The following is a 57671-nucleotide window of genomic DNA, read 5'->3' on the forward strand; positions in this document are numbered from 1 at the left end:
ATGAACTGGAATACCAACCCGGTGATTCAATCGGTATTGTTCCTGAAAACGCACCCGCTATTGTAGATTCTATTATCGCAGTGACCCGTATCGACAGCAAAAAGACAGTATCGTTTCGTAATGAATCTCATACCGTGCTTGAATTATTGAAAAAGAAACTGAACATCGCTTATTTGCCGGAAAGGGTGGTAAAGCAGTATGCATCTATTGTTAAACAGGATATTCCTGAAACAAAGATCAGTTTGCTCGATCTGTTGAAAATATACCCGGTGAACAATGCGGCCCAGTTTGAAGAAGTGATCGGCATTCTGGAACCCATAACGCCGAGATTGTACTCTATTTCTTCTTCACCCAATGCACACAGCGGTGAAGTACATATTACTGTAGCCCGCGACAATTTTAAAGTGAACGGCGAAGTAAAACATGGTTTGGCTTCAAACTTCCTGGCTGAACTGCCAGTTGATGGTTCGCTGGAATTTTATGTACATAAAAATAACCAGTTCCGGTTACCTGCTGAAGACAAAGACGTTATTATGATCGGGCCCGGAACCGGTATTGCGCCTTTCAGGTCTTTCATTGCTGAGCGCGATGCTGCCGGCGCCAGTGGTCGTAACTGGCTGTTCTTTGGCGACCAGCACTTCACTACCGACTTTTTATATCAAACAGAAATTCAAAACTGGATCCAGACAGGCGTACTCACCAAAGTGAACGTGGCCTTCTCAAGAGACCAGAAATCAAAAATATACGTACAACATAAAATGCTGGAGAATGCCAAAGCATTTTATGAGTGGTTGCAGAACGGAGCCTATGTATACATCTGCGGCGCTAAAGAACCAATGAGTGTAGATGTGGAATATACCATTCTGCAGATCATTGAAAGATTTGGAAGTAAATCAAGCGCCCAGGCGGTGGAGTATTTGAGCCAATTGAAAGAAGAAGGCCGCTTCCTGAAAGATGTGTATTAGAACGAAGCGGATGAATTTAATTTGAAACTTGAAACAGCATTTAACGATGAGTACAAACGATAATAAGAATCTGTCTTCTACCGAAAAAATAAAAATGGCCAGCGATGGCTTGCGCGGTACATTAAAAGAAAGCCTGCGCGATGAAATAACCGGTGCGATCCGTGAAGATGACACAGCGTTGGTTAAGTTCCATGGCATGTATCAGCAGGATGATCGTGACCGCCGCGAAGAGCGCAGTGCCAAAAAGCTGGAATGGCTGTATTCTTATATGCTGCGTTTGCGGCTGCCCGGTGGCTTTATGACCGCTGATCAATACATAGGCTTACATAACATAGCCGGTGAACATTCAACCGGAGTTATTAAGATCACCACCCGCCAAACCATACAGCTGCATGGTATTTTAAAATCGCATGTAAAACCAACCATTAAGGCTTTCAACACCATACTCATTGATTCTATTTCAGCCTGTGGTGATGTAAACCGTAATGTGGCTTGCGCATCACACCCCAAGTTCTCGCCAATACATGAGGAAATATTCTCTTACGCGGGAAAAATAAGCCAATTGGGTTTACCAAAAACAAAAGCATATTACGAAATATGGCTCGATGAAAAGCCATTGCTCGATAAAAAGGAAAAAGAGGAAGTAGAGAAAGATCCTTTATACCAGGATCGCTATTTGCCCCGGAAGTTCAAAATTGGTATAGCCATTCCGCCAAACAACGACGTGGATGTATTTACCAATGACCTTGGTTTGATTGCCATTATTGAAAATGGCAATCTGATAGGGTTTAATATTGCTGCCGGTGGCGGTTTGGGCACTACTCATGGTAACGCAGCCACGTACCCGCGCCTGGCATCTATGCTGGGTTTTGTACGTGGCGAAGAACAAACACTGAAAGCGGTACTGGAAGTAATTACTATTCAGCGCGACCATGGCAACCGAAGCGATCGTAAACTGAGCCGCCTTAAATACACCATCGACAAAATGGGTGTGGAAGCTTTCAAAGCAGAACTGGAAAAACGTTGTGGTTTCAAACTCGAAGAGTCAAAACCATATACCTTTACTAGCAGAAAGGACGAATACGGCTGGCACAAAAACCACGAAGGGAAATGGTATTATACCGTATTTATTGAAAATGGCCGTATAGCCGATGAAAAAGTTGCTTTAAAAACAGCTTTGCTCGAAGTGGCAAAAACCGGTAAAACCAATTTCAGGTTCACCAGTAACCAGGGTTTGATCATCAGCGACATTGCCCAAAAGGATAAGAAAGCTGTAGAAAAGATATTGACCGATTTCGGAATTATTGCACATACAGACAATGCAGGGGCTGTACGTAAAAATGCCATCGCCTGCGTAGCGTTCAATACCTGTTCGCTGGCGTTGGCCGAAGCACAACGCTACTTGCCATCGCTCATCACGAAAATTGAGCCTATCCTGGCTAAGTATGGCCTGGAGAACGACGAAATTTCTATGCGCATGACCGGTTGTCCCAATGGTTGCGGAAGGCCCTATGCAGCAGAGATCGGTTTTATAGGCACTGCCTATGGCCGTTATAATTTGCATTTAGGTGGCGACCGCGAAGGTTTCCGTTTGAATAAAAAGTACAAAGAAAATATTGACGAGCCCGCCATTTTGAAAGAGCTGGATGAACTATTTGAGAAATATAGCAAGAACAGGCAAAAAGGCGAAACTTTTGGCGATTTTGCAGTTCGGGAAAAGTTGGTAACGATTTAAAAAATGCTGGGAAGCATGACAACAGAACAAACAATACCGGTAAAACAAACGACTGGCGCAACAACCGACCAGGGCAATCTTTTATTTCCTGTTTTTTTAAAGCTGGAAGAATTAAAAGTATTGCTGGTAGGAGGGGGCAAGGTAGGTGCAGAAAAGCTTTCTGCACTGCTGGGTAATTCGCCGGCTGCCCCGGTTACTGTTGTTGCTCGTAGCATTTCTGAAGAAGTACGCAAGCTGGCAAAGCATCACCCCAATGTTACCCTTCATGAACGCGCCTTCATGGAAAGCGACCTGGAGAATAAAGACCTGGTAGTGATCGCGGTAAATGAAAAGGAATCGAGCCTGGCTATCAGGGCGGCTGCCAAGGAAAAAAAGATCCTGGTAAACGTGGCCGATACCCCTGAGCAATGTGATTTTTATTTGAGCTCCATTGTGCAGAAAGGCAATCTGAAGATCGCCATTTCAACCAACGGTAAATCACCAACAGCGGCAAAACGCATCAAGGAAGTATTGAACTATGCATTACCGGCCGAGCTCGATGACATGATCAATAACCTGCACGCGGTACGCAATAAGCTGAACGGGAACTTTGAATACAAGGTAAAACGGCTGAACGAGCTCACCCGCATACTTATTGAAAAGGATAATGTAGAACGGGAACGACGGGTGCGCAAAATTGTTACGTACTCGCTGATCGCGTTCGGACTGATGCTCATTGGCCACTTCCTCTTTTCTTATTTACCCTTTCAGCGCATAGCCGATGATACAGTAAAATGGTATCAGCAGCTTGACCCAAACTTTCACTGGATGTTGCTGGCCGGTTTCCTGGCGCAATTGGTTGATGGCGCTTTGGGAATGGGTTATGGCGTAACCAGCGCTACTATTTTATTAACAGCCGGCGTGCCCCCTGCCGCCATGAGTGGCAGTATTCACACGGCTGAAATGTTCGCCAGTGGCGCCTCGGGTTACAGCCACTATAAGTTTGGCAACGTAAATAAAAAGTTATTCAAGGCATTGGTGATTCCCGGGGTTTTGGGAGCTGTATTCGGTGCCATTCTGTTAGTAAAATTTGGTGATTCACAAACAGCCTATATAAAACCCGTTATTGCCACCTATACCATGTTGCTGGGTATACGCATACTATGGAATGCCTTTAAAAAGGAGCAGAAGAAAAAGAAATTCAAACATTATGGCTGGCTGGCTGGTTTTGGCGGCTTCCTCGATTCGTTCGGCGGTGGGGGTTGGGGTCCCATTGTAACCACTACGTTAATTACCAAGGGCCGTAGCCCGCGGTTTGTAATAGGTTCTGTAAGCCTGACCGAATTTTTTGTTACCCTGGCAAGCGCCTTTACATTCTTCATTTCCCTGGGTGTAACCCACTGGCAGGTGATCGTGGCACTAATAATCGGCGGTTTGCTGGCTGCTCCTGTAGCGGCAAAACTAGCTGGTAAATTACCCCGTAAAACCTCCATGATCTTATTAGGTTTTCTGGTAATATTCTGGAGCCTGAAGATCATTGTAAAGATCTTTTAATAGCATACTCCTGGTATAAATTGTACCGGGATTTAAAATAAATTATAAGTCTAGTAAAATAATGGACTATATTTGCGCATTATCATCCCGGTTTCTATAGTTACCGGGTTTTTTAAAGCCTGTTTAGTCTAGTGTAATTGTAGACATATAGGAATGAATGATCCCCCGGTTTTGATTATTTGAATAAGCGACCGGGTTTTTATATAAATTTTTAGTCTATTAAATTAATAGGCTTTTATTCGCAAAATCAACGAACATGAAAACAGCAAATCCTTCAGGCTGGATGCTATTAACCAAAACCTTTTACATAGGACTCTTTGAGAAATTAAATGGGGCTCAAAAACTGAAATACGGCGTTCTGTCGTCTCTCGTTCTGCTCATGTGCTCCGCTTCCTTTGCGCAAACAGTGGCCCTTATTGAAATATCTGGACAGGTGGTGAATCAGGAAAAGAATGAACCCCTGGGCGATGTAAGTGTACAGATCAAAGGTTCAGTAACAGGAACCATAACCGACAATACCGGTAATTTTATTATTCGCACAAAGCAAAAATTACCTTTTACCCTGGTGTTTTCTTCTGTAGGGTTTAAGCCGCAGGAACTGGAAGTAAAAAGCCTTGGTTCCAAATTACAGGTAGCCATGGTAACGCAAACGGTGTTGGGGAATGAAGTGGTAGTAACCGCTTCCCGTGTTCCGGAAAATATCCTTAAATCGCCGGTAGCTATTCAAAAGCTCGATATCCGTGCGATCAAGGAAACACCTGCGCCTAACTTTTACGATGCTCTCGAAAACGTAAAAGGTGTGCAAATGACCACTTCCAGCTTAACCTTCAAAGTGCCTAATACGCGTGGTTTCAACATCCCTAACAATTTCCGGTTTATGCAGCTGGTAGATGGGGTTGATATGCAGGCTGCCACCCTGGGTGTGCCGCTGGGTAATGCCATTGGCCCCACCGAGCTGGATATTCAAAGCGTTGAAATTACGCCCGGCGCGGCTTCGGCTTTGTATGGCATGAATGCGATCAACGGTATGGCCAACCTGCTTACCAAAAATCCATTCAACAGTCAGGGCTTGAGCATTTATCATAAAACAGGATTGAACCATGTTGACGGTATAGACCATACACCCGCATTTTTGACCGAATCTGCAATACGGTATGCGAAAGCATTATTCCATAACAAGTTTGCTTTTAAAGTGAACGTGGGTTATATGCAGGGGATCGACTGGCGTTCGAATTCCCGCCTCGATCAAAACCCGAATAACCTCAAAAGCGCTAACCCTAATTTCCCTTCTTTGGATGGTGCAAACAATATTGCATTTGACGGCTGGAATAAATATGGAGACGATGCGCTGGCCGGAAGTAATACTTCTTCTATCAGCGGCCTCACTATTGATGGTAAAACCAACCAAACCTTGCGCGTAGTGCGCACTGGTTATTGGGAAACTGATCTGGTAAGTCCGAAAGTGAGCAACCTGAAAGTAGATGCGGCCGTTCATTATCGCTTAACGGAGAATACCGAGTTATCCTATTCATACCGCTTTGGTAAAATGGACGGCGTGTTTCAACGCGGTAACAAGATCAGGCTCGATGGCGTTAAAGTGCAGAACCATCACCTGGAGTTGAAAGGTAAGGATTATGTGATCCGTAGTTATGTATCAATTGAAAATACTGGTAACTCGTATAATGTAAAACCGTTGGCCGATAACCTTGACCTGGCCAGTGGTGGATCGAGCACAGCCTGGGCCGCCAAATACAAAAATGCGCTTACTGAATATGCCAGCAATAATGGCGGATTAACATCAGCTAACCTGGCAGCGGCTAACGTGTATGCCCGGGCAAAAGCAGATGCCGGCCGTGTTGAGCCCGGCACCCCTGAATTTGATGCATTAAAGAATACCATCATTAAAATTAACAACTGGGATATAAAATCGAGCGCTATCCCTGATGCACCCGCGACCGGTGGTGCGGCCCTGATACAAAAAAGCCGCCTGTACCATACCGAAGCACAATGGGACCTGTCGAAATATACGAAAGTGGTTGACCTGCTGGTAGGTGGTGATGCCCGTATTTACGAAGTAATTCCCGACGGTAATAATTTTGTTGATTTCAGCCGTCCCATTGATGAAAGGAACAAGCCGGTAATGGTTGATGGCAAGGTGCCTGATAGCAGTAATTTTGGCAGCAATGTGTATTACAAAAAATTTGGCGCCTTTGCGCAGGTTACCAAAACCTTTTTCGATGATAAGCTGAAATTGTTTGGTTCATTGCGGTACGATTACAATCCCGAGTTTGATCCCAAATTCACGCCCCGCCTGGCAGCAGTGTATACCTTTAATCAACGTCATAATTTCCGCTTTACTTATCAGCAGGGATATCGTTTCCCGGCTTTGTTTGAAGCCTTATCGTATGTAAATAATGGCCGCGTAAAACGCGTGGGCAGCCTGTCGTACATCAACGATGGATTGGGATACCTGGAGAACAGTTATACACAGGCTTCAGTAGTAAACTTCAATGCAGCCGTAGCAGCAGCAGGTAATTCCGATGCGGCTGCGCTGGCTAATCGCGATCTGCTGGTTTGGGCGAACCTGCCTAAAGCGCGTCCTGAGCAGATCACTTCTTTTGAGATCGGTTATAAAAGTGTGCTGCTGAATAATACATTGATCATTGATTTGGATGCTTATACCAACAAATACGATGGATTTTTGGGACAGGTGCAGGTATTTGTACCCAAGGGTGAAACTGTGGGCAGCGATGCAGCGGTAATTGCCATGCTCGACCGCAATCGCGATGCTACCACTGCCAGTGGCGGCAATGCAGCCAGCAAAGGGCAGGACCGCTATCGTGTATACACCAATGCAAAGAATGCCTATTACAACTATGGTTCGGCGTTGGGCGTAACCTGGAATTTCTTTAAGAAATATACGGCATCGGGTAATTTGAATTTCAATCAAATGAAGGCAAACCATACCGATGATATCTTTGTAACAGGGTTCAATACTCCTAAATGGTCAACTAACCTGTCGTTCGGAAATCGTGAAATATTTAAGAACGTAGGCTTTAATGTTGTATGGAGATGGCAGGATTCGTTCCTGTGGGAAAGCCCGCTGGTGACCGGAAATATTTCTGCCTATAGCACCGTTGATGCACAGGTTACCTATCGTGTTCCTAAGGTTAATGCCAGCATAAAAGCCGGCGGCGCCAATTTGCTGAATCACCGTTATATTCAATATGCAGGCGGACCAACTATTGGCGGCTTGTATTATGTAGCATTTACAATTGACGGATTACTAAAATAAATTGAAAGGATAAGGAGCATTTGAGAGCAACCATCCACTGCAAGGTGGGTGGTTTTTTTGTGGAGTGGATTAAGGGAAGGCCGGGTTCCGCAAAGTTGCCATCGGCCGCAAGGGACAGAAGGCCTATTCACCGGTTGTTTCCCGATCGATTCAATAGTCGATCAAGACATATCTTAATAGTGAACGGGACTGCGAAGGCGGTCCCGTTGTTTTTTTATTACCTGTAAATGCGGCCTTAAAATTGAAAAAAAACCTTATAAAAAGAAGTAAGTATCATCGTTAATAAGAAAACCGGCGTAACACTGAAATTTGTATTGATAAAATTCGTAAATTTTAAAATCAATAAGTCTCCGTACCTCCTGACAATGTTATGGTATTGACAAATTCCCGGCTGGTTCTCATTTTATAAGTTATTCTGGATAGGGATGAAAAAGCTACCGGCTTTCATAATATTAATATCACATCAGAATTTTTCCATGTTTTTACCGGCTATGGAAGAAAAGGACCGTTATTGTGCCAACGAAGGCAGCTGCTCAAAAGACGGGTTTCCGCTGCTAAATGAAAACAAATCTGTACCGCCTGTTTTGAAGTTCATTTTGCGCCGTCAAAAGTGTAAAGATAGATGCTTGCCCCTTCCCTGATCAGAAGGGGCGTTTTGTATTTATATTTCTTATTGTAAAGGACCGAATCATGAATCATTGTAAGGCCATGCTTATAGGCTTTGCTACATTTTGTGCATTCTACGCAAATGCACAGGACAGTCTTTTTTTGACAATAGACAGGGCCGATAAAATATTTGTTGAGAAAAATCTTATGCTGGTTGCCGGCCAGTTGAATGTTGATGCACAAAAAGCATTGGAAATTCAGGCCAGGTTATATCCAAATCCCCAATTCACAGCGGGCTTTAATACGTGGGATGCAGACAATAAAAAATTATTTTATGCCGGCAAATCAGGTGAAAAAGCTTTTGAATTTGATCAGTTAATATTGCTGGGAGGCAAACGAAAAAAGCAGATCGAGCTGGCAAAACAAAACATCAGGCAGGCGGAGCTGGAGTTGGAAAACCTGATGAGAAACCTGAAATATGAGCTTCATAAAAGTATGTTCTCTGTTTATTTCGATCTTCTTACGTTAGTAAAGTATAATGGTCAGCTTCAGCAACTTGAAACCATAATCGCTTCCTATGAAGAGCAGGAAAAAAAAGGTAATATAGCTTTAAAGGAAGTGGTAAGGCTAAAATCAGTTTATATAAAACTGAATAACGACAAAACTGAACTTTTTCAGGCCATTCAGCAAGAGCAAAAAGATCTGCAATTGATTTTACAAACCAAACAGTTTATCACCCCCCGTTTAGATAGCCTGGCATGGGATAAATATGAACAACTAACTATCCTGGATTCACTTCAACAGCTCGCTTTGCAATATAGGGCCGATTATAGGTTAACCGCGCTCAGCAAAACGATGACTGAACTGAATGTTCAGTACCAGAAAAGCCTGGCCATACCTGATCTAACGCTTGGAACTTCCTATGATCAACGAGGCAATGCTTTCAATCGCCAACTTATGTTAACAGTTGGTGTGCCGCTGCCTTTATGGAACCGTAACCAGGGTAACATCCGTTTTGCTGAAACACAAACCAGGTTATCAGTAGTTAATCAGCAGACCATGCAGGCAGCTATTGAAAGCGAAGTGAATGCTGCCTGGTATACTATGCAACGAAGCATTCAGGAATATCAGAAAACAAAACAAATATATAACGCTGATTTTTTCGATGTATACAATGGCATGACCGTTAATTTTCTTAAACGCAATATCAGCCTGATAGAATTTGTTGACTTTTTTGAATCGTATAATGAAAGTGTTGCCGAGGTCAATCGCATCCGGAAACAATTGGTCTTATCTGCTGAGAATATTAATTACTCTGTTGCATACCCTTTATATTAAACTCATGTTTATGAAATATAACTTGTTTTGGCTGGCTATCGTGACCCTGACTTTTTCGTGCGGTAATCATAAACCAATCGACAGTGCAGGCAACGTCTTTGCTTTAACCGATACCATGTTATCAAAAACAAAGTTTGCGAAAGCAGCGGTGCAGGATGTAAAGAATGAATTGAGGCTGTATGGGAAAATTACCGCTGATAATAGTAAATTATCCCAGGTGTTTCCGATAGTAGGTGGAAATGTAATTAAAGTAAATGTAGAATTGGAAGATTATGTAAAGCAGGGCCAGGTACTGGCAATTATTCGTAGTGGCGAAGTGGCTGAATATGAAAAAGAGCGATTGGATGCAATTAGTGATGTGGCAATAGCTGAAAAGAACCTGCAGGTGGCAAAAGACCTGTTTGCGGGTAAATTAAATTCTGAAAAAGATGTGGTAGCTGCCGAAAAAGAACTTGAAAAATCCAAGGCCGCTTTGCAACGAAGTAATGAAGTCTACGGCATTTATAATTTGAAGAAGGGCGCCCTGTACAACGTTACTGCTCCGATCAGCGGATTTATTATTGAAAAGAACGTTACCCAGAATTTAATGTTAAACAGTAATAATGTTAATAACCTTTTTTCTATTGCCCAGATAGATGAAGTGTGGGTGCTTGCAAATGTAAACGAATCTGACATTGGCCTCATATCACAGGGCATGGACGCATCCATTAAAACCATCAGCTATCCTAACAGAACGTTTACAGGTAAAGTGGATCGTATTTTTAATATCCTTGACCCCGATACAAAAGCGATGAAAGTCCGTATTCGCATCCCTAATACCAACCTGGCATTAAAACCCGGGATGAGCGCTACTGTTTCATTACAGTACGCCGAACACAGGAAATTGATCACTATTCCATCATCGGCAATAATCTTTGATAAAAGCAAGAACTGGGTAATGGTATATAAAGACCGGAGCCATATTGAAACCAGGATCATTGATGTGTACAGGCAGATAGGAGATAGCACTTACGTGCTCGATGGGTTGCAGGAAGGTGAAACAATAATTTCGCAAAACCAGATGCTGATCTATGATGCTTTAAACGATTAATTCCAGGCTGTCTTAAAAAATCATCATGAACAAATTCATTCGAAATATAATAGGCTTTTCGCTCAGGAACAGGTTTTTTACTTTTTTTTGGGTAGGCATTATTATTATAGCAGGGATTGTCAGCTATATTAAAATTCCCATTGAAGCTTTTCCCGACGTCACGAATACCCAAATCATCATTGTTACCGAATGGAATGGCCGCAGCGCTGAAGAGGTAGAAAGGTTTGTTACCACTCCTATAGAAATTGCCATGAACAGCGTACAGCGAAAAACGAATGTACGCTCCATTACCATGTTTGGCCTTTCGGTTATCAAAATTATTTTTGAAGATGATGTAGAGGATTTTTTTGCCCGTCAGCAGGTAAATAACCAGTTGCGGAATGTTCAATTACCTGAAAATGTTGAACCTGATGTACAGCCACCTTATGGACCTACCGGAGAAATTTTTCGCTATACCTTACAAAGTGATAAAAGAGATACCCGTGATCTGTTAACGATACAAAATTGGATAATTGACCGGCAATTAAGATCAGTTCCCGGCATTGCTGATTTGGTAGCTTTCGGCGGACAGGAAAAAATTTATGAAATAAGCGCTGACCCGGTGAAATTGCAAAAATTTGACCTTACCCCATTGCAGGTATTCCAACGGGTATCGGAAAGTAACCTGAATGTAGGTGGTGACGTTATTGAGAAAAACGGGCAGGCGTATGTTGTGCGGGGACTGGGATTACTTTCTTCCATCGAAGATATTGAAAATACGATAGTAGATAATGAACATGGTAATCCGGTACTTGTAAAAAATGTTGCTACCGTCACTGAATCAAGCGCCCCGCGTGTAGGACAGGTTGGCCTTAATGAAAACGATGACGCTGTGGAAGGTATTGTAGTGATGCGCAAAGGAGAAAATCCCAGTGACGTTTTAAAAAGGTTAAAAACAAAAATAGAGGAGCTCAATACAAAGGTGTTGCCATCAGATGTAAAAATGGTGACGTTTTATGACCGGGATAAATTAATGGACTATTGCACACATACCGTAATGCATAACCTGGTTGAAGGTATAATACTGGTTACTGTAATAGTTTTTTTGTTCATGGCCGATTGGCGTACCACAGTAATTGTTTCCATCATTATTCCCCTGGCACTTTTATTCGCTTTTTTGTGTTTAAAGTTGAAAGGCATGAGCGCCAACCTGCTTTCATTAGGTGCGGTGGATTTTGGGATCATAATAGATGGGGCTGTAGTGATGGTAGAGGGGTTATTTGTTGCGCTTGACCACCTGGCGCATGAAAGAGGTATGGAGCGGTTTAATAAACTGGCAAAGCTTGGGTTAATAAAAAAAGCCGGGGCTGAAATGGGCAAGGCGGTGTTTTTTTCCAAACTGATCATTGTCACTGCATTACTTCCAATTTTCTCATTTGAAAAAGTGGAGGGTAAAATGTTCTCTCCCCTTGCCTGGACATTAGGATTTGCGCTGCTGGGCGCCTTGCTTTTTACCTTAACATTGGTGCCGGTCCTTTGCTCATTTCTGTTAAGTAAAAATGTAAGAGAAAAGAACAATAAAATAGTTTCATTCATCAACAGGGGCGTTGATAAATGTTTTCACTGGTCGTTTCATAATATGAGGACGAGCCTTTTACTGGCTTCGCTATTGCTGGTGGCTACCTTGTTTTCTGTTAAATGGCTGGGTACTGAATTTTTGCCTCAACTGAATGAAGGCGCTTTGTGGGTGGAAGCAAAAATGCCGATGAGCAGCTCGTTGAATGAAACCGTAAAAATGGTTAGCATACTACGCAAAGAACTGATGACCTTTCCGGAAGTAAATGGTGTTTTATCTCAAACAGGGCGGTCTAATGACGGAACCGATCCCAGTGGCTTTTATTATGTACAGATGCAGGTAAATTTAAAACCGAAATCAGAGTGGAAAAGGAGATTGTCAATGGATGACCTGGTTGAAGAAATGGATAAAAAACTAAGAAACTACCAGGGTATCGTTTATAACTATTCGCAACCCATAATCGATAACGTGGCAGAAGCTGTGGCAGGCATGAATGCCAACAATGCAGTCAAGATCTTTGGCGACGACCTCAATATGCTCGACAAGATCGCCAATCAGGTAGTTAAACAGATAGAAAATGTACCTGGAATAAGAGATGTAGGTATTTTGCGAAATATTGGGCAACCAGAGATTAGTGTCGATCTGGATGAGCAAAAAATGGCTATTTATGGGGTTAATAAAGCCGATGCGCAGGCAGTACTTGAGATGGCGATAGGTGGAAAAACCGCCACCGTAAAATATGAAGGCGAAAGGAAATTTGATATCCGGATCCGGTATCAGAAAGATTATCGAAAGGATGAACAGGATATCGCGAATTTAATGGTGCCTACTTTGCGCGGAGATAAAATACCCCTTAAAGAAATTGGGGATATTAAACGAATTACCGGTCCTGCATTTATTTACCGCGACAATACAAAACGTTTTATAGGGGTGAAATTCACCGTAAGAGAAAGAGATCTGGGCAGTACTATTACAGAGGCTCAAACCAAAGTGAACCATCATATAAAATTGCCTGAGGGGTACAGCATAGGCTGGGCCGGTGAATTTGAAAACCAGGTGCGTGCTACAAAACGGTTAAGCCAGGTGGTACCCATTAGTTTAATAACTATTTTTCTGCTATTATTCATCATGTTTGGCAATGTGAAAGATGCAGGTTTGGTTTTAGTGAATGTGCCATTTGCCCTGATCGGGGGTATTCTTGCATTGCATATCACCGGAATGAATTTTGGTATTTCTGCAGGCGTTGGATTCATCGCATTGTTTGGGATATGCGTTCAAAATGGGGTGATATTAATTTCCGAGTTTCATAAGAAGTTAAAACAACGGCATTCGTTGGAAAGATCAATTATTGAAGGCGTTAGAGTAAGGACAAGGCCAGTTGTAATGACAGCAATGATGGCTGCATTAGGGTTGTTACCCGCCGCTCTCTCCAGAGGTATAGGATCTGAATCCCAAAAGCCATTAGCCATTGTTATTATTGGCGGTTTAATTACTGCCACCGTTTTAACGCTGCTGATTTTTCCTGTTATTTACTGGTTATTTAACCGGAAAACATTTATACATCACGATGTAGTGTAAGAGTAACAGTATATGGGACGGTCTTACTGAACAACTTTCCAATATGCTGTACTGCCAGGTTTTCTTTCATCGGTACCCCTAACAACTAGAGTATCATTGTTGCTCAGATCTCCAAAAACCTCTATCCCTTTATCTGTCGACATTCCCTGCCGCACATCAACCCAGGTGGCTTTACCCTCTTTTACCTTAATAACAAATTTGCGTTCCTGGTTGGTGACGATAGTAGGTGGGGGCAGAATAAAGGAATTTCCGGTTCGCTGTAAACCCAATTTCACATAAGCATAAGAGCCGGTTTTAAGATCGTGATGGCTGTTGTCATATACATATTCCCATAACTCTGTTCTTGTTTGCGGGTCAATGCTTTCACTCTTGCGGGTAAGTGTTGCCTGAAATAACTTATTGGGGAACGCATCTACCCTGAAGTTAGCCGTTTTTGATACAGCGCCTGATGCCACATACAATTCAGGAACAGCAACCCGCAAACGCAGTTTATTATTTTGCTGTACAGTCAGAATTGCCTGATTGTTGCCAACCAGTGTTCCCCTGTCTGCATTCCTGGCCGTTACCATGCCATCAAATGGAGCGGTCAGCATTAAATAACCCGCCACTTCTTTGTACGACCTGGCTAGTTGCCGCGATGCTTCATAACTGGCGCTGTCGGCCAGGTACTGGTTCCTGCTTCGTTCCAGGTCAACAGGCGCTATAATGCCGGGTGTTTTTGCCTGGGCCGCTTTAGATAAGCGTTGAAATACATCGGCGCTGCTCATATATTTCGCTTTTGCCGCCTGAAGGGAAGCCTGAAATTCTGCATATTTTGTTTGCAGTTCAGGCGCTTCAATAATGGCAAGCGTTTGTCCCTGATGGATCTTGTCGCCCATATCTACTTTAAGGTCTTTAATATAACCCTGTACCCGGGCAAACAATGCTGCCTGTTCGTAAGGTAATAATTCAGCCGGCAATTCAAGATTCTTTGTCACATTCGTGTCGTGTATCACAAATACCGGAACGGTATCGGGTGCATTGGCAGGGGCAGCAACAGGTGAATGCGTATCCTCCTGACAGCTGATCAATGAGGCAATGCCCAATGCGGCAATAAAATATTTCATAAACCTATCGTTGGTTTTATTGTTCATTATAGTTTTTACTGTTCGAATCATCCGGGTCAAGAGATGCCGAAACATAATTTCTTTTTCCAACCGCATACTGGTATACCTGTGGTAAAAAAAATAAAACGCTTATCGTTGAAAATAACAGTCCACCAATAACCGCTATCCCCAGTGGTGCTGTTTGATCGGCGCTTTCTCCCAAACCTATTGCCATTGGTACCATACCCGCTATCATGGCCAGGCTTGTCATAATAATAGGACGTAGTCTGTTTTCTGATGCCACCAGGTATCCAGTTCTGATATCGCCATCTTTTCTGCGAATTTCTGCCGCTGTAATAAACAGCACAGCATTGGCAATGGCAACGCCGATCGCCATTATACACCCCATATAGGATTGTATGTTCAGCGTTTTACCTGTTATCAACAGGAAAAATAAAGAACCTGCTATTACGGCCGGGATCACCGAAAGAATAGCAAGAGAAGTGCGGAACGATTGAAAAAATACAGCCATTAATAAAAAGATGACCACTACGGCCACCAGCAGGCCAAACTGTAAACTGTATAAAGTATCTTTTAATAATTCAGACTGTCCGCGCAATAGTACTTTGGCACCTTTGGGAACAGGCGCCTGGCTTATAAGATCGTTCACTTTTTTGAATGCATTGCCCATGTCCTTTCCCTGCACATTGGCTGTAATGGTAATATACCGTTGCTGATTCAACCGGTCGTATTCACCGGGCATGGTAATGCGCTTCCAGGAAGCTACTTCATTCAACAAATGCAGGTTCCCATTGTCTGAAGCCACGGGGATCATTTCCAATTGAGTGGTATTGTTCATCCGGTATTCAGGGTATTGCACCTGTATTATATAGGCCGTTCCGGTTGCCTTATCGAGCCAGTAGGCCGGCGAGATAAAACGGCTTGAAGAAGTAGCGGCGGTAGTAGACCGCATTATTTGATCGGTAGTCAAATTTAATTGTCCCGCCTTTACCCTGTCTACATCAATTTTGATAGCCGGGTAATTGAGCGGTGTGGCGATCTGAACATCCTTCAGGTACGGAATGGCTGAAAGCTGATTGTACAACCAGGTAGCGGTTTTTCTACCTTCTTCAAGATTTTTATTTACTACAGCAATTTCAATAGGATTGGTAGAACCCAGGTTGAGTACCTGTTCTGAAAGATTCCCCGGTTCAAATGAAATTTTCGCAGCCGGAATTTCTTTTGCTACAGCAACTCTTAATTGATCTTTAAATTTATCCAGGGAAATAACACCTGGTTTCAGTTTGATCTTTGTAACCGATTCATGCGGACCGCCGGTCCACAGGTGAATGTAGTTTACCGGAAAACTGGATGGTTGTGTACCTACAAAAGCAGAAGAAATGAGTACATTTTCTTTACCTGCGATCTTATTCACTTCATCCAATAATTTGCGTGTGGCGTCTTCTGTTCTTTCCATCCGGGTGCCAACAGGTAAACGTAACCGTACCTGTGTTTGGCCGGTATCTGTTTTCGGAAATAATTCCGTACCAATGGTTTTGAATAGTAAAATAACAGCGCCAACAGAAAACACAATAAACAGGGCGGTAAATACGCCGCCCTTGCCCTGCAAGCGGCTGCCATACTGCGCATATTTATTTTTAAACCGGTCAAAAGCCCCGGTTGAATTCTTTGTATTACTCAAATGATGTTTCATGAGCCAGTTGCCCATTACCGGAACAAAGGTTTGGGATAACAGGAAAGAAGCGATCATTGCAAAACCAACTGCCAGTGACAAAGGCAGGAACATGGCTTTGGGAACCCCATTCATAAACAAAGCCGGAACAAATACTGCCAGGATACTCAGCAGGATCAGCAATTTGGGGATAGCTATTTCTTTGGACGCATCTGCTATGGCCCTTGCCTTGCTTTTGCCCATTTCCATATGCCGGTGAATGTTTTCAATAGTAACCGTGGCTTCGTCAACCAGTATACCTACCGATAAGGCAAGACCGCCCAGCGTCATAATGTTGATGGTTTGGCCGGTGAGGTAGAGAAAAGTGGCCGAGGTAAGCAAGGCCAGCGGAATAGTTAAAACAACAATTAACGCGCCTCTTCTGTCGCCTAAAAACAATAGAACCATTAATCCGGTCAGCAGGGCGCCCAGGCCGCCTTCGAAGAGTAAACTTTTGAGTGCACTGATCACGTAACCGGATTGATCAAATTCATAAGAGACTTTGATATCGTCAGGAATGGCGGCCTGCATATCGGGCAATGCGGCTTTTACCCGCTGCACTACATCCCAGGTTGAAGCATCGGCTCTTTTTGTAACCGGAATATAAACAGAACGTTTTCCATTGATCAGTGCATAACTGGTTGTTACATCAGCCCCCAATGATACGTTGGCTATATCCTTTACATAAACAGCAGGCCCGCTGCCCAATTGTAAAGGCATATTCTGCAATTCCTGCAAATTCTCTATGACGCTGTTCTGTGGTGTTATATAAGTACTATCGCCAATGCGTATGTTGCCGGCCGGACTGATCGTATTTGTTTTTACCAGCGATTGCACAACCTGGTCGGGAGTGAGGTGATAATTTCTGATCTTATCCGGATCAACAGTGATCAACACCGTTTTCTGATTGCCGCCAAAAGGCGGGGGAGCCGAAACCCCGGGCAGGGTCGAGAACATGGGGCGAACCCTGAATAAGGCCAGGTCAGAAATTTCGCCGAGGGAACGGGTTTCGCTGCTGAATACCAACTGACCTACAGGCACACTGCCCGCATCAAAGCGGGTAATGAATGGCAAAACCGTACCCGGGGGCATAAAGGCCCTCGAACGATTTACATAGCCTACAACTTCTGCCATTGCCTGACTCATATCGGTGCCCTCGTTAAATTCAATTTTTATGAGGGCTGCACCCTGGATCGATTTTGAATCAACATATTTCACCCCGGTGATATACAGGAAATGATATTCATAATAAGAAGTAATGAAGCCCTCCATTTGTTCGGGCGATAAGCCACCGTAGGGCTGCGCTACATACACGGTAGGCAAACCTAGTTTGGGAAATATATCAACCTTTGTATTGCGTACTGCCAGCCATGAAAAGAACAGGATCGCAAACACTGCTACCAGTATGGTGATGGGATGTCGTAATGCTGCTATAACGAGTTTCATACGATCAGTTAAGTTGGTCTGTAAAAATGGCCAGGTTTCCTTTTGCAACGGCAATGGACAATAACGACCTCCACAATTGTAATTGTGCCGTGGCGTTGTTGAGGGCCGCTTTGGTTAATTCATATTGCGACTGGTAAAGCCGGATGTAATCAATTAAACCCGCTTCATAGCTTAGTTTTAATCCTTCATACACTTCGGTGGCGATCTTTAATTGAACAGGCGTTTTTGCCGCAATTTTCGCATCCTGTTTATATTGCAGTTGCGCATTCTCTACTTGTTTTGAAATATCTAAACGGGCTTGCGCCAGCCTGGCTTCATCTGATCTCAACAACAGGTTGTATTGTTTTTTCCTGATATTGATCCTGCTGAATTGTAAAACGGGGAAACTCAATTGCAGGCCAATGCCTGCATTTGTTCGGGAAAGAGCCCAGCCATCGGCTTTATTAACAACACCATGCGCATCAACACCAGAGCCACGCGCATACACATTGCCCCAGATATCAAGTTGGGGAACCCAGGCGCGCTGTATCTCCCGCAAACCGGCAGCTGTTGTATTTTTCTGTGCTTCTATTGATTGATAGTATGGGTGATTGATGAGTGCAGCACTGTCGTCTGTAATTAAGGAAGGTTTGAGTATTGAATCGGTCAAAAGAATATTGCCGGCAGAGGCTGCAATACCCGTTAGGCGGGTTAGTTCTTCTATTTTCTGCAGGTAAGTTTTTTCAGTTTGCAGGTATTCAATTTCTGTTTGAATGATCACCGACTGAAATTGTGCGGTATCAATACCTGGCTTCAATCCATTTTTTGCCAGTACCAGCGATTGTTCAAGGCTTAATTTATATCTTTCGCTGGCTGCTGCAGAAATTTGTAGTAGCTGTTTCAGGTACAGCGCTTCGAGGTAAAGATTAACGGCTGCATACTGATACTGGAACAACTGTTCATTATAAGCCGCATTGGCCTGCCTGAATTGTGCAGCCGCTTTATCAATAGCTGCATTACGCTGACCAAACGTAAACGGATTCCATTTAACCAGCGCACCCAATGCGGAGCCGGGAATAAAATTCAGGTCGTTGGTTGTGGAAGGCGGACCACTAACCGGCAACAGGAAACCAGGATAGCTCATTCCAGTTATATTATTGTAAGTCGCCATGTTTACCTGGTAGCCTGCTGTAAGATCAGGCACCAAACTGTTTTTGGCTAATGAAATATTTTCTTTGGCAGCCTCTGCCTGCTGACGGTAAGCTTCCAGTTGCGGCAGGTTATGCTGCACTTTCTCCATAGTTTCTTTAATGGAAAGTTTTGCCGGTTGAGCGATGACAATGCCGGGAGCAATAATTGAAAGAATGGAAGCAAAAAGAATGATTGTAAGGTTTATGCTAAACCCTGATTGGCCTGGTGCTAACATGGCGCTTTATAATTTTGGTTGTGCTATGCTAATAGTAACCCGAACCGGTATAAATAAATAATTGCGGATCAGGCCGAAAAAGCCCAAATCCGCAATCATTCAGGGCAAATATACCATGAATTGGCTGGCTGATTCATGGTATATTTGAAAATAGTATGGTATTAACCATGAATTAACCTGTCATATAACAGCTACAGGTCCTGTTCATTTGCTAACCGGAACGATTGTGGTGTTATGCCGGCGATACGTTTAAAGTATTTTATAAAGTGCGAGGCATCTATAAAATCGAGCGTTAGGGCAATTTGAGAAACCGTATTGTTTGTATAAAGCAACAACCGTTTGGCTTCACTGGTAATAAATTCTGCAAGCACTTCAGCAGAAGATTGGTCAACCGCTTTTCGACAGGCAGCATTCAGATTTTGCGGCGAAGTATTTAATTGCTCTGCGTAGAATTGTACCGAATTTTTTACAACTGTACCCGCCTGTAATAATTCAAGAAAGGATTGATACAGATCTGACCGGTGTTCAGATGAACGAATAACGGGTTTTGCAATGTCAAGGATCTTTGCCAGTAATGCTTTTAACAATCCTTCAATTATATGAAAACTTTGTTGGCTGTTGACCTTATATTCTCTTACCAGCAATTGAAATAGCTGATCAATAGTTTCATTTTCATTAATGCTGAGACAATGCTGATTGCTGAATTTTGCCAGTAAAAGTTTTAACTCGTTATCCAGGCTTTTTTGAACAAAGCTCTTCTTGATGATTGCTACAAAACCTTCAGGTTCTCCTTCCAGGTTGAAGTGATGGGTTTGTTCCTTTCTGACGAAAAAAATAACTGGTGGCATTACTTCAAACTTGAGGGAATCAATCGTATGATATCCGCTTCCGGCTGAGAGATATATTATTTCAAAATAATTGTTGTGTTTGTGCGGGGTCGTTTTTCTAACCTCCTTTCTAAAAGGAGATATTTTAAAGTCCTCTGTCGGTTGGGTTTTATCCTTAATATCAATATTGGAAGGGTTCATAGAAGTTGCAATGAATTTAATTGGCTGTACTTCTGGTTGGTTGCATCGGGTTCATTGCAATATAATGATAAGATCATCAAATCACCGAAAAAGCAACTGAAACTATTTCAACGGAATAATATCACTGTTATTCCCGGCAATTCGCCGTGACCGGACCAGCGCAATCATGCCGAGAACCGCGCCAGCTAACCCTAGCACCAGGGCTACAATGGCCCCCAGTTTTCCTGAGCCGGTTCCAAAACCACCGGTAGAAAGTGCCAGATGAAGCACGCTGAGCGCCACGCCGGTAAGGCCTACCAGTAGAGCCGCCATCGCTTTAGGACGTCTTGAGCCAATTGGGCCGGTGGAACGTGCCAATGCCTGCCGGCCAATTACAAGGCTTATAAACCCCACCATCCCTAATATGATAGATGCCAATCGCCATATGGTAAAAACCTGTACAAATAAGCTGGCTTGAAGCAAACTTTGTATATTCATATTTTTGTCATTTAGATTTACAATTCAGATTGATACAAAACTACCAATAGCGATCATTGCTTTTTCGACGAATAGACCACCGTGGTAAATGTTGCGACAATGTGAAAACTTCTGTCGGCTTTTTTCCAATGGCAGAACAATGTCTACTGAAATGCCTTTTTTTTAGCGGGAATTATACCACTGGTATATTCATCTCCTTTTATTGAGTTAAATTCCTTTTTATTGCGTCAGTAATGCAGTCTATAGTTAAATACAGGCATTTTAATCTTATACTTCATGCACTGGTATGGGGCATCGTGCTCACTTTCCCGTATTTAATTTCCAACGCTGAGAACCAATATAAGATAGGCCCGCTTCCGGGATTCTACTTTACATTGTCAGGTATCATTCATATGATCATCTTTTATGCAGGTACACTTTTTCTTTATCCGAAATTTCTTAACAAAACTTTCTGGTGGTTATATATTATCTCTGCCATCTTATTGATTATTCTTTCTGTGTGGTTAAAATCCAATATGCTTGAATGGTGGTTTCCTGACGATTATTCCGATGCAAGAACTCATGTGCTTTTTCCTTCGGTAATGGCTTTTATTGCCAGTATATTATACAGTATAACAGCAGAAAAGATCCGCGCTGAAAAATTGAAGAATGAAAATGAGGCAATACAATTGGGAATGGAATTGAAATTTCTCCGTTCCCAGATCAGCCCGCATTTCCTGTTTAATATATTAACAAACCTGGTATCTCTGGCAAGAAAAAGATCTGAACACCTCGAAGCCTCACTTTTAATGCTTTCCGGTTTAATGCGCTATATGCTTTATGAGGCTAACAAAAAGATATCGCTACAGCAGGAGGTGGAATATCTGGAAAGCTATATGGAATTACAGAAATTAAGATTTGGCCGTGATGTAAAAATAATATTCAATAAGGAGTTATCACCTGAAGGAACTGACTTTAGTATTGAGCCAATGCTGCTGATCGCTTTTATAGAGAATGCATTTAAGCATGGAACGGGTTATACAGATCACCCCTTTATAAAAATTGATCTGGCCGTTAGTGAAGGCGTACTGTTTTTCAAGGTAAAGAATCAATTTGATGAATCAGATACCAACAAGGACGAAAGTTCCGGTATTGGATTGAGTAACGTTCGTTCGCGATTGATATTACTTTATCCTGGCAAACATGAGCTGGTCATACATAAAGACAGCAACCTGTTCAGTATTAATTTAACCTTGCAGCTATTATGAAAATGCGCTGTATTATTGTTGATGACGAACCCCTGGTTCGTGAATTGCTTGAGGACAATGTAAGTCAGGTGCCTTATTTAGAATTGGTACAGTCATGCAAATCTGCGCTGGAAGCATTGGAGACATTGCAAAAGGAGCGGATAGACCTTATCTTTCTTGACATTCAAATGCCACGGCTAAACGGTCTGCAATTGCTGCAATCACTAAATGATCCACCGCTTGTCATTATAGTATCAGCATATGAAAAATATGCAGTGCAAGGTTTTAACCTGCAGGTAGCAGATTATTTATTAAAACCATTTTCTTTTGACCGGTTCCTGAAAGCCTGTAACCGCGCTGCAGAATTATCTCGTATAAAGAAACACAAAATACCAACTGGCGACGTAAAGAGCTATAATTTTTTTGTGAACGTAGAATACTCGCACGTAAAAATCGTGGCTGACGAAATAAATTATATTGAGAGTTGTAAAGACTACCTTAAGATATATCTTTCTTCGGCTGTTAAGCCTGTTATTACAAGAATGTCATTGAAAAACATTGAAACCAAACTCCCGGAGAACGCCTTTATACGTACGCATAAGTCCTTCCTGGTGGCCATTTCCAGGATCACAACCATTAAACGTGACTATGTGTGTATTGGTGAAACGGAAATACCCATAAGCGAAACATTCAGGGAAAATATTACCAGGGTCCTGAAATCTCATTGATTATATGCCAGTATGGTGCTATTAAAAAAAATTGCATAAAAGAAATTAATCGTAATATTGCGATAGATATGGGACTTACAAGTTCTAAATGCTGAAACATGCAAAACATTCAATTAGGTTTAAGAGAAAACTGGCGGCAATTCAGTTTGCTTGTTATCGTCAACGCCTTTGTTGGTGGCATGGTTGGGCTTGAAAGGACCATTCTTCCCCGCATTGCTGAAGTGGAATTTCATCTTGCGGCCAAAACGGCCATCCTTTCATTTATCATAGTTTTTGGGATTGTAAAAGCCATAACCAATTATTTTACCGGTGCTCTGGCAAATAAAGTGGGAAGAAAAAAATTACTGACCATCGGCTGGCTTATTGGTATTCCGGTGCCATTTATGTTGATGTTTGCTGATAGTTGGAACTGGATCGTTGCGGCTAACGTTTTATTAGGCATAAACCAGGGCCTTGCCTGGAGCAGTACGGTAGTAATGAAAATTGACCTGGTTGGTGAAAAGCAAAGAGGGTTTGCGATGGGAGTAAATGAATTTGCCGGTTATATAGCTGTTGCCGTTGTTGCATTTTGTACGGGATGGATCGCTTCGGTTTACGGCTTGCGGCCTTATCCTTTTTATATTGGCATTGCATTGGCGTTTGCAGGTTTTTTCACCAGCTGGTTACTGGTAAAAGATACCAGGCACCATGTCTTTTTCGAAACAGCAACAAGTAATATTCCAAGACTCAAAAAGGTCTTTTGGGAAACTACCTGGAAGAATAAAAACCTGGGTTCGGTAACACAGGCCGGGTTGGTCAATAATTTAAATGATGGTATGGCCTGGGGACTGTTCCCGGTATTACTGGCATCAAAGGGTTTTACCATTGGGCAAATAGGCGTAGTGACCGCCGTTTATCCTGCTGTTTGGGGCATAGGACAATTATTTACCGGAAAAATGGCTGATCATTTCTGTAAGAAGGACCTGCTCTTTTGGGGAATGTTGTTGCAGGGAGTAGCGTTGGTTGCATTGATATTTGCAGATACGATGCTCCATTTTATTATTCTTTCTTCCATTCTTGGTTGGGGCACCGCCATGGTGTATCCTACCTTTTTGGCAACCGTAGCTGAAAATACCCATCCGGCCGACAGGGCAAACAGTTTAGGTATTTTTCGTTTGTGGCGCGACCTGGGTTATGCAATAGGCGCCATACTTACCGGCATCATCGCAGATCTGGTAGGGATCAACGCCTCTATCGTTGTAATTGGAGTATTAACCATTTTTTCTTCCGGAATTATTTTTTACCGTATGAAGTGCAGCGATCTGTCCGGAATGAAGATCACTACCGGAATTGCTCGACTGCTTCAAAGAAGGCATAGTTATCACTGATAGCGCTCGCCGGTTGAATAGCAGAACCTTACACATATGCCATAAAATAAACTTTTAAACTCTGCCCCGAGGGTATTATTTTAGCGACAAATACCCCTGAAATGAGCAGACCATATTTGTCCTTTTCCTTAGCTATGCTGTTATCGGTTGTTTATTTTGCCGGCCGGTGCCAGGATATTACCGCCGCAGAAAAACAACTCATCTTAAATCTGAATATTTTTTCAAACGATGCAGAGAAAAAGTATTTTAAAGAGATCGCTTCATCAGGAAGTACTGATCTGTTTCAATTAATGCTTGTAGCAGGCAACACGAATCGCCCAGCAACAATCAATGCTTCGGAAAGAATTGAAACTTTTATTCAACGAAGATCAGAACAGGGCAAAGAATACAGCAGTAAAGAGATAAAGAAATTATATGGGGAAATTCATCAGGTGTTTTTTACCCAATATGTAGACAACCCGTTTTTTGCGCAAATATTTATTAATGGCAATTACAATTGTGCAACAGCCTCTGCCCTGTATGCGATATTGTTGAACAAATTAAATATTGAATACAGCATCCGGGAAAAACCTACTCATGTATATATAGTGGTCGCTCCTTCATCGCAAAATATTGTGTATGAGACCACGGCGCCCGGTGCCATGGTAATGCAGCTAAATGAAAGTGCCAAGACCAAATTCCTTGAATATTTACATGATAACAAACTGATAGGGAAAGAAGAATGGGAAAACAGTGATAAAAATGCATTGTTCGAAAAATATTTTTACGGCGATAACGAGATCAATTTGCAACAATTGTGTGGTTTGCTGTATTATAACCTGGGCATAGAGGCGGCACAAAAAGAAGATTATGCAAACTCGTATAAAAATTTTGAAAAAGCATATTTTCTGCACCCCGGTTCCCGCATGAAGTATTTTGTATCAATGACCCTTGCTACTCATCTTTATAAAGCGGTTAATTTAAGTGAAGAAGAAAAACTGGCTGCTATGAACCGGTATATGCAGGTGGGTGACAGCGCTGCAGCAAAAGAAATGATCGGTGATTTTTTTGAGAAAGTTTCTAAAAAATATCTCTTTCAGTATCCTGATATGTTGCGGTATGTTACTATATATAACAGCATTGTAAATGTAGTGAAGGATTCTGCTTTCCTGCGTTATATTCATCACGATCATTATGTGGATATGGCCCACTATTATACGATCAAAGAAGACCTGGATTCAATAAAGCCATACCTCGATTCATTGTACAGCATGAATACAAGCGACCTGTTGGTGAAGGAGCAAATAACAACTACAATCTATAATATGGTGCGCAAGCTGCCCGAAGGAAAGGAGGCTGCGCTTGCATTAAAAGAGCATTTTAAATCGTATCCATTTTTAAAATCGAACAGCAACCTGCAGGAGTATTATGTTTACAGCATAGTTATGGAAATAGCTAAGAAGTATGGTGCAGATAATGAAAAAGAAGGCCGCATATACCTGGAAGATCTGAAAGCTTTTCTGGATGAGCAGCCACAATTGGCCAGGCGCTCTGAAAAATACCTTGAGGCCATGGTGCCGGATGTTTGCAGTTATTATGCCCGCAAAAAGAATTACAAAACCGTAAAGGAATTCCTGCTATACTTCAAAAAACTGCTGCCAGATAATGAAGAGGTCAACCGGCGACTGACCAATGTTGAAATACGGGTAAAGCAGCAATAAGGGCTGAACGACTGAAAGTAATTGACCATCTGCCAGTGGCAGGTGGTTTATTTGTGCTTTATCAATAGCGAAAGAAGTGAGACCGATATTTTATCGAATGAAATGCAACGAATATTTTTGTTGTGTCGTGTAAAGTACACTATTGCTGGGCAAAGAAAATGAAGAAGATCACCATGCCCCATATTTACTTGTTATCTGATCTTATCCCTTCAAGCCAACCAGCCATTTCCCAACCACATCCCCAATCTTCTTCACCTCAACCATAAACCCATCATGGCCATACACTGAGTCAATTTCAACCAGGGTGCAATCGGCCAGGTGCTGTTGCATATGGCGCTGTTCTTCGAGCGGGCAAAGTATATCGCTGGTGATACCAATAAGTAAGGTCCTTTGTTGAATGCTTTCGAGCATGGTTTCCACATTGCCCCCGCGGCCACGGCCTATATGATGACTGTCCATGGCTTTGGTCAGGAGCCAGTAGCTATAGGCATTGAAACGCTTTACCAGTTTATCGCCCTGGTAATTGATATAGGAAGCTGCTTTATAATCATCTAGTTTCTCGGTGTCGGGGTCGGTTTGTTTTTGCACCATAATGCCATAGTTGCGGTAGGTAAGCATGCCAATGGCGCGGGCTGCCTTCAGGCCTTTTTGTCCGGCCTCGGGCGTATCCTGCTTCCAGGTGCAATCGGCTTCTATGGCCAGCCGCTGGGTGGCGTGTACGGCAATACCCCAGGCGCTTTCGGTGGGCGAGGTGGCCAGCAGGAACAGGTTTTTGATCACGTTTTTCTCAATAATGCTCCATTCCATGGCCTGGTAACCGCCCATGCTGCCGCCCATTAACAGGTTAATAGACTCAATACCAAGGTGCTGCCGCAGCAAAATATGCGCATTCACCATGTCGCGGATGGTGATCAGCGGAAACTGGTGCCCCCAGGGTTTTCCCGAAATGGGATTGATACTCAACGGTCCGGTAGTGCCATAGCACGAGCCCAGGATGTTGGCGCAAACAATAAAGTGCCTTTCGGGGTTAATTACACAGCCGGTTCCAACCAAACCCTGCCACCAGTCGGCAGCGTCGGAATTGGCGGTTAGGGCATGACATACCCAAATGACGTTGTTTTTTTCGGCATTTAACGTTCCATAAGTATGATATGCAATGGTTAATGAAGGCAGTTCTTGCCCGTTTTCGAGTTTGAAAGGATGTTTATATTCAAAACGCTTCATTGGCCCCTGGCTATAATTAAGGGTGCAAAGTAAATGCTTGCATGAATTACATTTGCAAAAATCTTTACCATGATAAAAATTGAATTGGAAAGGGTAGATGGCGACTATGGATTTGAAGCGAAAGATGCCAATGGCCATACCGTACGCCTGGATACCAGTCTGGAAGGTGGAGGCACTAATTTTGGCGTTCGGCCCATGCAAATGCTCCTGATGGGCCTTGGCGGCTGCAGCGGCATCGATATCGTAAGCATTCTCAAAAAACAGCGGCAAACAATAGAAGGGTTCAGCATGAAGATAGAAGGGGAGCGGGAAGCGGGTAAAGAACCTTCCATCTGGAAAAATGTGACCATTGTTTTCGAGCTCACCGGCAATATTGACCCCGATAAGGCAAAACGCGCCTGCGAGCTGTCGATGGACAAATACTGTTCCGTAGCCGAAACCCTGCGCCGTGCCGGCGGAGAGCTGAAATGGGAAGTACGGGTGAACCAGGAAATAGGGAAGTAGGGGAAGGCTGCATTTTACGGAGCCCGGCTTTAATATTTCTATTGAGCTGCCGTTGCGCCTGTCCCGTACTTTAGTCGGGATCGCACTCGTCAGGGTTCTGTTCGCTGTTAAGCAGAAATAAAGGATCAAATAACTCAATTATTAAATAACCACCCGGGACTGTGTCACCACCTTAAGGGGGCCGGGGGGTACTAACAAACTTTTTCATGCATCCAATAAGCAAAGCCATCCGCATTCGCACCGATCAAACCAATGAAATGGAACATTCATCGCCCCTGTTCCTCACCAGCAGCTTCTGCTTCGATAATGCCGAAGACATGCGGGCGGCCTTTGCCGATGAAACCGATGACAATATTTACAGCCGTTTCAGCAATCCTTCGGTACAGGAGTTTATCGACAGAATGGTTGCCCTTGAAGGGGCCGAGGCAGGCTTTGCTACCGCCTCGGGTATGAGTGCCATCTTCGGCTCGTTTATGGCTTTGCTGAAAAAAGGCGATCATTTGCTTTCGTGCAACGCCATCTTCGGCAGCACCCATACCGTCATCACCAAATACCTGCCCAAATTCGGCATTGAATATTCTTATGTTCCGGCCGATAAACCCGAAGAGTGGGAAAAGGCCATTCGCCCCAATACCAAAATGATCTATGTAGAAACGCCCACCAACCCCGGGCTGGATCTCATTGACCTGGAAGCCGTATCGGCCATTGCTAAAAAGCATAACCTTATTTTGAATGTCGACAACTGTTTTGCCACACCGGTAAATCAGCGGCCCATCGATTTCGGCGCCGACCTCGTAGTACACTCCGCCACCAAATGGATCGACGGTCAGGGACGTGTGCTCGGCGGCGTTATAGTGGGTAAAAAATCGCTTATACACGATATTTATTTATTCTGCCGCAGTACGGGTCCGGCCTTGTCGGCCTTTAATGCCTGGGTATTGAGCAAAAGCCTCGAAACGCTCGATGTGCGTATGGAACGGCATGGTAATAACGCCTTGCAACTGGCTAAGGCGCTGGAAGGGCATCCAAAGATCAAATGGTTGAAATATCCTTTTCTGCCCAGTCATCCCCAGCACCGTATTGCCTTGAAACAGATGAAGAATGGCGGCGGAATCGTTTGTTTTGAACTGGCCGGTGGCTTGCAAAGCGGCCGCAAATTCCTCGATAACCTCAAAATGTTATCACTCACTGCTAACCTGGGCGATACCAAAAGCATTGCATCGCACCCTGCCAGTACCACACATGCCAAACTAACGGAAGAGGAACGGCTGGCTGTAAATATTACGCCCGGTTTAATACGTATTTCCGTTGGCCTGGAGCATGCTGATGATATTATAGGCGATATTCGCCAGGCATTGGAAAATTGTTAAGCGTTCGGAATCCTGCCATTGGGGAATGACGATAATCATCTTTTTGGATGCCTTTCGTCATAGTATAGGGTTAATCGAAAGCGTAAATTTATGACTGATTCTTTTTCATAATAAAAAGTTTTAAAAATTGAGCTGGTAAACGGGTTGGTTCTCCAACCCGTTTGTTTTTTATGTAGTTTTTAAAGTTCACCCCGGAAATTCGTAACTTAAAGAAAAATAGGTAGGTATGAAACGGGAAGCACTGGAAGAAGTGGTTAACAGGCATATCGGCAAAATTGAAAAGTGCAGTAGACAACTGCCCGGATCATTTGACCAGGAGGATATTCATGACCTGCGCGTTAATTACAAAAAAGTTCGTGCTTTCTTACGATTACTTCAATTAGAAAAAGGCGCCGGCGATCTGGATATACCGGCTAAATTAAAATCTCTTTACCATCATTGTGGCCATGTACGCGACTGGCAATTATTCCTCGATGAGCTGCATACTGTAGCCGTTGCTGCTAAAATACCGGCCTGTATGCACCGGTTAAATCAGCAATTGTTTACGTATAAAGAACAAGCCGTGTATGCTATTGAGATCACGCATTTCAAAAAACTACTTCACGGAATTGTAAAAGGGCTGCCGCGTCAGCTGCACGATAATACATTCAATAAATTTATGCAGCAGAAAATAGCTGCCATCCATATTTTATTATTAGCTGCCGATAATGAAAAAGACCTCCATTCCATCCGTAAGCTAATAAAGGACATCATCTACATCATGCGCATATGCGAAAGCGACTGGGGTATTCCCTTTCCCGGGGGCGAATGGAAAAGCGAAAAAGAATTAAGTGATATGGTTTCTGAGTTGGGCGATTTTAATGATCGCTGTCTGGCCATTTCGTTGCTGCAATCAGGTTATAGTGACGATTGTGATAATGATGAAAAAGATCAATTACAGGAACTGCAATCAATATGGGTGCAACAAAAAGAAAAACAGCAACGGCAATTGCTGCAGTTAGTGCAGGAGTTGCATATGGAACATGCGTATTAAGGAAGCACTTAGTGATCACCCCAACACTTTCTCCATTTGCATACTCCGCGATCCTTTTATCAGGAAATAAGTATCATTGAACAACTGGTCCCTGAACCAGTTGGCCGCTTCTGTAGAATTAGCCATTTTTATAAAGGGATGATCAAGCTTCATAAAATCTCCGCCTACCAGTACCACCGCTTTCCAGTTATGTTGCTTAATGAGGTCGATGATAGCTTCATGCTCCTGCAGGCTTTCGGCGCCCAGCTCGGCCATGCCGCCCAACATCAACACTTTGTTATTAGCCTGTATGCCCGCAAAATTTTCAATGGCGGCCTTCATACTGGTGGGGTTGGCATTATAGGCATCGAGAATAAATTTATTGCCGTTCTTCTCAATCAGCTGCGAACGGCTGTTAGAAGGTGTATAGCTTTCAATGGCCGCTTTAATTTTTTCATCGGGCATCCTGAAGAATTTACCGGCTGTTACGGCTACCAACACATTGGGCAGGTTGTATGCGCCTACCAACTGGGTATGTATAACAGGCAGTGTAGCGCCTTTTGAAATGGCTACGGTTAAAAATGGTTCGCTTTGTTGAACGGCGCCCTGCACGTCGGCCGCTTCTATTGTACCATATTTTATAACAGCTGGTATGCCTTTGCTCATGCTTTGCAGGTAATCATAATCCCACATAACAAAGGCGGTTCCATTGTGGGCGCGTAAATAATCATACAATTCGCCTTTTCCCTTGCGCACGCCTTCAATGCTGCCAAACCCTTCGAGGTGCGCTTTACCGCAATTAGTGATAATGCCATGCGTTGGCAGGGTATATTCACAATAACTGGCTATTTCGCGCAGGTGGTTGGCCCCCATCTCTATCACGGCCATTTCAGCATCGTATTTAACTGATAATATAGTGAGCGGTATACCAATATGATTATTCAGGTTGCCCTGGGTAGTGTAGGTTTTATAACCGGCCGAAAGTACGGCATGCACCAGTTCCTTGGTAGTGGTTTTACCGTTGCTGCCGGTGATGGCGATAAATGGAATGGTAAACTGCTGGCGGTGATATTTCGCCAGTTGCTGCAGGGCAGTGAGTACGTCGGCTACAACAATAATGCGGCTGTTGGGTGTGGCGGGCGCTTCATCAACCACGGCATATGCCGAGCCTGCCGCCAGGGCCGCTTCAGCAAATTGATTGCCGTTGAAATTGGGACCTTTTAATGCAAAAAAGATGTCGCCTGCTTTCAGTTTCCGGGTATCGGTTTGAACCGAAGGATATTGCCGGTATATTTCGTAGAGTTGTTCAATGGTCATGTCGCAAATTTAAGGCAGGTGGGTCAACCGCCAATCGGCGGAAGGCTCACCTTTTTTATTGCTGCTGATAACGGCAAAAGGTAAGCCGTCTTTTTTAAAAGCGCCCCCGCTTTCACGAAAAAGCAAAAAAACGAATTTCGGAAATCCCCTCACCACAGATCATTCTCCAACAAAAAAGCCATCCACGAAAGTGGATGGCTCCTTAAGAATTTGAAAAAAACCTTTATCGTTTTCTTGTGTTCTGTCGTCGTGTTGGGTAATTGATACCGGTTTTGTGGCCATTACCTTCAGGGCTACCCAGGCGGTCCATTGCGCAACGGAAACCTACTGTAGAACTTCCCTGATCTTCTTCCAGGAAGCGGCGGGCGCCGGGGCTTAACCAGTAAGGACGGTCATTCCAGCTACCACCTTTAATAACCCTTGATTTATCGCTGATGAGGGTGCTAACTCCATAACCACGACCAGTTTTCGAGTTTTCTGCAACATCAGTGCCACCATAAGTAACACCAGTGATCATTGAGTCACCATCGAGGTAGTTGATCACATTACCTTTTTGATAGTTACGGCGGTTTTTGCTTTCTTCATCAGTTACGTATACAGTCTTAACGTGACCGAGGCTGTCTTTCTCAAACTCGCCATCTTTATTCTTGTAAACGTTTTGGTAGTGGTTACCACGATAAGGAGATACGTCGTCGTTATCGGTAGGTGACAGCGGACGGTAAATATCACCAGTCCACTCACTTACGTTACCTGACATATTATATAAGCCAAATGAGTTGGGGAAGAACGAAGTTACCGGTGCAGTGTATACAGCGCGGTCGTTCAAACCACCAGCCACACCCATGTTATCACCGTTACCGCGTTTGAAGTTGGCCAGGAAGGTACCTTGCCAGGTGCCACGGCGGCTATCACGCAAACCGTTTACGTTTTGTGTCCAGGCAAATACCTGTTTGTTGGTGATCAACTCCTCTCCCCGTTTGCCTTCTTTGCGGCTGGGGTTGGGGTTTTGACCAACCAGACCCAGGGCGGCGTATTCCCACTCAGCTTCTGTAGGGAGGCGGTAGTTCGGTAACAAAATACCGTCTTCGAAAGTTACTGTAGTTCTGGGAGTACCGTTCGGGTTCTTTAAAGGGTTCTTTTTAGAACGAACCTGGTTGCCCGGAGTAGGTGTAGTTAAACCAAGCAAATATGCTTTGGTATTGAACGACTCGCTACCCTGGCCCTGAATATTTTTAACGGCAGTCTTATTGATAAAACCTTTATCAAGCAAAGCTTTTTCGTTTACACGATCGCTGCGCCATAAACAAAAGTCATGAGCCTGTCTCCAGGTTACGCCCACTACCGGGTAATAGTTGTAAGAAGGGTGGCGGAAGTAGTATTCAACCAAAGGCTCGTTGTAAGCCAACTCATTACGCCATACCAGGGTATCGGGCAATGCTTGCGATCTTACATCTTTATATTCATCGCCATCGAACACGTTGTTTACCCAGTACAAATATTCACGATAGTGAATATTGGCAACCTCGGTACGGTCGATGTAGAATGAGTTTACTGTTTTACGGGATGGAATGTTGTTCCAGTCGCCCATGACATCTTCTTCAGTGGCACCCATGGTAAAGGTACCGCCCTGAACAAACACCAGTCCGGGACCGGTACGTTGTTCTTTCTCACGGGATACCTGGTATCCACCCATGTTCTTGTCATTGTAATTCCAACCGGTAACGTCCGACTTTTCTTTCTTGTTGGACTTACAGGCAGAAACTGCGGCTGCGCAGGATAGTACGATAAATAGGTTTTTCAAATTCATTTTGATGACTTTTGCCTTTAGTTCAATTTGGTTAAACGCTATTACGGAGCAAATATTGTACGGATTTTTCGATTGCTTTTCCACAATCATTTGTGGGGTGGCGAATATACCTGTTTTTAGTAAAACAACCTGTGTAACAGGTGGTTTTAGCTTCGTTAATTTGTGAAAACCACATGACAGGTTTTACCGTGAATTCCCACATTCAATAATTGAGCCGGGTATACTGGGTGACGGATTATTTTTTTGCATGGTGCATATTTCCTACCGGAAACATGGTATAAAATGACCTATTTTTGACCGGATGCGCTGCAAACCTGTTATCCGCCTTATGATGGCAGGCATACTGGTTGTAAACTGTATGCCGGTCCTTTCTCAACGTTCATATACGGCCAATTCTGTGCTGGCGATGGGTAGTTGGTATAAAATAAGTACAACAACCCCCGGAATTTATAAAATTGACCTTCCCTTCCTTGCTTCCCTCGGCATCAATACGGCTTCTCTTACGGCTTCTTCAATTCGGTTATATGGTAACGGCGGGCAAATGCTGCCCGAAAAACCGGTTAACACAATTCCCGATGACCTTATTGAAAACGCTTTATGGGTTGAAGATGGGGGGGATGGCCGCCTGAATGGTTCAGATTATATTCTTTTTTATGCGCCTGGCCCGCATGCCTGGCTCAAAGATTCGGCCAATAAAACCTTTCACCATCAAAAGAATATATATAGCGACACCTCTTATTATTATATAACCATTGGGCAAAACGGAAAAAGGATCACAACTGTCAATAGCACCACGCCGGCCAATACCTCCATTTCGCAGGTGACCCGCAGCTGGTTCTATGAGCTGGATACCGTTAATTTCCTGAGCAGCGGCCGGCAATGGTATGGGGAAGAATTTTCGAATAACGGTGGTAAATCGCTGACCCGCACTTATACATTAAGCATGCCCAATATACTGGCCGATGCCGCCACCCTGGCAACCAGTTGTGTGGCGCGTTCATTCGGTTCAAACAGCCGCTTTTCGGTAAGTGTTAATAACCAGCAGGCTATGCAATTTGATGTGTCTGCTACCGGTACCGGTTCTTACGATCCTTTTGCCATGAGCGCCCAATCATCGGCCACCTTCAGCACCACCCAATCGCCGGTTTCCGTTCGGTTCGATTATACACCCGGCAGTACCGGCAGCCAGGGCTGGCTCGATTGGTTTGAAGTGCTGGCCCGCGTCGACCTCTCTATGACTGGCAACAATCAGTTACTGTTCCGCGACTGGAATAGTGTGGGGCCGGGAAAAGTGGGCACCTTCGTCCTTAAAAATGTGGCGGCCGGTACACAGGTATGGGATGTAACCAATACGCTGGAACCCATTCAAATGCAAGGCAGTATGAACGGCAGCGAATGGCGGTTTGTGAACGAGTGCAGTCGCCTGCATGAATACGTAGCCTTCAATAATTCAGGGTTTTTAACCCCGGCAAAGGTTGGTAGTGTTCCCAATCAGAATTTACATGGAAGCGCCCTGCCCCAATATATAATTATTACCCATCCCGATTTACTGGCGCAGGCCCAACGGCTGGCCCGGTATCATCAGCAGCGCGAAAACCTTTCGACCCTGGTGGTTACAGTAAACCAGGTGTATAATGAGTTTTCTTCCGGTTCACCCGACCCCGCCGCCTTACGCGATTTTGTAAAGATGTTTTACGACCGGGCAGGTGGCGATAGCGCAAAAGCGCCCAAATACCTGTTGCTTTTTGGGGATGCTTCTTTCGATTACCGCACCCGTATCTCCAACAATACCAACCTGGTGCCGGCCTGGGAAAGCCCCGGCTCGCTGGATCCTTTGGCTACCTATACCTCCGACGATTTTTTTGGCCTGCTGGGCGATAATGACGATATCAATGGAACGGGCACTTACCTGCTCGATATTGGCATTGGCCGCATTCCAGCTAAAAATGAACGGGAAGCTCAGGCCATTGTCGATAAGATCGTTGCTTACAACGAGATCAAAAGCCTGGGACCCTGGCGCAATGAATGCACTTTTGTGGCCGATGATGAGGACAATAACCTGCATTTGCAGGATGCCGAGATCATGACGCAGGCGGTAACAGCAACCGCCCCGCAGGAAAACATCGATAAAATATACCTCGATGCCTTTCAACAGGAAAGCAATTCGGCCGGCAGCCGTTATCCCGCTGTGAACCTGGCCATTAATAATAAAATATACAACGGCACCCTGGTGTGGAATTATACCGGTCATGGCGGTTACCGCCGGCTGGCCGAAGAAGTGGTGCTTGACCAGGATATCATCAATGGTTTCAATAACCCCAATAAACTGCCCTTATTTATTACTGCCACCTGCGATGTGGCGCCTTACGATAATCCGCTGGTAAGTTCCATTGGCGAAAACCTGTTGCTGCGCGAAAAAACGGGGGCCATAGCCCTTATGACCACCACCCGGGTGGTTTTTGCATTCAGCAACCGCGTCATGAATGAGAATTATCTGAGAACGGCATTTCAGAAAAAGCCCGATAGCAGCTACCGGAGCCTGGGCGAGGCAGTTCGCCAGGCCAAGAATGTTACCTATAGTTTTTTAACTGATGTAGTTAATAACCGCAAATTCACACTGCTGGGCGACCCGGCTTTAACCATTGCCTTCCCCGGTTATCAGGTGCAAACCTCTGCCATAAACGGAAAAGCTGTAACGGGTACGCCCGACACATTAAAGGCCTTGTCGGAATATACCATCAGTGGCATTGTACAGGACAATACCGGCAATACCCTCAACGATTTTAATGGTACTATTTACCCCACCATATTCGATAAAGTACAAACAGTAAATACGCTCGGCAATGACCCCGGCAGCCAGGCAGTGCCTTTTCAGGTGCAGAAAAATATCCTGTTCAAAGGCAAGGCAAGCGTGAGCAATGGGCGGTTCACGTTCAGTTTTATGGTTCCCAAAGACATCAGCTATCAGTACGGCAATGGAAAGATCAGCTATTATACCGATAATGGCAGTAAGGACGGGAACGGGGTGTTGAAAAATATTATTGTCGGCGGTTCAGGAAATGGCGTTTTCGACCCCCTCGGTCCAACCATAAAAGCGTATTTAAATGATGAGAAGTTTGTGAACGGCAGCATCACCAACGACCGGCCCGTATTATTGTTAAAGCTATCCGATTCATCGGGCATCAATATACTGGGCACCGGAATAGGCCACGACCTGGTGGCTACGCTTGATAATGATCAAAAAAATGAATATGTGCTGAATGAGTTTTATGAGAGCGATCTCAACAATTACCGCCAGGGAACGGTGCGGTTTCAGTTGCCCACCATAGCGCCCGGGGCGCATACCCTAACCATAAAGGCCTGGGATGCGGCTAATAATTCAGGGGAAGTTACCCTCGATTTCAGGGTGGTTAAGGCGGAGAATTTTGCGCTGGATCATGTATTGAATTATCCTAACCCGTTCACTACCCATACCACCTTCTGGTTTGAGCATAACAGGCCTGGGGAAGAATTACTTATAAGGATCCAGATATATACGATTACAGGGAAGCTGGTAAAAACGCTGAACAAGACAATATTTTCCCCCGGAAACCGTTCGAGTGACGTGGAATGGAATGGCAGGGATGATTATGATGATAAAATCGGACGGGGTGTGTATATTTACCGTTTAAGGGTACAAACTTCGGATGGTAAAGCAGCGGAAAAGCTTGAGAAGTTGTTTATATTGTAGCCCAATTTTGAAATTATATATTTTAGCCAATCTATCGACAGGAAACTTTACCCAAAATTTTTATTGTTCCGCATCAACAAGCTTTGATACAAAAGCAAGGGTAATGTCTGTACTACCAAAATGCTATTGAGAAAAACGTTGAAGGCGGTTTGATCCTTAAAGACAATTCAAAAAATGAAACGAAAAATCTTAAAACTAACTGTAGGTATTTTCCTGTTGGTGGGCGGTATTTCTGCAAATGCCCAAACAACCGACAAAATTAATGTTGTAACGACCGCAGTACCTTTCCTACGGATTTCTCCTGATGCCCGTGCCGGTGGTATGGGTGATTTGGGAGTAGCCACCTCTCCTGATGCCATGTCTCCTATTTGGAACCTGGCAAAAGTACCATTTGCCCAGAAGAACTTCAGCGTGGGGTTAACCTATACGCCCTGGTTAAAAGACCTGGGGTTAAACGATGTGTACCTGCTGGCATTAGCCGGATACATTAAGCTCGATGAAGAGTCGGCCATAGGCGGTTCTATCCGTTATTTCAGCCTCGGTAATATCCAGTTCACCGATCAGGGTGGTAACGACTACGGTAATGGCCGCCCCCGCGAATTTGGCATTGATGCCGGTTATACCCGTAAGTTGAGTGACAAAATTGGTCTTGGTATTGCTTTGCGTTATATTCGCTCAAACCTCGCTGGTAACCTGGCCCAAAGCGGTACTGCTTACAAACCAGGTTCAACTGTAGCCGGTGATGTCTCCTTTTTCTATACCGGCCAGAATGAAGCGGGTGAAGGTTGGAATATCGGCGCTGCTCTTACTAACCTGGGTGGAAAGATCGGTTATACGAACGATGCAACCCAGAAGGATTATATTCCTGCCAATTTAAGCCTGGGTACAACCTACACCAAGGTTTTTGATGAACAAAATAAGATCACTTTTGGTTTAGACCTGCATAAACTGCTGGTGCCTACACCACCTAATTTTGTTGACCCCAGCGACAGTGCTACCTATAGCGCCCAGGTAGCCGATTACAGAAATAAAAATGTAGTAAGCAGCTGGTTCAGCTCATTTGGCGATGCCCCCGGCGGTTTCAAGGAAGAATTAAAAGAATGGCAGATATCAACAGGCGCTGAATATGCGTATAATGATCAGTTCTTTTTCCGCGCCGGTTATTTTTATGAAAATAAAGACAAAGGCAACCGTAAATATTTTACCGTTGGTTTAGGTGTTAAATACAATGTGTTTGGTTTGAATTTCTCTTACCTGGTTCCTTCCGGTTCAGGTGTAAACCGCAACCCATTATCTAATACCCTGCGTTTTGGCCTGATCTTCGACCTCGATGATCTGGGTGCTGAATCAACACAATAATTCGTTAATACGCTGATAGAATTGAATATATTTGAAGCGTTCCGGCTGACCGGGACGCTTTTTTCATTTTCAAATTATCACATAAGTATGCGAATTGGATTCGGGGTCGATTTTCATCAGTTAACAGAAGGCAGAGACCTATGGATAGGCGGGGTAAAAATTCCTCATCATAAAGGAGCGCTGGGGCACAGCGATGCCGATGTATTGTTGCATGCCATTTGCGATGCCCTGCTGGGTGCGCTGGCGCTGGGCGATATAGGTATGCATTTTCCCAATACAGATGCCACTTATAAAGACATTGACAGCAAAATACTGTTACAGAAAAGTTACGAATTGATAAAGGCCCGCAACTACCGGGTAATAAATGTAGATTCGTCTATTTGCCTGGAGGCGCCCAAGATCAAGAAATATTCAGATCAAATGCGCAGTGTGATTGCCGGTATCCTTGATATCACCTCGGAAGACGTATCGGTAAAAGCCACTACCACAGAGACAATGGGGTTTGTAGGAAGGGAAGAAGGGTTGGTAGCCTATGCAACAGTTTTATTGGAAAAAATGTGATAATTAGCACATTATGTATTTATTGCAACTTGTGCCGATAAAAATCGGGATTAGCATATTACATTTGCGCCATGTCAAAAGTAAAAGTCAGGATCATTAACCAGTCGAATAATCCGTTGCCCGAATATGCAACGGAGCAGGCAGCTGGCATGGATATACGCGCTTTTTTGGAGGCGCCCATTGTTTTGAACCCGCTCGAACGGTTCCTGGTGCCAACCGGTTTGTTTATTGAATTGCCCAAGGGGTATGAAGCGCAGATCCGCCCCCGTAGCGGTTTGGCCATTAAACAGGGGCTTACCTGTTTGAACAGTCCCGGTACCATCGATGCCGATTACCGCGGCGAGGTAAAGATCATTCTGATAAACTTATCACAGGAACCCCAAACCATTCATCCCGGCGATCGCATTGCCCAAATGGTTGTACACGATGTAGAACGTGTAAAATGGAAACCCGTTAAATCAATTTCGGTAACCAAACGCCACGACGGTGGATTTGGCCATACCGGTAAATCGTAATGCATGCAATATTTCCGTGTCATATGTATATTATCGTTGGCCATAGCAACCATAAGTAGCTGCCGGTCAACAAAAACGATCCAGACCGCCATTGCCAAAAAGGATACCACCCAGGTAATGATCCCGGTGGTTGATCACCATCGTGTAGACTCGATCCAGTATATTAAAAAAGTGTGGGATACCATTCTCAAGAACAATATTGATTTCAGGACCTTTTCAGCAAAGATCAAGGTGGATTTTGAAGGCAAGGATGGAAAAAGAAATGATTTCAATGCCTTTATAAGAATAAAAAAAGACAGTATTATTTGGGTGAACATCAATGCCGCCCTCGGTTTTGATGCTTTCAGGGTATTGATAACCCCCGACAGTGTAAAGGTCATCAACAAGCTGAACAAGACCGTGCAGTTCCGCTCGCTGGAATCGCTGAAGGAAGTAACGCAAATGCCATTGACATTTACCGACCTGCAAAATCTGCTGCTGGGCAATCCTATATTTCTCGACAGCAATATAAACTCGTATAAAAAAGACGATAAGTCTATTTCACTCATCAGCATGGGCACTTTGTTCAAACACCTGCTTACTGTTAGTAAAGATGATTATACCCTGCAGCATAGCAAGCTCGATGATGTGGATGCCATCAGGGCCCGTACCGCCGATCTTACTTATGGTGATTACCAGTATAAGAATGGCATCCGGTTTTCGGCCTATCGTAAAATTACGGTATCAGAGAAAAGTAAGCTGGATATAGAGATGGAGTTCAAACAATTTGATTTTAACGTTGATTTAAACTTTCCATTCACGATCCCGAAAAATTATAAACGCAAATAAGCGTTATAGTTTTAAATTACGTTCCAACCCTATTGACAACCACGATTGCCAATGACCCTGCCCCAACCCGTTAACACTTAAAATTTTTTCAGTATGCTGAAAATGATGCTTACCTGTTTTTTGGCCATGGCAGTTCATGTGGCGCTTTTTGCACAACAACAAGCCGGAAGCAGTGAGGACCTGAAAAGGAAGCAGGCTGATATTCAGCGTGAGATCGATGACCTCAGAAATACGCTGAAGGATGCCAAAAAGAATGCAAAGGCAGGTTTGTTACAACTGTCGATGGTGCAAAAAAAACTACGCCTGCGCGAACAGGCCATCGGTAACATCAATCAGCAGATAAACGTAATAGAAGGCAGTATTGGTAAATCGAAAAATGAGATCGGACGCCTCAAAACTGAGCTCGATACCCTGAAAGAGGGGTACGCCAAAAGCATTGTATACGCCTATAAAAATCGCAGCAACTACGATTTCCTGAACTTCATATTTTCTTCCTCCAGTTTTAATGATGCCTTGCGCCGGGTGCAGTATTTGCGCGCCTACCGGCTGTATCGTGAAGAACAGGCGACAACCATAAAGAATACCCAGTTATTGTTACAGAACAAGATCGCGGGGCTCGAAAGCACGCGTAAGGAAAAAGACGTGGTATTACAAAAACAGGAAAAGCAAAAAATAGAGCTGGAAGATGAGAAAAAAGAGAAGAACGAGATCGTGAGCAAGCTCAAGGCGCGTGAAAAGGAGATCTCCAAAGAACTTACTGTAAAACAAAAGGCCGACCAGAAATTAAAAGTAGCTATCAGAACGGCGATCGACCGTGAAATAAAGATCGCCCGCGAGAAAGCCCTGGCCGAAGCAAAGGCCCGGGAGGCCCGTGAAGCGGCAGAAAGGGAAGAAACTGCCAAAAAGAACGCAGCAGCAGAAGCGGCAGCCCGCAAAGCAGCAGAAAAGGAAAAAAATGCCAATGCGGCTTCTACACCAGCCACCACACCAGCTGTAGTAAAGGTGGAACCTAAGAAAGAAGCGCCTAAAAAGCCAGTGGAGAGCGTGCTGGAATCAACACCGGAAGGGTTCAGGATAAGTGGCAGCTTCGAAAGTAATAAAGGCCGGTTGCCCTGGCCGGTTGAAAAAGCCAATGTGAAGATCCACTTCGGTACCTATTCCATTGAAGGTACCAAGCTGCGTGGGAACAACCCCGGTATTACCCTGGCCACAGAACCAGGCGCAGTGGTAAGGGCAGTGTTTGAAGGCGAAGTATCGCGCATCTTTGACATCGATGGCAACTGGAGCGTGCTGGTACGTCATGGAAAATACTTTACCGTATATAGTAATCTGTCATCAGTAAGCGTAGCAAAAGACCAGAAAATTTCAGCCGGAACAATGTTGGGCCGTGCGGCCGCCAACGACGATGGCAACGGGGAGATCGAATTTCTGCTGATGCAGGAAAACCGGAACCTTGATCCGGAAAGCTGGATACGAAGAAGGTAGGTTGGTGCGTTATAAGCCTGTTCGGGCAATAATCGTGGTTGAAAGGTTAAGTTGAATGGGGATAACTTAAAGCCCGGACGAAAGACAATAATGGCGTAAATGTCGTATCGACAAAAAATCTAATCTGCCCCTATGCTCAAATTCACGGCCACCTGCATTGTAGCCCTTTTCATTGCCATTAACCTGCCTGCCCAGCAACAGGGTAGCAGTGAGGACCTCAAGCTGAAACAAAGCGAAATCCAGCGCGAGATCGATGAGTTGAAGAGTGCCCTCAGGAATACACATGATAATACCCGCTCGGGTGTTAAGCAACTGGAAATGGTGAAGGAAAAGCTGCGGTTGCGTGAACGGGCCATCAGGAACATCAATCAGCAGATGCATGCCCTCGAAGGGAATATCGGGAAATCAAAAAATGAGATCGACAGTCTGAAAGACCGGCTCGATACCCTGAAGGTTCAATACGCCCGCAACGTTGTATACGCTTATAAACTCCGCAACAATTACGAATACCTGAGTTTTGTTTTTTCTGCCACTTCGTTCAATGATGCATTGAACAGGATCCATTATTTCAAGGCATATCACGAATACTGCGAAGAAAAGGCTGCTGCCATCAGGAGTACACAACAACTACTTGCTGGTAAGATCACCGGGCTTGAAATAACCCGTAAGGAAAAAGATGCCGTAATACAAAAGCAACAAAAGCAAAGGGAAGAACTGGAAGAAGAGAAAAGGGAAAAGAATGCGGCGGTAAAAAGCCTTAAGAGCCGGGAGAAAGAAATTGCAAAGGCGCTCGATGCCAAAAAGAAAGCCGACCAGAAATTAGGGAAGGAGATCCAGAAGGCCATTCAAAATGAATTTAACAAGGTTGCGGGAACAGTTGCAACCACTGGCAACGGAACAATCATCAAGAAAAGTAAGTTGGAAACTACGCCTGAGGGTTTGCGCATCAGCGGTAGTTTTGAAAAAAATAAAGGCCACCTGCCCTGGCCGGTTGACAAAGCATCGGTGAAGCTTCATTTTGGACGGAACGTCCTGCCGAATGAAGTGATCATCAATAACCCCAGTTTAACGCTGGCAACCGAAACCGGCACTGCCGTGAAGGCTATTTTTGAAGGAGATGTGTCTTCAGTTTTTAAAATAGAAAGCGATTGGACGGTGATGGTAAAGCACGGTAAATATTTTACGGTATATGGCCACCTGAAATCTGTAAGCGTAGAAAAAAATCAGAAAGTAACGGCCGGCCAGGTGGTAGGAACTGCTGCCATTAGCGACGATGGTGATGGCGAAGTTGAATTTATCTTATTACAGGAAAGGACCAATGTAGATCCTGAGAAATGGCTTAGGAAGCCGTAAACGAGGGCTTGAAATAATTGAAAAAGGGGTGAACAGCGTATAGCAGTTCACCCCTTTACTATTCTGAGCGAAGTCTCAGCATTAAACCCGGTTGGTAATATTTTGTAAGAATCGATTATAAAGTGCTTCATACCGGGGTACAATAGTATCTATATCGTATAAACGGGCATGCGCAGCTGCCTTCGTTTTAAAACGCTGTAGTTTATTTTCATCCGATAACAGTTCAATGGCCCGCTGGCCCATGGTTTCCACATCGCCAACATCGGCCAGATACCCGGTTTCGCCTTCTATATTTACCTCAGGCAAACCACCGGCATTACTCGAGATCACTGGCACACCGGCCGCCATGGCTTCCAGGGCCGCCAAACCGAAACTTTCATAATCGGAAGGCAATACGAACAGGTCAGAAATAGCCAGCACTTCTTCAATTTGCTCCTGCCGGCCAACAAAACGGGTTTCATCGTAGATGCCCAGCTCCCGGCTCAGGCTTTCTGCTGCCGGACGTTCAGGACCATCGCCCACAAACAACAGCTTGCTGGGAACTTTTTTATTGATCTCAGCAAAGATGCGCACCACATCAGTTACTCTTTTTAGCTTACGGAAGTTAGATGCATGCAACACTACTTTCTCATTATGCGGCGCTATTACACGGCGGAACGCATCGATGGGTTTTTTACGAAAGCGTTTTACATCAACAAAGTTCTGAATGACCTTGATCTCTTTTTCTATCTTGAAATTGCGGTAAGTTTCATCGCGCAGGTTTTGCGATACAGCGGTAATGGCATCGCTTTCGTTGATGGAGAAGGTGACCACAGGGGCAAAGGTCTTATCTCTTCCTACCAGCGTAATATCGGTACCATGCAGGGTAGTGATAACCGGAAGGATCTTGCCCTGTTTCTCCAGTATTTTCTTGGCCATATAAGCTGCCGACGCATGGGGAATGGCATAATGTACGTGCAGCAGGTCGATATTATTATTTACAATTACATCAACCATTGTGCTCGATAAAGCCGTTTCATAAGGTGGATAATCAAACAACGGATAGGTGGGCACCCGAACCTCATGATAAAAGATGTTGGCATTAAATTCACTCAACCTCACTGGTTGCTGGTACGTGATAAAATGCACCTGATGTCCTTTATCAGCCAGGGCCTTTCCCAATTCCGTTGCTAAAACCCCGCTTCCGCCAAACGTTGGATAGCAAACAATTCCAATGCGCATATAGCAGTTTAAAATTAAGTGTGTGTGAAGGTAATTTAAAACAGTCACATAATGTTCCAGGGGATCATTTTGACTATTTTAGCGTAAAATAACGCACATGAGATTTAAATTGTTTACGCTATTGTTAACAATTATTACTTTAACAGGCCATGCCCAAAATGAAGACTCCCTGAAAATACGGGCCATTGCCAATGAAATACTGCTTAATAGTACCGCCTACGAAAATTTACGCGTGCTTACCAAACAGGTAGGGGCCCGGCTCACCGGTTCACCACAAACCTATAAGGCCGAAGCCTGGGGACAAAAAGCCCTGCAACAGGCTGGCGCCGACCGGGTAATTACCCAATCATGCCTGGTTCCGCACTGGATAAGAGGTGGTAAGGATGAGGCCTGGATAGCCCTGCCCGGTAAAAAAAATCAAACCCTCGATGTGCTCGCGCTGGGCAATTCCATGGGAACCGGTTCCAAAGGCATACAGGCCCCTGTTGTACTGGTAAATTCTTTTGAAGAGCTGGAACAGAAAAAAGCTTCGGTAAAAGGTAAGATCGTTTTCTACAACTATAAATTTAACGATACCTATGTAAAAACTTTTGAAGCTTATCGTGATGCGGTAGGGTACCGGGGCGCTGGCCCCAGCCAGGCTGCTAAATAAATATGGCGCGGTTGCGGTGCTCATTCGTTCCATGAGCCATGCGGCCGATAACAACCCGCATACCGGTTCAACCCGTTACAACGATTCTTTTCCCAAAATTCCCGCTGCAGCCCTGGGCTTGCACGATGCCGGCCGGCTGGCTGCCCTGCTGCAAAAGGAACCGGCAACCGTTTATTTGAAAACGATGGGGCAAATGCTGCCCGATACCGTAGCACATAATATCATTGGCGAAATTACGGGCAGTGAATTCCCTGACGAGATCATAACAGTAGGCGGCCACCTCGATTCATGGGACCCCGCCGAAGGAGCACATGATGATGGCAGTGGATGTGTGCAGTCGATAGAAGTGCTGCGGGCGTTAAAAACCATCGGGTATAAACCCAAACGCACCATCAGGATAGTGTTGTTTGCCAATGAAGAAAACGGAACACGGGGTGGCCTCAAATATGCCGAGGAAGCCCGCAGTAAAAAAGAGAAACATATTTTTGCGCTCGAAAGCGATGAAGGCGGCTTTACGCCCCGTGGTTTTGGGGTTACCATGAGTGCCGAACATTTAAATAAGCTGCGCAACTGGTTGCCCTTGCTTACGCCCTATGGCATCAGTGAAATAGAAAATGGCGGTGGCGGTTCTGATATTGGTCCATTAAACCGCGACCTGGGTACACCGCTGGCCGGTTTACAACCCGATTCACAACGGTATTTTGATATTCACCATGCCCGCAGCGATGTGTTTGAGGCGGTGAATAAACGTGAGCTGGAACTGGGGGCTGTTTCTATTGCCGCTTTGATCTATCTTGTGGATAAATACGGATTATAATACGCCTAGCCTAATGCTGAACGCCCGCCCGAACGACCGGTTGGGTGTTCAGCTTAACCCTTACATACAATGAAAAAGATCTTTATTATAGTTACCGCCCTTTTGTTAACAGGAGCCGGATTAATTATTTACTGGAAGTATTTTTTTGTGTTCGGACAGGGAGTGAAATCAGGTCATTTGAATTATGTAGTGCTTAAAGGCGACATATTCAAAACCTATGAAGGAAAATTGATCCAGGAAGGCATACGATCACGCACGGCCGGCAGCATTGCCTCCTATGAATTTGAATTTTCGGTGGCGAATAAAAGCATAGCTGAAAAATTAATGGTCAACAGCGGCAAATGGTTCGATCTGCAATACCGGGAATACCATAATGTAGTTCCCTGGCGCGGCAATACCACGTATATTGTTGACAGCATTATTTCCATGCGGGAAGATAAATGATCAGGGAGGCCCTGAGCATAGTCGAAGGGCGGGGCCTTAAGCGTTGGGCAGGCTCGCACCGGACGAAGTCGAAGTGTTGAAACGCACTTAGCTTGCCAGCATACAAAAGATCGTAGGGCGTTTATGCAGGTCTGGTAACTGTTTTTTCCAGTCGGCCAGTGTTTTGGTTTGAATGAATTCGGTAGCTGCGGTAATATCAGCAGCCACACACAACCGGGTAGTGGGCTTGCCGGTCTTTATGAGTGTTTCCAGTAATTGATTATTACGATAAGGCGTTTCTATAAATAGCTGCGTACAATTCTTTTTGGCCGATTCGGCTTCCAGGTCTTTTATGGTTTTGCTGCGCTGTGCTGCATCAATGGGTAAATAGCCAACAAACTGGAATTGCTGGCCGTTCATACCGCTGGCCATCAGTGCCAGTAGAATACTGCTGGGGCCCACCAGTGGTTTTATGGTAGCGCCGGCTTTATGGGCCGTTTCTGTAAGCACCTGACCGGGATCTGCAACACCCGGGCAGCCAGCTTCACTAATGATGCCAATGGTCTTGTTTTCCTGCAAATGTTTATTGAAAGCCGTAAGCGTGGCAATGTTGTTCGTTTTGTCGATGAGTACCCAGGTATAGTTATCAATGACCATTTCTTTCCAGATGCTTTTTAAAAAGCGGCGGGCAGTGCGTTCATTTTCTACAAAAAATACCTGGCATTGACCTACTGCCTCCTTAACATAAGCAGGAATGGTTTCTGTTGCATTTTCAGCTACAACAGATGGAATTAAGTATATGATGCTATTTGAAGTCATTACTCTACACCTACTTTATCGTCACGGTGATATAAACTAATGGTAGCCGCTACAACAGCATAGGCCGGCGCCAGCACCCAGCCAATAATAGGAGCGAGGTGCATGAGGTAAAACACCATGCCATTACCAATGGCCAGGCCTTTGTGTTTGCCAATGAAGGCAATGCTTTCAGAAGGCGACAGTTTGTGGCGCTCGCAACTGTAATCAAGCATCGAGAAACCGTAATAATAGCATTCAACCAGCAACGTGGTTACCGGTACCACCCAACCTACAACAGGAAAAAAAGAAAGTATCAGTAATGAGATGGTATAAACCGATTGCCATAAAGTATTGCGCAGGGCCAGCTTTATGCCCCGTATAATGTCGGCCATCAGTTGTTTGAAGCTGAAAGGAAAATCTTTTCCTTCCATGATCGATTCGGTTTTTTCGCTGAGGTAAGCGAACACCGGCGAACCTATAATGAGGAACAGATATTTGAACAGGGAGAAATAAAAGAGCATCATGATCAGCCGCACCATAATTTCTCCCATGAGGAATAAGAAATTGAGGATGGGGCTGCGTTGCTGATGAAGATAGCGGTCAATACCCAGCCAGTGATTGAAATAAGAAACAACCTGACTCGAAGAGGTCCAGAAAAAATACATGCCTGCTATAAATAACAGGGTATAAATAACACCCGGCACTATGATCCATTTCCAAAGGCGGTGCTCCCGTATAAAGCGATGTGCCCTGGCATATGACTGAATGGCTGTAACGATTTCTTTCAGCAAGTTTTATAAATTTGAATTTTCCGTTTACTGTTGTTGGGCGGGGTCAAACTTAGTAAATATTTCAATTAGGCCGTGGTAATCAGTAAATTTTGAGTATAATCATACTTAATTATTGATAAAAAATGCCAATATACAGGGTACGGGAGGAAATTTGCAACAATTATTGCCGATGAAAAAATTAGACACTGTTTTCTATAATCGTGCCGATGTGGTGAAGTTAGCAAAAGAATTGATCGGCAAAGTGCTTGTTACCCAATTTGGGGAAGTAGTAACGTCGGGCCGCATTGTAGAAACCGAAGCCTATGCAGGCGCCATTGACCGGGCCTCGCATGCTTTCGGCGGCAGAAGGACCAACAGAACCGAAGTAATGTTTCAACCTGGTGGTACGGCTTATGTTTACCTGTGTTATGGTATTCATCATTTATTTAATGTGGTCACCAACCAGCAGGATATACCCCATGCCATTTTGATACGGGCCATTGACCCCATACAGGGCATCAATACCATGTTGGCAAGAACCGGCAAAAAAAGCGCTGACTATACCCTCACCAAAGGACCGGGTAATGTTTCGAAGGCGTTGGGCATTCATACCGGTCATACCGGGTGGAGCTTGTTGCACGACGACATATTCATTGCTTCAGACGATTTTGTAGCCGGCAAAAAAGATATCATCGCCACACCGCGCATAGGGGTGGATTATGCCGGAGAAGATGCGAAATTACCCTACCGGTTTATATTGAAAGACAATCCATATGTGAGCGGAAAGAAATCGGAACGCGGAAAGCTTAACGCCTAACGCAACGCCAGCGATATGTTGGGTTTTCCGTTTCATTTGCCAACTGGCAACCGACTTCCTAAGAAACAGGCGCCACTTAAGGGAGGAGTTTCTTAAAAAACGGGATCAACTCACTGGCCAATATCGCATGATCTTCTATGCTGGGATGGCCGGTGCAGCCTTTGGCCTGCATGGGTTCAAAGAAGTACAGGGCAACCGGTTTGGCCGCCGGGTTTAACGAATCTACCTTTTCTTTTACGGCCGAAAGGCAATTCTGTAATAAAGAACGCTTGCGATCGTGCAGCATGGCGCTGCTGAGCAGGGCAATTTGTGCTGCGGGATATTTTGTTTTTACCAGCTGCACAAACTGTATGTATTGCTGAACAAAGGTCGTACTGTCGAATGGTTTGCGGGGCGTAACACCATCCCCATCACTGAAATCATTGGTGCCAAGGGCTATGCTTACGATCTGCGGAGTATAGGTTGAAAAATTCCAGCGTTGTTGGTCTTGCAACTGAAACCCGGTATTCTCATATACCTGTGGCATGGTGGGGCCATCGCTGTTCCAGTTGCGGTAAATGCCAATACCGCTCACGCTGCTCATAATGTAATTTACTTTCAACGCCAGGGCCACACGCGGCCCATAGGCCATATACGCATTATGCTGGTCGTGGTATACGCCGGTGCCACAAGGCACTTCCGATGCATCGGCGGCTGCGCCACAGGTAATGCTGTTACCGATGAACTCAATTAGTGGCGCTGATGGCCGTTGAAGGGCTTTTATATTTTGCGCGCCGGCAGCATGAATGATGATGGCGCCGGTATGTGCTTCGGTGGCTTTGTATATCCAAATGGTATGCTTGCCCGCCGAAGGGGCCTTTATCACCAGCGGTGCAAATGTGTCTGAATCGATGCGAATGCGTTTCTGGTATACGCCATCGAGCTCGTATTGCAGGTAATTGTGGTGCAGCCACGACGGCAAAGATACGTGCAGGTTAAAGGTGGTGCCTTCAAAACTAAAACCCACCTGGCAGGCAGAACTGATGAGTTCAAGATTATGTTGTTCGTTGATAATACTGCGGCCAAAAGGATGCATGGCCAGGCAGGATAGCAGGGTGTAAGGCGCTGTAGTACGTTTAGGGGCAACACAGCCGGCGCATAGAAGATACAATGCAATTAATACAAGCGGGAATTTGAAGGAAGGCATCACAATCATATGCCGCCAAAAATATTTGATTTGTTAATATGGGCGTGGTATTTTTTTAACTATTGCATGTGATATTTTACAAGGTGACCTTGCCGGGAAATTCGGGGAATAAAAAACTTTTCTTTTCCCGTGTGAAAAAAGTTACGCCATGTAAAAAGAGGATGTATCAAAAGTAAACGAAGGACCTGAGAACCACTTAAACGGCTACCGGGCTCCATCAGGTAGCCGTTTAAAAAGAGGCTGCATCAACTTTTGATACAACCTCTGATATTTTGTCTATTGATTATACGATGTTGTTTATATAACCCTGAGCTGAGTAAAAAGGGTTAAAAGTGCGGACACGGAATGCCTTTATTCCCCGCCGGGCGTTTAATGTAGATAAGCGAGATCTCAATACCGCCACGGCTTTGTGAAGCGGTTTTCAGACTACTGATATTAACGTCATAAGACGCGCCCAGTCTGAACCCACCAAACTCAAGACCCAGGTAGGGGATCAGCGCATCGTTCACATTGTTAAAGCGCGTCCACAAACCTGCATAGAAATTAGTAGGGTTTTCCTCATCCTGGTTCATGTTGAAGCCAACAGCACCACCCGCTACCATGTTGGTAGCACCAGCCTGCCGGCTGTACAGGGTACTGAAATATATGGTACGCGTATTATTGGCCAGCGGCAACGCGCCACCAGCGTGCACGGTTACACGAGGATTCAATGTATAAAAGATATCGCCCGTAAACGACTCTTTGGGCTTGTTTATGTGATAGCCCGATACACCAAGGTAGTAGTTGTTATATCCGTCGGTTGAACCATTGAAAAGGGCGCCTACAGACATATCGAAATAGCTAAGGTTGATCTGCCGGTCGTTCACCGTTTCGCCGCTGGGGTTCGTCCAGCCGCCAAATTGGTCAAGCTCATCTTCAAAGTTCAGTTTGGTTCCATCGAGGCGCTTGGTATTATACGTACCCTGAAAGCCTACGCCGATAGAATTCAGTCCGTCTTCGTCGATGCCTTTGTGATAGCTCGTCGATACAGAGATCAGGTTAGTGGATAGAATACCGTTAGCAGTTTTATCCGTCATTGCCATTACCCCAACACCCCAGGTATCGAGTTCCGAGATCCGGTTCCGTAAAATGGGGGCATCAAAAGATGCGGTGGAAGTAACGAATGCCTTACTGATTGCGGGCCATTGGTCCCGGTAATTGCCAGCTATGCGGAAATCGCCGTTGAATTTACCGGTCAAAGCAGGGTTCAGTGTAAGGGGGGAAACAAAAAACTGTGAAAAATTGGGGTCTTGTGCTGAGGCTGTCTTCAGCAGGGTGCAAGTCAAAATTGCAATATAAAATTTCCTCATCCGCATAGGTTTCGAGTCTAATAACAAAATACGAAAAAAAACGACAAGTCGGAACTTAAACGCCGTAAGTACGTATTAAATTTTAGGGTTGTTAGTAATTGCACAAAAAAAGAAATATCTGGGATATACTTGGTTTTTATAGAAAGGGTTGGTACAAGAAAAGAAAGTTACAAATAAGTGCTAAAACACTACTTACATCTGCACTTTTGTGCCGAAGGCGAGGTCACCGGCGTCTCCCAAACCGGGAACAATGTAACCTTTGGCCGTTAGCTCCTCATCAATAGCGCCGCACCAGATCTTTACGTGTGGTTCGCTGCGTTGCACATATTCGATACCTACCGAGCAGGCAATGGCGGCAACCACGTGAATTTCGCGGGGATGGCCTTCATCGCGCAAATACTGGATGGTTTTTACCAGGGAAGAACCGGTAGCCAGCATGGGATCTGAAATGATCACCACCCGGTTTTCGAGCTCGGGGCACGAAATATAGTCGAGGCTGATCTCAAAACTGCCGTCGTGCTGGTGTTTGCGGTAAGCCGAAATAAAGGCATTGTCGGCTTTGTCGAAGTAATTCAACAAGCCCTGATGCAGTGGCAGGCCGGCCCGCAAAATGGTGGCCAGCACCGGTTGTTCTTTCAGCACCTTGGTCTGTGAAATACCCAGCGGGGTTTGCACTTCTTTTTCTTCATATACCAGCTGCCGGCTGATCTCATAGGCAGCTATTTCACCAATGCGTTCCAGATTGCGCCGGAAACGCATGCGATCAGACTGGATTTGAACATCCCGGATTTCGGCGATCCAGTCACAAACCAGGGAACATTCGTTACTGAGGTTAATAACCATTTAGATCAGTTTTGGATTTTGGGTGGCGATATATGAAATTTGACGGGCAAATCTATTCTAATTATTCTTTTTTAATACCAGAAATCTACCAACAGTTATGATATATCGGGCAATCGGCATTATGAGCGGAAGTTCTCTCGACGGTTTGGACATCGCTTTTGTTGAATTTCACGAAAGTGCCGGAAACTGGCAATACGAGATAAAAGCCGCTGATTGCTACCCATATTCCGGGGAATGGGTGAAGAAATTACGGGGCGCTATACAGCTTAATGCGCTGGATTATCAGCTTTTACATACTGAATATGGTCATTATATAGGCTCGCAGGTAAATGAGTTTATTGTTAGTAATAATTTGCAATACCAGATACAGCTGATCGCTTCCCACGGGCATACCACCTTTCATGCACCCGATCAAAAAATGACCGGCCAGGTGGGCGATGGCGCCGCTATAGCCGCCGTTACCGGTATAAATGTGGTGAGCGACCTGCGGGCGATGGATATTGCCCTGGGCGGACAGGGAGCTCCCATTGTGCCCATTGGTGAGAAGTTATTGTTGGGCAATTATACATTTTTTCTGAACCTGGGCGGAATTGCCAATATTTCCTACAATCACCCTGAAAAATATATTGCATTTGATGTTTGTCCGGCCAACCGGGTCTTGAATATGCTGGCGCAGGAAGAAGGGAAACCCTACGATGATGGCGGACAAATAGCCGCAACAGGGACAGTTAATGAGATACTGTTGAAAACGCTTGATGAGCTGGAATATTACCAACGGCCCTATCCCAAATCGCTGGCCAACGATTTTGGGACCGATGTACTATACCCGTTAGTGAAAAGAATACCGGTGGCAGATGCCCTGCGCACCATGGTAGAACATATTGCCCGACAAATAAGCAAACCGGTTGTAAACATGCTGAAAGAGCAGCCACCGGCAGTTGATAATCCCAAAATGCTGGCCACCGGCGGCGGTGCGCACAATACATTTTTGATGGAACGCCTGCAGGCCTTGCTGCAGCCCGCTGGGGTAGAGCTGGTAGTGCCTGAAAAGAATATCATTGATTACAAAGAAGCGCTCATTATGGCCCTGATAGGGGTTTTACGCTGGCGCGAAGAGAACAATGTACTGGCTTCGGTTACGGGCGCCTCGCGCAGCAGCATTGGCGGCGCCGTATGGATAGGGCAGGAGGCATAGGCCTTCTCCCTCACGATTTAACGTACCTGTTTTCCCGGAATAATTATATTTAATTTACAATACCGGCCCTACAGTAATAAAAGCCTTATTCATGAACAAATTATTCACTTTATCCTTATCGCTCCTTTTTGTAACTGCCATTGAGCCGGCCTGGGCGCAACCTGCTGCCCGGGAAAAGAAATACTTCAAAATTTTAGAAACTACCTTCAACGAACAACAGGCATACAATACCGTTTGGTTTGTTGAACAACGCTGGCGTTTGGCCGGTAACAGTGGTTTTAATGAAAGCATTTACCATGTAGAAAAAATACTGCAACAGGCCGGGTATAAAAAAGAGACCAATGGCGAAGCAACAGGCACGCTTACCTACCGCATTGAAAAAAGGCCTATGAGCCGGGTTACCTGGGAACCGGTTGATGCCAGCCTGTTTATCGTTGGTGAAAAGGAGCCGTTACTACAGTTCAGGACCAACCGAAATATGATCGCCATGTATTCGGCATCAACACCTGCTGAAGGTGTAACGGCCGAGCTGGTATATATAGGTCATGGTTCGGCAAAAGAACTGGAGGGAAAAGACCTGAATGGCAAAATTGTAATGGGCGAAGGCGGTATAGGGGGTGTTTACGGCAATGCTATAAAGAACGGAGCGGTTGGGGCGCTGGCTTATTCCATGCCCGCCTATACGCAGCCGTCAAAAAATACCAACTCCATTCAGTTCCAGGGTATCAGTTATACAGATTCCCTGACGCAGAAATGGGGCATCCTGTTGTCATGGGCGGCCAAAGAAAAACTGAAAGTGGCTTTGGCAAAGGGGCCGGTTACTGTAAAAGTGGTGGTCAATACAAAGACCTACCGGGCCGAAGAGCTTACGCTGGTGGCCAATGTTCGGGGTAAAACACGGCCCGATGAGCGTTTTGTATTCAGTGCGCATGTGCAGGAACCGGGCGCCAATGACAATGCATCTGGCGTGGGTACGCTGGCCGAAATGGCACGCACAACCGCTGCGCTGGTGCAAAAAAAGAAAGTGGTGCCACAGCGTACCATTACTTTTTTATGGGGCGATGAAATTGTTAGTACCCGGCGCTATATAGTGGATGATTCCATCAGGGCCAAAGGCATAAAATGGGGACTGAGCCTTGATATGGTGGGGGAAGATATTCAAAAGACCGGCGGCACCTTCCTGATCGAAAAAATGCCCGATCCTTCGGCTATCTGGACGCGTGGTAAGGAAAAACACACGGAGTGGGGCGGTAGTGAGTTAAAGGAATCAGATATGTTTCCACATTATTTCAATGACCTGTTATTAAACCGTTGCCTGTTTGAAGCTTCCACAACCGGTTGGGTGGTGCGCACCAATCCGTTTGAGGGTGGTAGTGATCATACGCCTTTTTTAATGGCAAAAATTCCCGGCTTGCTGATGTGGCATTTTACCGACGTTTTTTATCATACCGATGCCGACCGGTTAGATATGGTGTCGCCTATAGAAATGAAGCATGTAGCTAAAAGTGCACTGGCCACGGCATTTCTGCTTACATCGGCTGATGATAAAACCGCCACAGCGCTCGTAAAAGATATTACCCGCAATGCCCTGCAACGGTTACAAACAGAGTATGCGCTAAGCAAAGAAGCCGTACAGGCGGGTAAGGAGAAAGCAAAGGAACAACATATACTGGAGGTATGGCGCGATTGGTATATAAAAGCACTGGCTTGCGCCATCGATATTCCGGCAGGGGAGGCAGGGAGATTGGTGAAAGAAGCAATAGAAAAAGGGCAGCAGCAGGTGCAGGAACAGACCGCTAATTATATTTCGCAATTATAGGCAAAAAAGAGTCCCGATAAAATCGGGACTCTTTTTTGTGAAAACACTATTTGATAGTTGAATGACTGAACATAGTTGTTTACTGGAGTTTGTTTACTACAGTTTCTTCAACATAAGTATGGCTTCTGTTGATGATATACACTTCAGTAGTGTTATTCTTCTTTGACTTAACTGCTACATGCAATGCAGTGTCACCGAAATCTTCAGATTTCAACATGAACTTCTTGGTGATATTAGCACCTTTGAATTTATCAGTATAGATAACGTTACCGGTTTCATCACGGAAAGTTACCGTGAACTCATCCTCATCTGTGTTTGCCAGGTCCAGCTGAAATACAGGCTGGTTTTCCATGTTTCCGATGAATTTCAGTTCGGTTGTATGTTTGGTTTTACCTTCGTCGTTAGCCAGTGTTACAGTAGTGAATCCTAAGGTTAAGGCGATTAATGCGATGATAGTGATTGACTTTTTCATAGATGAAATGTTATATGTTAATTGTCTGATTACGTATTTGCCGTATGGAGTTACAATCGTGGAGGCAGGCAATTCGTAGATTTCGTGGAGTGGGCAACGTACTTTTACCAGATTTACACCCTTTGGTGTGGTTTGTTGCGTTTCGTAATGCAAACATACGGCGGCATATGCTTATCCGAAAACCAATAAAAGTCACATTTTAGGATGGGTAAGGCCCCTATAAAAAGTTAAAACCCGCTGTGGTAGCGGGTTTTACTGAAAAGTGGTCATGATCTCCAACCTGTTTTCGTGTGATTAAGTAGCCATAAAATCATAAAAAACTAACGGAGAGGGGTGATGCTGGCAAAATCTTTTTGAACATAAAAATTCGGGCGCCCATTCACCATTGACCATTCCACCCCTCACCATTATTTATTTCTTCTGCACCTTCATTTTCCGGTTACCTGCACTGATAACATATATACCCGGTTGTAACTCATTGAAGTTGATGCTAACGGTATTATTTAATGCCGGAGGCGATTGATACACCTGCTGCCCGAACAGGTTGGTAACCGTTATCTGTTCACCAGCCGTAACACCATATACCGTAACAAGTGAAGTAACTGGATTGGGATAGCATTTTAGTACAGGGATGGCTGTTAATTCAAATGGCTGAACTGTTGAATAACGCACCTCACCTGATGCGGAAAGTGTTTTCAGCCGGTAGAACGACCTGCCGGTCAATGGATTTACATCGTTAAATGTATATGCCGACGTCAGGTTGTTTTTTTGCAGGCTGCCATTGACTGGTTCCCATTTGGTGCCATTAGCCGAACGTTCAACTGTGAACGAAGCAGCTTCATCGCCATTCCAGTTCCAGGAAAGCTGGGCCGAATTGCTGGTGGCATTGGCTACAGTAAATTGAATAGATTGGGCCGATAAAAGGCTGGGGGCTAAATAATAAACGGTCATGCTGATGTAATCGATGCGTGCAGCAGGAAAGAGCCCAATATCGCCTACTATTTTGGCAGAAATGGCAATACCGAAGTTCGCGCTATTTATATCAGACGGGGTCCAGCTGGTACCCCAAAGCTCACCATTATACCCATAGGTGGTATTGGCATCACCGGTAGGCCATACGACATTTGTTTTTTCCAGGTCTGATCCGGTGATCTTCCCGTTTTTAATAATGCGCACACTGTTGTCTGTTACATAGGCAGTATTGAGTATGAAAATGGAGGAGCTTTTTTCTATGTTTACCTCAATACCGCAAATGGTAGCAGCGGTGGGAATGGAAAAACCGAAATCAGTGGCCTTCAGGGTATCTGTTTCGCCGCTAAATAACAGGGATTGGGCTGTAGCACGGCTGTTATCACTGGAAAAACAGTTTGAAGGATTGGTAAAAGAATAATCGCCTGTGGCATCGCTGACTGCAGCGCCTGGGCTATTAGGCCCCGAAGCTATACATTGGGCCTTTACAAACTGGATAGAAAAAAGAACATAGCAGAAAAAGAACATAACGGTCTTGCCCGACCGGGTTAAGGGTACTGGATACATGGTTACTGGGGTTAATGATAATTGTATTTACGCGCTCATCTTTAACCAACCTCACATTAGCGTATACTAAAAACACCGGAAGTATACAGAAGAACCAGTATGGATTAAGGAATATATATGTATTAAGGGATATGTATATTTGTTTCTAAGGGAAAGGCTTTATATGTCTATGTTACATATGTAGTTGAAAGGTGGTTTAAATACCTAGTACAGACTTCAATTTTGCATAACCGGTTTTGCTAACCGGTACCTGTGCTCCGGTTGATAATTGCGCCAGAAAGTTTTCTTTTTCATAGGGATCAATGCGGGTAACCAGTTGCACGTTCACCATATAGGAGCGGTGGATACGTACAAACTGTTGAGGATTCAATACCTTTTCAAAATGGCCCATGGTCTTGTTTTTCAGGAATGAGCCATCTTTGGTATGGATCTTTACATAATCGTCGGCAGCCTCGAGGTAATGCACTTCATCAATGGGAATGATCTTTATTTTATTACCGGTCTTGACCACTATCCGCTGGTTTTGCTGGGGACCCTGCGCCGCAGTATCAAGCAGTTCGCGGGTATTGCTGGCTGTAGTGGCCGAATCGCGTTCGGTTAACCGTTCCATGGCTTTGTTGAACCGTTCCTGGCTGAAGGGTTTTAACAGATAATCCACCGCATGGCTTTCAAATGCTTTAATGGCATATTCATCAAAGGCAGTGCAAAAAATAACGGCTGGTGGCTGTTCTATTAGTTCCAGCATTTCAAACCCATTGATTTTGGGCATTTGAATATCGAGGAATACCACATCGGGCTGGTGCTGCATAATGGCTTTAA

Annotated in this window: 44 protein-coding genes (2 of these 44 cut by a window edge); 27 read left to right on the forward strand and 17 right to left on the reverse strand. The window is 44.6% G+C overall.

What is annotated here, in order from left to right; all coding sequences use genetic code 11:
- From A3860_RS24615 to A3860_RS24645, 7 genes are all read left to right on the forward strand, one after another.
- A protein-coding gene (locus tag A3860_RS24615; RefSeq protein ID WP_081151002.1) for a diflavin oxidoreductase crosses the window boundary here: on the forward strand, window positions 1-965 show its 3' portion. Its footprint begins 784 nt before the window's first position; only the last 965 of its 1749 coding nucleotides appear in the window; its start codon lies off the left edge, out of view; the stop codon is at window positions 963-965.
- 46 nt (window positions 966-1011) lie between these two features.
- Entirely contained in the window at window positions 1012-2700 is a 1689-nt protein-coding gene (locus A3860_RS24620; protein WP_081151004.1) for an NADPH-dependent assimilatory sulfite reductase hemoprotein subunit, read from the forward strand.
- A gap of 15 nt (window positions 2701-2715) precedes the next feature.
- Entirely contained in the window at window positions 2716-4233 is a 1518-nt protein-coding gene (locus A3860_RS24625; RefSeq protein WP_081152257.1) for a TSUP family transporter, read from the forward strand.
- Between the two features lie 256 nt (window positions 4234-4489).
- A complete protein-coding gene (locus A3860_RS24630; protein ID WP_245843614.1) occupies window positions 4490-7528 on the forward strand; it encodes a TonB-dependent receptor in 3039 nt (1012 codons plus the stop codon).
- A gap of 690 nt (window positions 7529-8218) precedes the next feature.
- Window positions 8219-9472, forward strand: coding sequence for a TolC family protein (locus A3860_RS24635; RefSeq protein ID WP_081151006.1), 1254 nt, complete (start codon window positions 8219-8221; stop codon window positions 9470-9472).
- A 10-nt stretch (window positions 9473-9482) separates the two neighbouring features.
- Entirely contained in the window at window positions 9483-10562 is a 1080-nt protein-coding gene (locus tag A3860_RS24640; protein WP_081151008.1) for an efflux RND transporter periplasmic adaptor subunit, read from the forward strand.
- A 25-nt stretch (window positions 10563-10587) separates the two neighbouring features.
- On the forward strand, window positions 10588-13695 hold the full coding sequence (locus A3860_RS24645) for an efflux RND transporter permease subunit (RefSeq protein WP_081151010.1): 3108 nt from the start codon (window positions 10588-10590) through the stop codon (window positions 13693-13695).
- 23 nt (window positions 13696-13718) lie between these two features.
- Here the strand turns inward: A3860_RS24645 and A3860_RS24650 are convergent, their stop codons facing one another.
- From A3860_RS24650 to A3860_RS24670, 5 genes are all read right to left on the reverse strand, one after another.
- The gene (locus tag A3860_RS24650; protein ID WP_158085346.1) at window positions 13719-14801 is read right to left on the reverse strand and encodes an efflux RND transporter periplasmic adaptor subunit; all 1083 of its coding nucleotides are present in this window, start codon (window positions 14799-14801) and stop codon (window positions 13719-13721) included.
- A 16-nt stretch (window positions 14802-14817) separates the two neighbouring features.
- Window positions 14818-17958, reverse strand: coding sequence for an efflux RND transporter permease subunit (locus A3860_RS24655; RefSeq protein ID WP_081151014.1), 3141 nt, complete (start codon window positions 17956-17958; stop codon window positions 14818-14820).
- Between the two features lie 4 nt (window positions 17959-17962).
- A complete protein-coding gene (locus A3860_RS24660; protein WP_081151016.1) occupies window positions 17963-19363 on the reverse strand; it encodes a TolC family protein in 1401 nt (466 codons plus the stop codon).
- 191 nt (window positions 19364-19554) lie between these two features.
- Window positions 19555-20391, reverse strand: a complete 837-nt coding sequence (locus tag A3860_RS24665; protein ID WP_081151018.1) for an AraC family transcriptional regulator — start codon at window positions 20389-20391, stop codon at window positions 19555-19557.
- Window positions 20392-20493: 102 nt separating this feature from the next.
- A complete protein-coding gene (locus A3860_RS24670) occupies window positions 20494-20868 on the reverse strand; it encodes a DUF6223 family protein (protein ID WP_081151020.1) in 375 nt (124 codons plus the stop codon).
- A gap of 233 nt (window positions 20869-21101) precedes the next feature.
- On the opposite strand from A3860_RS24670, the gene A3860_RS24675 reads away from it, so the two are divergent.
- From A3860_RS24675 to A3860_RS24690, 4 genes are all read left to right on the forward strand, one after another.
- A complete protein-coding gene (locus tag A3860_RS24675) occupies window positions 21102-22115 on the forward strand; it encodes a sensor histidine kinase (protein WP_081151022.1) in 1014 nt (337 codons plus the stop codon).
- The gene (locus A3860_RS24680) at window positions 22112-22822 is read left to right on the forward strand and encodes a LytR/AlgR family response regulator transcription factor (protein ID WP_081151024.1); all 711 of its coding nucleotides are present in this window, start codon (window positions 22112-22114) and stop codon (window positions 22820-22822) included. Before A3860_RS24675 ends, A3860_RS24680 begins: the two co-directional genes overlap by 4 nt.
- Before the next feature lie 98 nt (window positions 22823-22920).
- Entirely contained in the window at window positions 22921-24189 is a 1269-nt protein-coding gene (locus tag A3860_RS24685) for an MFS transporter (protein WP_081151026.1), read from the forward strand.
- Between the two features lie 101 nt (window positions 24190-24290).
- Complete coding sequence (locus tag A3860_RS24690) at window positions 24291-25889, forward strand: hypothetical protein (RefSeq protein WP_143774246.1); 1599 nt, start codon at window positions 24291-24293, stop codon at window positions 25887-25889.
- A gap of 201 nt (window positions 25890-26090) precedes the next feature.
- On the opposite strand, the gene metX is transcribed toward A3860_RS24690, so the two are convergent.
- Window positions 26091-27113: a homoserine O-acetyltransferase MetX gene (gene metX, locus A3860_RS24695; RefSeq protein ID WP_081151030.1), complete on the reverse strand. Its 1023-nt coding sequence runs from the start codon at window positions 27111-27113 to the stop codon at window positions 26091-26093.
- 69 nt (window positions 27114-27182) lie between these two features.
- Between metX and A3860_RS24700 the strand changes: the two genes are divergently transcribed.
- The 3 genes from A3860_RS24700 (at window position 27183) to A3860_RS24710 (ending at window position 30020) form a co-directional block, all read left to right on the forward strand.
- Complete coding sequence (locus tag A3860_RS24700) at window positions 27183-27617, forward strand: OsmC family protein (protein ID WP_081151032.1); 435 nt, start codon at window positions 27183-27185, stop codon at window positions 27615-27617.
- Window positions 27618-27823: 206 nt separating this feature from the next.
- The gene (locus A3860_RS24705) at window positions 27824-28987 is read left to right on the forward strand and encodes a trans-sulfuration enzyme family protein (protein ID WP_081151034.1); all 1164 of its coding nucleotides are present in this window, start codon (window positions 27824-27826) and stop codon (window positions 28985-28987) included.
- 226 nt (window positions 28988-29213) lie between these two features.
- On the forward strand, window positions 29214-30020 hold the full coding sequence (locus tag A3860_RS24710) for a CHAD domain-containing protein (protein ID WP_081151036.1): 807 nt from the start codon (window positions 29214-29216) through the stop codon (window positions 30018-30020).
- Window positions 30021-30035: 15 nt separating this feature from the next.
- Here A3860_RS24710 and A3860_RS24715 read toward each other — a convergent pair whose 3' ends face one another.
- Window positions 30036-31316 (reverse strand): UDP-N-acetylmuramoyl-tripeptide--D-alanyl-D-alanine ligase, encoded by a 1281-nt coding sequence (locus A3860_RS24715; protein WP_081151038.1) that lies wholly within the window; start codon window positions 31314-31316, stop codon window positions 30036-30038.
- Window positions 31317-31539: 223 nt separating this feature from the next.
- A complete protein-coding gene (locus tag A3860_RS24720) occupies window positions 31540-33123 on the reverse strand; it encodes an SUMF1/EgtB/PvdO family nonheme iron enzyme (RefSeq protein WP_081152260.1) in 1584 nt (527 codons plus the stop codon).
- A gap of 328 nt (window positions 33124-33451) precedes the next feature.
- Between A3860_RS24720 and porU the strand changes: the two genes are divergently transcribed.
- The 7 genes from porU (at window position 33452) to A3860_RS24755 (ending at window position 42954) form a co-directional block, all read left to right on the forward strand.
- Window positions 33452-36853, forward strand: coding sequence for a type IX secretion system sortase PorU (gene porU, locus A3860_RS24725; RefSeq protein WP_158085347.1), 3402 nt, complete (start codon window positions 33452-33454; stop codon window positions 36851-36853).
- A 174-nt stretch (window positions 36854-37027) separates the two neighbouring features.
- The gene (gene porV / locus A3860_RS24730) at window positions 37028-38212 is read left to right on the forward strand and encodes a type IX secretion system outer membrane channel protein PorV (RefSeq protein ID WP_081151043.1); all 1185 of its coding nucleotides are present in this window, start codon (window positions 37028-37030) and stop codon (window positions 38210-38212) included.
- An 87-nt stretch (window positions 38213-38299) separates the two neighbouring features.
- Window positions 38300-38773, forward strand: a complete 474-nt coding sequence (gene ispF, locus A3860_RS24735) for a 2-C-methyl-D-erythritol 2,4-cyclodiphosphate synthase (protein ID WP_143774247.1) — start codon at window positions 38300-38302, stop codon at window positions 38771-38773.
- 71 nt (window positions 38774-38844) lie between these two features.
- Window positions 38845-39288 (forward strand): dUTP diphosphatase, encoded by a 444-nt coding sequence (gene dut, locus A3860_RS24740; protein ID WP_081151046.1) that lies wholly within the window; start codon window positions 38845-38847, stop codon window positions 39286-39288.
- A gap of 3 nt (window positions 39289-39291) precedes the next feature.
- Window positions 39292-40116 (forward strand): DUF4292 domain-containing protein, encoded by an 825-nt coding sequence (locus tag A3860_RS24745; protein WP_081151063.1) that lies wholly within the window; start codon window positions 39292-39294, stop codon window positions 40114-40116.
- A gap of 93 nt (window positions 40117-40209) precedes the next feature.
- Window positions 40210-41601 carry a murein hydrolase activator EnvC family protein gene (locus tag A3860_RS24750; RefSeq protein ID WP_081151065.1) on the forward strand — a complete coding sequence of 464 codons (1392 nt, stop codon included), beginning with the start codon at window positions 40210-40212 and terminating at the stop codon, window positions 41599-41601.
- 132 nt (window positions 41602-41733) lie between these two features.
- The gene (locus A3860_RS24755; protein ID WP_081151068.1) at window positions 41734-42954 is read left to right on the forward strand and encodes a murein hydrolase activator EnvC family protein; all 1221 of its coding nucleotides are present in this window, start codon (window positions 41734-41736) and stop codon (window positions 42952-42954) included.
- 81 nt (window positions 42955-43035) lie between these two features.
- Here the strand turns inward: A3860_RS24755 and bshA are convergent, their stop codons facing one another.
- Window positions 43036-44175: an N-acetyl-alpha-D-glucosaminyl L-malate synthase BshA gene (gene bshA, locus A3860_RS24760; RefSeq protein ID WP_081151070.1), complete on the reverse strand. Its 1140-nt coding sequence runs from the start codon at window positions 44173-44175 to the stop codon at window positions 43036-43038.
- 97 nt (window positions 44176-44272) lie between these two features.
- On the opposite strand from bshA, the gene A3860_RS41925 reads away from it, so the two are divergent.
- The 3 genes from A3860_RS41925 to A3860_RS24770 all read left to right on the forward strand — a co-directional run bounded on the left by A3860_RS41925 (window position 44273) and on the right by A3860_RS24770 (window position 46088).
- Window positions 44273-44827 (forward strand): zinc-binding metallopeptidase family protein, encoded by a 555-nt coding sequence (locus A3860_RS41925; RefSeq protein ID WP_245843615.1) that lies wholly within the window; start codon window positions 44273-44275, stop codon window positions 44825-44827.
- Window positions 44828-44843: 16 nt separating this feature from the next.
- Window positions 44844-45644: a M20/M25/M40 family metallo-hydrolase gene (locus tag A3860_RS41930; protein ID WP_245843616.1), complete on the forward strand. Its 801-nt coding sequence runs from the start codon at window positions 44844-44846 to the stop codon at window positions 45642-45644.
- A gap of 69 nt (window positions 45645-45713) precedes the next feature.
- Window positions 45714-46088 (forward strand): hypothetical protein, encoded by a 375-nt coding sequence (locus tag A3860_RS24770; protein ID WP_081151072.1) that lies wholly within the window; start codon window positions 45714-45716, stop codon window positions 46086-46088.
- Window positions 46089-46175: 87 nt separating this feature from the next.
- Here the strand turns inward: A3860_RS24770 and A3860_RS24775 are convergent, their stop codons facing one another.
- Entirely contained in the window at window positions 46176-46886 is a 711-nt protein-coding gene (locus A3860_RS24775) for an SAM-dependent methyltransferase (RefSeq protein ID WP_081151078.1), read from the reverse strand.
- Entirely contained in the window at window positions 46886-47656 is a 771-nt protein-coding gene (locus A3860_RS24780; protein ID WP_081151081.1) for an EI24 domain-containing protein, read from the reverse strand. The genes A3860_RS24775 and A3860_RS24780 overlap by 1 nt, the downstream gene beginning before the upstream one ends.
- A gap of 169 nt (window positions 47657-47825) precedes the next feature.
- Between A3860_RS24780 and A3860_RS24785 the strand changes: the two genes are divergently transcribed.
- The gene (locus A3860_RS24785) at window positions 47826-48452 is read left to right on the forward strand and encodes a DNA-3-methyladenine glycosylase (RefSeq protein ID WP_081152263.1); all 627 of its coding nucleotides are present in this window, start codon (window positions 47826-47828) and stop codon (window positions 48450-48452) included.
- 76 nt (window positions 48453-48528) lie between these two features.
- Here A3860_RS24785 and A3860_RS24790 read toward each other — a convergent pair whose 3' ends face one another.
- The 3 genes from A3860_RS24790 to upp form a co-directional block, all read right to left on the reverse strand.
- Window positions 48529-49647: an SGNH/GDSL hydrolase family protein gene (locus tag A3860_RS24790; RefSeq protein WP_081151083.1), complete on the reverse strand. Its 1119-nt coding sequence runs from the start codon at window positions 49645-49647 to the stop codon at window positions 48529-48531.
- A gap of 317 nt (window positions 49648-49964) precedes the next feature.
- Window positions 49965-50987: a PorP/SprF family type IX secretion system membrane protein gene (locus tag A3860_RS24795; RefSeq protein ID WP_245843617.1), complete on the reverse strand. Its 1023-nt coding sequence runs from the start codon at window positions 50985-50987 to the stop codon at window positions 49965-49967.
- Between the two features lie 192 nt (window positions 50988-51179).
- Complete coding sequence (gene upp / locus A3860_RS24800) at window positions 51180-51830, reverse strand: uracil phosphoribosyltransferase (RefSeq protein ID WP_081151094.1); 651 nt, start codon at window positions 51828-51830, stop codon at window positions 51180-51182.
- Window positions 51831-51951: 121 nt separating this feature from the next.
- Between upp and A3860_RS24805 the strand changes: the two genes are divergently transcribed.
- A complete protein-coding gene (locus A3860_RS24805) occupies window positions 51952-53025 on the forward strand; it encodes an anhydro-N-acetylmuramic acid kinase (protein ID WP_245843618.1) in 1074 nt (357 codons plus the stop codon).
- 91 nt (window positions 53026-53116) lie between these two features.
- A complete protein-coding gene (locus A3860_RS24810) occupies window positions 53117-54844 on the forward strand; it encodes a M28 family peptidase (RefSeq protein WP_081151099.1) in 1728 nt (575 codons plus the stop codon).
- A gap of 79 nt (window positions 54845-54923) precedes the next feature.
- On the opposite strand, the gene A3860_RS24815 is transcribed toward A3860_RS24810, so the two are convergent.
- The 3 genes from A3860_RS24815 to A3860_RS24825 form a co-directional block, all read right to left on the reverse strand.
- A complete protein-coding gene (locus A3860_RS24815) occupies window positions 54924-55316 on the reverse strand; it encodes a hypothetical protein (RefSeq protein ID WP_081151101.1) in 393 nt (130 codons plus the stop codon).
- 411 nt (window positions 55317-55727) lie between these two features.
- Window positions 55728-56852 (reverse strand): T9SS type A sorting domain-containing protein, encoded by a 1125-nt coding sequence (locus A3860_RS24820; RefSeq protein ID WP_081151104.1) that lies wholly within the window; start codon window positions 56850-56852, stop codon window positions 55728-55730.
- Between the two features lie 196 nt (window positions 56853-57048).
- Window positions 57049-57671, reverse strand: partial view of a LytR/AlgR family response regulator transcription factor gene (locus tag A3860_RS24825; RefSeq protein WP_081151106.1) — the 3' portion only. The gene runs 118 nt beyond the window's last position; only the last 623 of its 741 coding nucleotides appear in the window; the start codon falls outside the window, past its right edge — the gene reads right to left on this strand; it ends in the stop codon at window positions 57049-57051.

Source organism: Niastella vici, from assembly GCF_002077945.1.
In the GTDB taxonomy this organism is placed as follows: Bacteria; Bacteroidota; Bacteroidia; order Chitinophagales; family Chitinophagaceae; genus Niastella; species Niastella vici.

Coding starts and splice junctions, on each gene's coding strand:
- porV (WP_081151043.1), top strand. CDS start 37,028: ATGAAACGAAAAATCTTAAAACTAACTGTAGGTATTTTCCTGTTGGTG.
- A3860_RS24700 (WP_081151032.1), top strand. CDS start 27,183: ATGATAAAAATTGAATTGGAAAGGGTAGATGGCGACTATGGATTTGAA.
- A3860_RS24785 (WP_081152263.1), top strand. CDS start 47,826: ATGAAAAAATTAGACACTGTTTTCTATAATCGTGCCGATGTGGTGAAG.
- A3860_RS24640 (WP_081151008.1), top strand. CDS start 9,483: ATGAAATATAACTTGTTTTGGCTGGCTATCGTGACCCTGACTTTTTCG.
- A3860_RS24635 (WP_081151006.1), top strand. CDS start 8,219: ATGAATCATTGTAAGGCCATGCTTATAGGCTTTGCTACATTTTGTGCA.
- A3860_RS24650 (WP_158085346.1), bottom strand. CDS start 14,801: ATGAAATATTTTATTGCCGCATTGGGCATTGCCTCATTGATCAGCTGT.
- A3860_RS24820 (WP_081151104.1), bottom strand. CDS start 56,852: ATGTATCCAGTACCCTTAACCCGGTCGGGCAAGACCGTTATGTTCTTT.
- A3860_RS24660 (WP_081151016.1), bottom strand. CDS start 19,363: ATGTTAGCACCAGGCCAATCAGGGTTTAGCATAAACCTTACAATCATT.
- A3860_RS24795 (WP_245843617.1), bottom strand. CDS start 50,987: ATGAGGAAATTTTATATTGCAATTTTGACTTGCACCCTGCTGAAGACA.
- ispF (WP_143774247.1), top strand. CDS start 38,300: ATGCGAATTGGATTCGGGGTCGATTTTCATCAGTTAACAGAAGGCAGA.
- A3860_RS24715 (WP_081151038.1), bottom strand. CDS start 31,316: ATGACCATTGAACAACTCTACGAAATATACCGGCAATATCCTTCGGTT.
- A3860_RS24665 (WP_081151018.1), bottom strand. CDS start 20,391: ATGAACCCTTCCAATATTGATATTAAGGATAAAACCCAACCGACAGAG.
- A3860_RS24645 (WP_081151010.1), top strand. CDS start 10,588: ATGAACAAATTCATTCGAAATATAATAGGCTTTTCGCTCAGGAACAGG.
- A3860_RS24815 (WP_081151101.1), bottom strand. CDS start 55,316: ATGAAAAAGTCAATCACTATCATCGCATTAATCGCCTTAACCTTAGGA.
- A3860_RS24655 (WP_081151014.1), bottom strand. CDS start 17,958: ATGAAACTCGTTATAGCAGCATTACGACATCCCATCACCATACTGGTA.
- porU (WP_158085347.1), top strand. CDS start 33,452: ATGATGGCAGGCATACTGGTTGTAAACTGTATGCCGGTCCTTTCTCAA.
- A3860_RS24750 (WP_081151065.1), top strand. CDS start 40,210: ATGCTGAAAATGATGCTTACCTGTTTTTTGGCCATGGCAGTTCATGTG.
- A3860_RS24770 (WP_081151072.1), top strand. CDS start 45,714: ATGAAAAAGATCTTTATTATAGTTACCGCCCTTTTGTTAACAGGAGCC.
- A3860_RS24775 (WP_081151078.1), bottom strand. CDS start 46,886: ATGACTTCAAATAGCATCATATACTTAATTCCATCTGTTGTAGCTGAA.
- A3860_RS24805 (WP_245843618.1), top strand. CDS start 51,952: ATGAGCGGAAGTTCTCTCGACGGTTTGGACATCGCTTTTGTTGAATTT.
- upp (WP_081151094.1), bottom strand. CDS start 51,830: ATGGTTATTAACCTCAGTAACGAATGTTCCCTGGTTTGTGACTGGATC.
- dut (WP_081151046.1), top strand. CDS start 38,845: ATGTCAAAAGTAAAAGTCAGGATCATTAACCAGTCGAATAATCCGTTG.
- A3860_RS24685 (WP_081151026.1), top strand. CDS start 22,921: ATGCAAAACATTCAATTAGGTTTAAGAGAAAACTGGCGGCAATTCAGT.
- A3860_RS24755 (WP_081151068.1), top strand. CDS start 41,734: ATGCTCAAATTCACGGCCACCTGCATTGTAGCCCTTTTCATTGCCATT.
- A3860_RS24670 (WP_081151020.1), bottom strand. CDS start 20,868: ATGAATATACAAAGTTTGCTTCAAGCCAGCTTATTTGTACAGGTTTTT.
- A3860_RS24690 (WP_143774246.1), top strand. CDS start 24,291: ATGAGCAGACCATATTTGTCCTTTTCCTTAGCTATGCTGTTATCGGTT.
- A3860_RS24710 (WP_081151036.1), top strand. CDS start 29,214: ATGAAACGGGAAGCACTGGAAGAAGTGGTTAACAGGCATATCGGCAAA.
- A3860_RS24630 (WP_245843614.1), top strand. CDS start 4,490: ATGAAAACAGCAAATCCTTCAGGCTGGATGCTATTAACCAAAACCTTT.
- metX (WP_081151030.1), bottom strand. CDS start 27,113: ATGAAGCGTTTTGAATATAAACATCCTTTCAAACTCGAAAACGGGCAA.
- A3860_RS24620 (WP_081151004.1), top strand. CDS start 1,012: ATGAGTACAAACGATAATAAGAATCTGTCTTCTACCGAAAAAATAAAA.
- A3860_RS24625 (WP_081152257.1), top strand. CDS start 2,716: ATGACAACAGAACAAACAATACCGGTAAAACAAACGACTGGCGCAACA.
- A3860_RS24675 (WP_081151022.1), top strand. CDS start 21,102: ATGCAGTCTATAGTTAAATACAGGCATTTTAATCTTATACTTCATGCA.
- A3860_RS41925 (WP_245843615.1), top strand. CDS start 44,273: ATGAGATTTAAATTGTTTACGCTATTGTTAACAATTATTACTTTAACA.
- A3860_RS24810 (WP_081151099.1), top strand. CDS start 53,117: ATGAACAAATTATTCACTTTATCCTTATCGCTCCTTTTTGTAACTGCC.
- A3860_RS24745 (WP_081151063.1), top strand. CDS start 39,292: ATGCAATATTTCCGTGTCATATGTATATTATCGTTGGCCATAGCAACC.
- A3860_RS24680 (WP_081151024.1), top strand. CDS start 22,112: ATGAAAATGCGCTGTATTATTGTTGATGACGAACCCCTGGTTCGTGAA.
- A3860_RS24720 (WP_081152260.1), bottom strand. CDS start 33,123: ATGAATTTGAAAAACCTATTTATCGTACTATCCTGCGCAGCCGCAGTT.
- A3860_RS24705 (WP_081151034.1), top strand. CDS start 27,824: ATGCATCCAATAAGCAAAGCCATCCGCATTCGCACCGATCAAACCAAT.
- bshA (WP_081151070.1), bottom strand. CDS start 44,175: ATGCGCATTGGAATTGTTTGCTATCCAACGTTTGGCGGAAGCGGGGTT.
- A3860_RS24790 (WP_081151083.1), bottom strand. CDS start 49,647: ATGATTGTGATGCCTTCCTTCAAATTCCCGCTTGTATTAATTGCATTG.